The following is a 57671-nucleotide window of genomic DNA, read 5'->3' on the forward strand; positions in this document are numbered from 1 at the left end:
GTTTATGCCGTAGTTCAAACCTGAATGTTGTTGTTTTGCTGACAAAAAAAGTGTGATACCGAAGAGCTCGGTAAGTGTGTCAAAAGACTACGGGAAGCTTAAAATGGAAGGAAGTGGAAGTAAATGAATTAATGGTTTTCCGAATTAGTGAAATTTAACTACTTTACTAATGTATTAACCTACTCATAACAATATTACTTATGCGGGCATTCGAGTTCCCTAAACAAGATTCAATTGACCGACTTCGAAATGTTGTTGAGTCTCCTAAAAAAGAAATAGAGTGGCCCAATGTGGTGGTAACCGCATCCTATAAAAACTATCAAAAATCGGTTTCTGAAAGTTCGTTCACTATTCTTGCCAACACTAAGGGAACCATAAAGTTATCGACCAGTAAAAGGTATATTAAAGTATGTGAACAAACTTTCTACATATCCAATCCCTTTGAATCCTTTCGCTATGAGATTGATTCAGAAGATTTGGTTGACACCTTTAACATACACATCAACTTCGATTTTTATACAAAGGCTCAATATGCGCTTTTGAATTCAAATGAAAAGCTTCTTGATACTCCTTATGAGCAAGATTCAAGTTATAAATACATCAATCAGCTACATTATAGAAATTCAAGTTTTAATGAAATAATTCAATCTTATTCCACCGAGAATGAAGCATCTTTTTTGATGGATATTTTAAAACACTCCTTAGTTATTGACCATAAAGAAAAAGGTAGAAGTTTTAACATACATGCAACAAAGAAATCGACTCGAAAAGAACTGGCCAAAAGAATGGTAGAAGCTAAAGATTACATCTATAGTAATTACAATGATTCGGAATTCTCCATAAAAAACGTATCCAAACTGGTATCCATGTCGCATTTTCATTTTTTAAGGGTTTTCAAAAACGTTTATGGTATATCTCCACATCAATACCTTAAACGAATCCGAATAGAGCGAGCAAAGTATTTACTCAATAATACAGACTTGCCCATCAGTAGAATAGCTTTTTCAGTTGGTTTTAAAGAATCTACAACGATATACCCTATTCTAAAAAATCACCTATCAACAACACCTCAGAAGTACAGAAAAAAATTTAGCAACTTTCAAAAGTCCTAAACGAAGCATCTGCATTTACATTTGGGAAAAATGTAAATATGAAGTTTCAACATATAAGAAATGCTACGGTAAAAATTGAATATGGCGGAAAGACTTGGCTTATAGACCCTTTTTTCGGAGAGGTCAATTGTTTACCACCCTTTGCAGGTAAATCGGCAAATCCTCTTGTCCCGCTACCAATGGACATAGAAGAAATTATAAGTGGTGTGGATTATGTCGCTATTACACATTTGCACCCCGACCATTTTGACAAACGAGCGCAAGAAACCATTCCCAAATCCATTCCATTTTTGGTGCAAAAGGAAGATTATGAAACTATTAGAGGATTCGGTTTTAAAAATGTTGATATCATCTATGACACAAAGACAATTGATAGTATCAAGATTTCAAGAGTAGATGCCCAGCATGGGGAAGGAGAAATTCTTAACGTTATGGGTTTCGTTTCGGGATATGTCTTCCAAACTACCCAAGAAGAAACCCTTTACATCACTGGAGATACTGTCTGGTGTGAGACCATCAAGAAAAATATGGATAGGTTTAATCCAAAAAACATTATCTGTAATGCCGGTGGAAATACTTTCATACCTGAATCCAATCCATTTAAAGAATATATCATCCTGGAGCGTACTCACAAGGTAATTATGGGAGAGGATGATGTATTAAAAATGTTAAACTATAAGAATGATTCAACCATTGTAACTGTCCATATTGGAGCTTTGGACCATGAAACGGTATCTCGAGATAGTTTAAGAAAATTTCTAGACACTAATGACGTAAATATGGAAAGGGTCATTATTCCTGAAGACGGTGAAACCGTTGATTTTTAGTGAAGTTTGATGATGCAGTACAATGATTATTCTTTGTGAATTCTTCGGATAGTTTAAGAAAAAAGTCAAGTGTAAATCTTAATAAAGATTATTGCCTGTAGACGTTTATTAACTCTCTTAAACATACTCAACTTTTAATTTGTTCTCCTCTATCAATTAAATTCCAAACAAATATATGTAGTTGACTACGTAATTTTATATATATTTGTAGTCAACTACATAAAAGCATTATGAGCTACTTGAAGAATTTACAGATTATTGGAGTAACGGCGCGAATCAAAAGAATCAGTGACACACTGATGCATGATGCACGGAGAGTATATGAATATCTGGAATTACCAATTGAACCGAACTGGCATCTTATTTTTCTATTGTTAAAGGAGCAGGAACAACTTTCTGTAACGGAAATATCCAAGGCTCTTGAATTTTCTCATCCATCAGTCATTACCATTATAAAGAAAATGAAGAAAGTCGGGTATGTAACAAGCAGAGTGCATACTAAGGACTCACGTAAGCAAATAATTGAACTCACAGAAAAAGCACATAAGGAATTGCCGAAACTACAAGCTGAATGGGACCAAATAAAAATCGCTGTCCGCGATATTTTCGATAATGAGTTCTTAGGGCAATTGGAGATAGTTGAAGAAAAAATGGAACAAAAAGGGTTGCTTTCGAGGGTAATTGAGATTAAAACAAACACAAATGATCAGAACTAAATATTCTAACTCCGCACATACAGGAAATCAGTCCTTAGAAAAAAATAGTTCTACTGTAAGGCAAAACGAGAATATGTATTTGATAAAAAACACAGAAGTAAAAGACTTTGAATTTATCTGTTGGATGTACGAAGAAGCCATAAAGTACCAAAAGAGAAATAATTATTTTGGATGGGAATCCATTGACAAAGAATATCTTAAAAAAGAAATAAAGAACGGATTGAACTACAAGTTGATACAAGAAGGTAACATTTTATGTGCTTGGGGAGTGGTTTTTTCGGACCCATTGATTTGGCGTGAAATGGAAAAGGGGACTTCCATTTACATGCATAGAGTAGTTGTAAATCCTAATTTTAAAGGGCAGAAACTTTTTCAAAAAGTATTAGAGTGGGCAATTGATTATTCGACGGAAAATGGTTTGACAACCATTAGAATAGATACTTGGACTGCTAATCCAGCAATTATTGAATTCTACGAGAAATATGGGTTTAAAGTTGTAGAAGAATATACCACAGGTGATACAAAAGATTTACCAATACAACATAGAAATTTAGATATTACTTTGTTGGAGTACTCAATAAGATAACAGCCCATTTAAACGAGGTCTTATGTTATTAATGGATAAAACGAAATATGATTGATGCGATTGGGTATATCGCAGTTATTACTGGATTATATGCAGTAACAAAAAAGCAAATGCTTCCTTTTAGGATATGGCATATTATTTCGTGTCTACTCTATATGGCTTATGGCTTTTTTAATCCTGCATATCCCGTATTGGTTTCAGGTTCATTATTTATAGTAATTCATGTATATAGTTTAAGAAAATCAAAAAGCTCAAAAAAGCACAGTCGCAATAGAAGTGTAAAAAACATTCTTTTAAAAAATGATTAATCAATTATTAAGTAGACTCCATAAACGTCTGTCGATTTTCCCAAAAAAATCGTTCCAAAGTGCGTTTCTTTAAAATAGTACTAACAAGAGCAAACGGCCCTGGCAACTTCTTCTAAAAAAACATTTTCTCATTTTTAGAGTGGTTATTTGAATCAGCTATCAATAAACACCAGGGCCATATTTTAGGGTAGCCGTCCGGTTCATCCACCAAATCACACTACCATCAAGTGAAAATGTATCTCATTGAACCTTAATTTTAGTTCAAAAGTGACCCATTAGGTGAGCATAAAATTCAAAAGGCTTGGGAGCTCCCAATCCAAGGGCTTTCTGAGATTAGGTTCTGGTCTTTATACATCCATAAAAAGTGTCCCGTAAAACGTGAATTATCGAAACAACTAAAAAAGACCAGAAATGGGAGACTTTGAAAACAGCATTGTATGATTGGCAATGTAGTCTCAAAAAACGGCCGTTTCAAAACACTGCATATTGAGGACAAATAAAAAAGGGGAAACAACACATGGTTTCCCCTTTTTGAAGTTAAGATGTACTTATGTCATTTCGCAAACACATCTTTGTCCAATGCCTCCTTGGTGTCGTTCAGATAGGACTTCATCCAATCTACCCAAACATTTTCTACGAAATCCTGAAGTTGCGGCAATACTTCTAGGGACTTAGCCCTGAAATTATAGTGCCATTTGATTTCCGTTCTGGGTCCTACAGGCCTGAACAAGAATTGCGCTACCGCCAGGTCTACCATATTCTTCAAATCAGCTGTAAAATCGGTCAATTGATAATCAAAGAGGTAAGGCCGTTGTATAAAGTTGATTTCTTCGCGTGCCTTGTCCGTTCCAAAATGTACCCAACGATATGCCCCTTTTTGACCCCAAGGCCCTTGCTGAATTTCATATCCGGTTACTTCGGGTTCTCCCTTTAAGAATTTGGTGATCACATCTTCTGCAACTGTAAAATCAAACACCGTTTCCACATTGTTTTCCACTGTTGCACTTACTGCTGCGGTAACCAATAAATTGGTTCCTTTTTCTATTAATAAATGACTCATGATAATATTTTTAAACTTTTAATATTGTTTTAGTGTTATTCCTGGATGACGCCCAACTGTTTCATCAAGCTTAGATCATCGGTTAACCCCCAGCGCTCTATGAGTTTTCCGTCCTTGATTCTGTAGAGGTGAAAGACTTCAAAAGCCACTTCTTTTCCTGTGGGTGGATTGCCCATAAGTTCCCCATTATTGGTGCCTGAAATAGTATCCCGTGCCATCACATAGTCTGCCTCGGCAATGACATGGTGGTAATCGGCCCTTACATCAGGAAAAATCTCAAAAAACTTTCCATAAAGCTCCCTAAAGACATCAGGCCCTTTTTTAGCTTCAAGGGGGAAGACTTCTTGATGGTTGATGAAATCCGGGTGCAATACCTCTTCCAGAATGTCGAGGTTTCTTTTGTTGAATGCCTCATCAATCAATCGCTTTAAAATTTGCTTGTTGTTTTCTACTGTAGTTTCCATTTTTATTTGTTTTTAACTGTTATTAAATGATTACAGTACAAATGTAGAATGGAAGGTCGCCCGCGTTTTGGGCAGTAGCTAAGGATGATTGTGCATTTTCTAAGTGTTCCTGAATTGAGACGGGGAAACACCTGTTTCTTTCTTAAAAAAACGACTGAACGTATTGATGTCACTGAAACCTAGATCATAGGCAATCTCAGTGACCGACAGGTTGGATTTATGTAGACTGGCCTTTGCCTCACTAGTGATCTTGGCGTTGATCCATTGTTTGACCGTTTTGCCGGTCTCGTTTTTTATGATACTACTGAAATAATTTGGATGTATATGTAACTCATCGGCAAATTCTTGTACGTTCCAAACATAGGTCTGCTTCTTATTGAGAACATCCAAAAAATGGTTGTTCAAAAGACTATTGAACTCTTGGACGATTTCCGCCGGGCGACCCTTGAGCTCGACTTTTGCCCTATGGGTTCTGAGCAGTCCCTTGGTCTTATAAAGTATCGTGAGTAATTGACTGGCCAGAATCTCTTTTTTATATACGTTGTTCCTTTTGTAATCCAGTAACAAAATGTTGAAAATCGACTTAAGCTCCTTAAAAAAATCATAAGGTAGGTACATCACCGGAACGCTTTCCTCCAAGAGAAACGTGAACTCTTCCGCGACCGGTTTGGCAACGTAAGGTTTTAAAAAATCCAGTGTGAATGTTAAGATATGGCCCTCCCACTTTTTATCGATGGCAAATGACTTAATATGTCCTGGATTCGTAAAGTAAAAAGACCGCTCCTTGAGTTCGAACCAATTATCGTCGATGGTGTAGTAGCCAGACCCTTTCTCGATAAGCAAAAAAGTAAAATAACCAGTCCTGAAAAGTGGTGATTTACGAAGACTGTCGTTCTGAAGAATATCTAAAGAATGGATAGTAAAATCCAAATCCTGTGGTATGGTGATTTCGAAGTGCTCAAAGTACTCAGATATGGAATCGTAGGTGATTATTTCGCTCAACTTACCAATATTTGTTTTCGAGTAAATTAATCAAAAACCGTAAGCAATTGGATTAATCCGCTACTTTAATTTCTAGTAACACTATACCAAGGTTTCCTGGAAATCCACTTGTTCTGCGAATGGAATTGTTACAGGTTCGGAATATGGCTTGCTGGGCAAAAAGCATCTCTTAAGCATGCTCTTTAAAAACATTTCCATGGAATTTGGATTCCCATATGATATCCAATGAACAGGCCTTGTCAAGGGAAATGATAAAAAGACATTTCTAAGAATATCCCAGTAAGCCCCAATTTATGAAATTCTTTATATCCGATAGTGGGTAAGGTCCTCTCGAAAAAGCACGGATAAAATTACCTGTTGATTCATTGACAAAAGCAAAAACTTCAAAAGTGACAAACTATGAAATGGTGTGTCTTAAGAATTAATTAACAAGTAAAAAATTACAATTCTCACGAATCCATTCATCGATCATACCACTTTTAACAACAGCTTATCGATGAATGACAACATTATATGGGCTGTTTGTCTTTATAAAGATATGTTTGAAAATTCTTACAAGTATTGTAATCTAAACATTGACCATTATGTTTCCATTGTCAGGTAAATTTAAGTTAATCTTTGTATTTTTCGTTGTTTTGATCGCTTCGGTTCAAAACAGTTTTGGGCAAAATTGCTCGGTCAACGCCGGGGTTCCCGAGACCATCTGTGAAAACGTTCCCTTTAACCTTTCGGGCTCCGCCACCGGTCTTGTACAAAGCGGGCCGACCTGGTCCCAGGTAGCGGGTCCCTCAGTGATCATAGCGGACCCTTCAGATCTCAACACAGCGATCAATGGATTGATAGGGGGAAATGTCTATACCTTTAGGCTGACGGCAACCTGTACCGATGGGACCACCCAGTTCCAAGATGTAGATATCACTGTGGAGCCCATTACCATTGCGGATGCCGGGCAAGATGTGGCCTCATGTCCCGACAGTACGGGAAACATATCGATCATTGCAAATACCCCACTCAATCCGGGTGAAACAGGCCTTTGGACCATTGATGGGGGAAACAGTGCCGGTGTCACCATAAATTTCCCCAACTCCCCGACATCCACTATAACATTGCCGGAAGGGAGTGCAGGTACCACCACGTTGAGGTGGACCATTACGGGACCGGACTATGCTCCGGGACAAAACTGTGAGTCCTTTGATACCATGACCGTGACCAACTTTGGGGGTGAACAGCCAGTGGATGCGGGCGCTGACCAAAATCTGGACAATTGTTATACCGTGACCCAGTCGACAATCCTTGATGGCAGTTTTGGCGGGAACAATATCAACGGTCAGGTCGGTACATGGTCCTTTGTAAGTGGGCCCAGTACACCAAATTTTTCAAACGTCAACAATAATAGGTCCACAGTTTCCAATCTCATCGAGGGAACCTATGTGCTGCGCTGGACCGTGGTAGGTCCCTGTGCTTCCGGTCAGGATACGGTCACCATTACCGTGGACGAGGCAACCCAGGATATTTCCAATGCGAGTACCCAGGATGGCACGATACGTTTTTGTGATCCCGGTATAACCACGGCGACCTTGGTAGGGTCCCAGCCCCAGTTTTCAGGGGAAACCGTACAATGGACACAGACCTCAGGGCCGGCGGCCAGTATTTTAAACCCATCCAACAGCACCACACAGGTTTCTGGATTGGATGGCAGCAGTACGTATGTGTTCACCTATACCATCACCAACGCCACCACAGGATGTGATGATTCAGCGAGCACTACAATACGATATTCGACCAATCCGATAACCATAACGGCCAACGGTGGTAGCGATATCATTGCCGCATGTGGCCAAACGGAAGTGGATATTCCCTTTACAACTACCGGCAATGGTTCCAATACCTTCGCCATCGTGAGCGGCCCCGCTTCATCCACTTTGGTCAATTCCAACAATTTTCAAAACACCGGAAGTACCCCTTTGAACATCGATTTTGATGTCGAGGGCACCTATACCGTTTTGTTCCGAAGAGCGGTGAGCGGATCGGTACAGACAGGATGCGATGAAGCTACCGATGCCATCAATGTTACGATTTCACTTACCCCGACAAGCGCCAATGCCGGTACGGGACAGGTATTGGCCTGTAACGTGACCACAACCTCTTTAACTGGAAATACAGTGGCCACCGGTAGTTCATTATGGTCACAGTTAAGTGGCCCGAACACCGCTACCATAGATGATCCATTTGACCAGACCACCGGTATATCAGGATTGGTACCTGGGATATATGAATTTCAATATGGCATTTCCGGTGGAAACGTATGTGCTCCTTCTGCGGAGGCTACCGTTACGGTAGAAGTCTCTTCGGATGCACCGATTGTCGTCGATGCCGGACCCGACCAAGGTTTGGTCTGTTTTGGGGCCCCGGTCCAAATGGCGGGGGACGTTCCCACAAACAATTTGGTGGGAACTTGGACAGTCGACAGTGCTCCCATAGGGGCCAGTATTGTCTTTTCCGACGCAAACGATCCCAATACCCTGGTCTCCGGATTGGATGACGCCAACGAGACATATGTTCTTAGATGGACCATAGAAAATCCCAATGACAATACTTGTCCGGCCCCCGGGTCGGATACGGTAACGGTCACCACCAGTGGAACCTCGGGCCCGACCTTGGCGGATGCCGGAAGTGACCAATGTCTGGCCACGGGCACAACGGTGGTCAATTTGGCTGGAAATGCGCCTCAGGCCGGCGAAACGGGCCTTTGGACCGCTGTCCCTGCAACAGGAATTTCATTTACCGATGCCACATTGTTCAATACTACGGCCAACATTGCCGTTGAACAAAGTTATGTCCTTACATGGACCATTTCCAAGGCAGGGTGCCAATCCACCTTTGATGATGTGGAGATCACCATTGGCGTTCCAGCCTCGGCAGATGCCGGACCGGACCAAGCGGCATGTTCCGATACCTTTACCATGGCGGCCACCAGTTCCACAGGTAGCGGGCAATGGACACAAGTATCCGGACCGGGTGGGTTCACCATCGATGATGACACGAGCCCCACGGCACAGTTCACCTTTGGATTCTCTGGACAGTACATTTTTGAATGGACCGTTGATAATGGAAGCTGTTCCACCGATTCGGACCAAGTGACCCTGTCCGTAGGAATCCCGCCCACAACGGCCTCGGTCGGAGCCGATCAAACAATCTGCAACGCTACCAATACCGTCTTGTCTGGAAACGCTTTTGATGCCAATGTGGAGACCGGGTTTTGGACACTGCTTTCCGGTGCCCCAAATACCCCGACCATTGCGGATGTGAACGATTCCAATACCAACGTTACCAATTTGGTCGCTGGTTCGTATACCTTTAGATGGACCATAGTAGGAGATAGCAACTGTCCCACCACATTTGCAGACTTGGACGTTGATGTCTTTGTTCCTGCGGATGCGGGACCGGACCTGAACTTCTGTGAAACAACAAATTTTTTGCTTGAGGCCACTTTTGGATCTACAGGAACTTGGACCCAAACTGCCAATGGTGCTCCGGCAGCAACAATAAACCAAAATCCTGCCAATAGCAATGTGGCGGAAGTGACCATCACCCCCGGAAACACCTATATATTTAGGTTCACAACGGATTATGGAGGTTCATGTACTTCTACTTTTGATGAAGTTACCGTAGTATCCAGTACAGCTCCGTCAGTAGATCCAGATGCAGGTCTGGACCAAATACTTTGTCAGGGCGACCTTGCCGTTCCCGATCAGACTACGTTGGCGGGAAATACCGCCCCAGTGGATGTTACCAATGCGGAATGGCGGTTTGCCGAACAACCTTCAGGGAGTGCCGCCACCATAGATTCGCCGAATAGCCCTACCTCTACTTTATCGGGTCTTTCGGTTCCCGGTATCTATATTTTGGAATGGAACTTTGAATCGGGCAACTGTGCCAATACCGCCGATGTTGTCCGTATAGAGGTCTTTGAAGCACCATCAACGGCCGACGCTGGTGCGGACCAACCGGGCGCCTGTCAATTGGACGTGCAGATGAACGCAACGGCCCCAACAGTAGGTATAGGTACCTGGACGTTCTCAACAGACCCCTCAGGGGGAGCTGCGGTTATAGATAGCCCGAACTCCCCGACCACGACTTTATCGAATATCACTGTTTTGGGAACTTACCAGCTCACCTGGACCGTTACCAATGGAACCACTTTTACATCACCCTCACTTTGTGCACCGTCCACGGATACTGTGGATATCACTTTTACAGCTGATCCACCTTCAGAGCCAGATGCCGGTCCCGACCAACAGTTCTGTGATGCAACCCAGACCAATTTAGATGCGGTCGCCTTGAACACGGGCACGGGCAATTGGTCCCAAACAGCGGGTCCGGGTGTAACGGACCCTGGAACGGCAGCAAACATTACTTCGGCCAACAACCCCAGTTCGTTGGTCTTGGATTTGGAACCGGGCATATATGAATTTACATGGACCGCGACCAATGGAGGTTGTTCCCTTACCGATACCATGGAAGTTGAAATTATTTCGCAACCCGTTACCGCAGAAGCCGGTCCCGATCAAAATCTGCAACAATTTGCACCGGTCACCTTAGGTGCAACAACACCAACGGTCGGTTCAGGAACCTGGACACAGCTTTCGGGACCCACTACCGCATCTTTTATCGATGATACCGACCCAACAACAGATGTTATCGGCACAGATGTTGGAACTTATGAGTTTCAATGGACAGTTTCGAACGGAATCTGTACGGACGAGAGTGATACGGTCACAATCACCATTGACGGCTTGGCCGATCTGGAACTTACAAAAACGGTTAGTCCCACAACAGCTAATCCCGGGGATACGGTAACATTTACCATTTCGTTATTCAATGATGATGTCTCTGCGGGCTCTGATGCTACAGGTATTGCTGTCAGGGATGTAATCCCGGATGGGTATACCTTGGTTCTGGGGACCGTCAGTAACGATGGGGTGTACAATCCAGGTAATTTTACCATTGATTGGTCCAATCTTTCCGTCACCAATGGAAACACCTTGAACCTGACCTTTGATGCCACGGTCAATGGAAGTGGAAATTATAACAATTCTGCGGAGATTACGGGCAGTGATCAATTTGACCCTGATTCCACACCAAATAACGATATTGCTTCAGAGGATGACCAGGACACTGCGGGCATCACCATTCAATCCGCGGACTTGAGCCTGAACAAAACAGTACTCCCTACCACTGTAAGTGTTGGGGAAACGGTGACCTTTACCCTGGAGGTCTCCAATGGTGGAGCGAACGGTGCAACAGGGGTAAGCCTTGTCGATATGGTCCCTTCGGGATACACCATCGCGACCATAAACAATGGGGGCGTACAGTCCGGAAACACCATCACATGGTCCGGGCTATCGGTGACCAACGGTGGCTCTTTTTTCGTAAGCTTCACCGCCACACTGAACGCACCGACCGGTGCAACGAACGAATATCTGAACACGGCACAGGTCACCGCAAGCGACCAGAACGACCCCGATAGCTCCATAAACAACGATGACGGGGACCAGAGCGAGGACGATGAGGACAGTGCACAGGTATCCCTTGAACAGATCGACCTGGAACTGAGCATCAACAATTCAAGCCCCAACGGAAATGAGGGCGATACCGTAAACTATACCGTCTCGGTATTCAACGACGATGCCGTAGAGACCGGTGACGGGACCGGGATAGAAGTTGTGGTCCAAGTGCCTTCCGGAATGGACATTGTTGCGGGAAGCATCACCAATGGTGGTGTGTACAACCCGGGCAGCGGTACCATCACCTGGAGCGGTCTGGATGTGGCCAATGGCGCGACCCTGGACCTTGACTACCAGGTGACCATCAACGATAGTGGCAGTTATGCGACAACAGGGGAGATCACCGCGTCCGACCTTCCGGATTCCGACAGTACCCCCGATAACGATGACGGGGACCAGAGCGAGGACGATGAGGACAGTGCCGCATTTGCACTACAGTCCGCAGACCTTAGTTTGGACAAGACCGTACTTCCCTCCACAGCAAGTGTTGGGGAAACGGTGACCTTTACCCTGGAGGTCTCCAATGGTGGAGCGAACGGTGCAACAGGGGTAAGCCTTGTCGATGTGGTCCCTTCGGGATACACCATCGCGACCATAAACAATGGGGGCGTACAGTCCGGAAACACCATCACATGGTCCGGGCTATCGGTGACCAACGGTGGCTCTTCTTCCGTAAGCTTCACCGCCACACTGAACGCACCGACCGGTGCAACGAACGAATATCTGAACACGGCACAGGTCACCGCAAGCGACCAGAACGACCCCGATAGCTCCATAAACAACGATGACGGGGACCAGAGCGAGGACGATGAGGACAGTGCACAGGTATCCCTTGAACAGATCGACCTGGAACTGAGCATCAACAATTCAAGCCCCAACGGAAATGAGGGCGATACCGTAAACTATACCGTCTCGGTATTCAACGACGATGCCGTAGAGACCGGTGACGGGACCGGGATAGAAGTTGTGGTCCAAGTGCCTTCCGGAATGGACATTGTTGCGGGAAGCATCACCAATGGTGGTGTGTACAACCCGGGCAGTGGAACCATTACCTGGAGCGGTCTGGATGTGGCCAATGGCGCGACCCTGGACCTTGACTATCAGGTGACCATCAACGATAGTGGCAGTTATGCGACAACAGGGGAGATCACCGCGTCCGACCTTCCGGATTCCGACAGTACCCCCGATAACGATGACGGGGACCAGAGCGAGGACGATGAGGACAGTGCCGCATTTGCACTACAGTCCGCAGACCTTAGTCTTGTCAAAGATATTTCCGTGGCATCCAGTGCCACTCCCAATGTTGGGGATACGGTCACCTTCGAACTGACGGTGACCAATGCCGGACCGAATACAGCGACCAATATTGTCCTGGAAGATGAAGTACCCTCGGGATTGGATTTGACCACGATAAACAATGGGGGTACGGCCATTGCAGGAACTTTTTTAAGTTGGAACATTGCCTCCCTTCCGGTCGGTAGTACCACCGTTTCATATCAAGTAACGGTCAACGTACCCAATGGGTTCCCCGACGAATATTTGAACATTGCCGAGATCGCGGCCAGTGAACAAAACGACCCGGACAGTGAACCCTTCAATGATGACGGTGACCAGAGCGAGGACGACGAGGATTTCTTTGTAATTGAACCGCAGGTCATTGACTTGGAACTGGACATCAATGTAAGTGATTCAAATCCCAATGTCGGGGACGTGGTGACCTTTACCGTTGACATAAGCAATTTGGGCGATGTGTCCGCCACAGGGGTTTCCATACAGGATGTATTGCCTCCCGGATTTGGAAACATAACCGGAATCAGCAATGGTGGCCTTCTTGGCGGTGGGGCAATCAACTGGTCAGGTCTTACCGTACCGGTTGGCAACAATGCCCTCACCTTGACGTTCGATGCGGAAGTACTGGAACCCACGGGCACCTCTGGCGAGTATGTGCACCAGGTCCAGGTAACGGCGGCCGATCAACTTGATACGGACAGTACACCCAATAACGACAATGGGGACCAGAGCGAGGACGATGAGGATGCCATATCCATAGTTCCACAACAAGCAGACCTGAGTTTGTCCAAATCTGTCAACGATACAACACCAGATGTCGGGGACACGGTCACGTTCACCTTGACAATGACCAACCTTGGGCCCAACGTGGCCACGGGAGTGGCATTGGAGGACATTCTTCCGAGTGGATATACCTTGACCACAGTGAATAATGGAGGTTCCTTGTTTGGGAACACGGCATCGTGGGCTGGGTTGACCGTACTTGCCAATGGCGGAAGTACGTCGGTAACCTATCAGGCAACGGTGAACGCACCAACAGGTGCACCCAATGAATATGTGAACAGTGCCCAGATCACGGCAAGTGACCAATTTGACCCGGACAGTGATCCAACCACCGACAATACCGTTGATGAAGATGGAAATGGTGATGGGGATGATGATGATGAGACCACATTGGAGGTCTTTCCGAACATTGGAGATCTGGAGCTGACCAAAATAGTTGTTGATGGCGATACCACACCTTTGGTGGGCAGCGAGATCAGCTTTGAAATTACGGTATTCAACGTGGGAAGTGTGGACGCTGACAATGTAGTAGTGGAAGACCTGCTCCCTTCGGGATACGATTTTGTCCTGTACAGTGCCACCTCGGGAATTTATAATGAAAATACAGGTATTTGGCAGGTAGGAGACGTTTCAGCCGGGGGTACCGAAACTTTGGTAATCGATGTTCTGGTCAATCCCACAGGTAACTACACCAACGTGGCCGAAATTATTGCAACGGACATTTTTGATGTGGATTCCACTCCCAACAACAATATTTTGGCCGAGGACGACCAAGATGATGTTGTGGTGACACCCATACAGGTGGCGGACCTTGCCCTGACGAAGTCAGTGGACACCACTACACCTGATGTCAATGACAATGTGGTTTTTACCCTAACGGTTACCAACGAAGGCCCCAGCGAAGCTACGGGAATACAGGTCTTGGACCAATTGCCCTCGGGCTTTGCGTATGTGTCCGATGATGGCGGGGGAGCCTATGTTTCCGGAACCGGGATATGGAGTATTGCAAGTTTGGCCAATGGGAACAGCGCAATCCTGAACATTACGGTTTCAGTCAATACTACCGGGGACTATGTTAATGTCGCGGAAGTTATTGCCCATGACCAATTGGACCAGGATTCCACTCCGAACAATACCACACCATCCGAAGATGACCAAGATGAAGTGGTGGTCACTCCACGCCAACTTGTGGATGTATCCGTCACCAAAACAGCCGATACGAATACTCCAAACATAGGGGGCAACATCAACTTTACGGTCACCGTGACCAATGATGGCCCAAGTGATGCCACCACGGTTGTAGTGACCGATCTGTTGGCATCCGGCTATGAATTTGTTTCGGCGATACCATCTGTGGGTACTTACGAACCGCTCAATGGTTCATGGACGGTAGGAAACCTTCCCAATGGCACTTTTGAGACCATCACCATCCAGGCAACGGTCCTGCCCAATGGGATTTATACCAATACCGCGGAACTGACCGATCTAAATGAAGATGATATTGATTCCCTTCCAGCCAACAATGATGATACGGAGGATGACCAGGCAACTATTGAGCCAACCCCTGTCCTAGTATCGGACCTTGATCTTGTAAAGACTGTGGACAATACCACACCTTTGGTCGGCGACGAAGTGGAATTTACCATTGATGTTACCAACAGTGGACCAAGTGAGACTTCGGGCGTAATCGTACAAGACTTGCTACCTAGCGGTTATAGGTATATTTCAAACACAGCAACAGCGGGGAACTATGATCAAAATACAGGAGCTTGGCAATTGAATGGAAGCTTATCCAATGGGACAACGGAAACGCTTAAAATAAAGGCAACTGTAAACCCGACGGGAGTTTATATAAATAGTGCGGAAATAACCAATTCCGATAACCTTGATCCGGATTCTGTTCCTGGAAACGGGATTTTTGCAGAAGATGATTATGACGAGGCAGCTACTGTCCCAATTCCCTTGGCCGATGTTTCCTTGACCAAAACAGTGGACAATGAGTTTCCGGATGTTTCGGATCAAATCACCTTTACACTGAATTTGAGAAATGATGGCCCAAGCGAGGCAACCGGAATCCTGGTATTGGACCAGCTCCCGACAGGATATAATTATGTATCGCATACCGGGGCGGGCACCTATGACCCTACAAGTGGCATCTGGGATGTGGCAAGTTTAGCGGCCAATACCGATACTGCTTTGGATATCACAGTGGGCATTAATACAACCGGTAGCTATGCAAATAAGGCGGAATTGATCGCGATCAATGAGTCGGACCCGAACTCGACCCCAAATAACAATAATCCTAATGAAGATGATCAGGATGGGCAAGTGACCCTACCTCGTGTTATCACAGATATTTCTGTGGTGAAAACAGCGGATAACCTCGCTCCATCAGTGGGTACCAATATCACATTTACCGTGGCCATTACCAATAACGGTCCAAGTGATGCCACGGGATTGGTAATCGAGGATATTTTGGCCAGTGGTTATGATTTCGTAAGCGCGACCACTTCCGTTGGGGCCTATGACGAGATCATTGGCTCTTGGGATATTGCCTCTCTTCCAAATGGCACGACAGAGACTTTGGTGATCGTTGCAACGGTATTGTCCAATGGAGAGTACAGCAATACAGCGGAGTTGATTGCCCTGGACACCTTCGATCCTGATTCTTCACCCGATAACAACCTAAACTCTGAGGACGATCAGGATACAGTGAATCCGGAACCAACAGGCTTGGCCGATCTTTCCATCACCAAAATAGTTGATGATATGGAACCAAATGTTGGTGATGTGATCGAGTTCACAATCAATTTGACCAACAGTGGCGATAGCAACGCCTCCGGTGTTGTGGTCAGTGAGCTCTTGCCGATAGGGTTTACTTATGAGGCCCACACGGCCACGGCGGGCACCTATGATGAAATTACGGGTGTTTGGAATACCAATGGGGTCATCCCAAATGGTACTACTGAGACCTTGGTCATCCTGGCCCGGGTAAATGTACCAACTGGGACCGACGGGGAATATACAAATCGAGTCCATATCACGGCCAGTAACCAAGCCGACCCAGACAGTGATGCTACATCGGATTTTGATGCGGACGACCTTGCGGATGGGATTCCCGATGATGATGAGGCAAGTATAACAATTATACCACAATCGGTAGACATTGCTTTGGCAAAAACCGTTGACAATGCAAGGCCAAATATTGGGAATGAAATCAACTTTACCATTTCAGCGACCAATAACGGTACATTGCCGGCAACCAACATCGGTATCGAGGAGCAATTGCCCAGTGGATATCGATTTATCAACGCCAACGCCACCTTAGGTACTTACGATGCATCTGAAGGCTTCTGGGAAATTGACACCCTAAATGGAGGTGAGACGGCTACATTGACCTTAACGGTGGAAGTATTGGATATTGAGGATTACCTCAATGTGGCCCAACTGGCCTTTGTGGACCAGTTCGATATGGATACCGCCAACGATTCGGATACTGCATCCATCGAACCGACCTGTCTGGTATTCTACAATGAGTTCTCACCAAATGGGGACGGGGTAAACGAGACCTTTGAGATCGATTGTATTTCAAGGTACCCCAACAATAACTTGAAAATCTACAATAGATGGGGCAATCTGGTATTCCAGGCCCAGGGATATAGCAATGAGTTCGCTGGAATTTCCAACGGACGGGCGGTCATCCAGAAGGAAGAGTTCCTGCCAGTGGGCACTTACTATTACATTTTAGACCTGGGCGATGGTTCACAGCCCATTGCGGACTGGCTATACATCAATCGTTAATATGATATCGGCAATTATGAAAACAATACCATTAAAAACAATGTTCAAAAAAGCATTTTTGATTCTGTTCGTACTGATATCATTTCAGTTGGAAGCACAACAAGATCCACAGTTCACACAGTACATGTACAATACTTTGTCCGTAAACCCAGGGTATGCGGGCTCAAGAGGGCACCTGTCAATTTTGGGAATGCACCGTTCCCAATGGGTGGGCATCAATGGAGCGCCCACTTCCCAGGTTTTGGCGATCGATGGCCCCGTTGGCGAAAAAGTAGGTTTGGGGCTCGTTGCCACCTATGATGAACTTGGTCCTTCCAACGAACTGTTCTTGGATGGCAATATCTCATATAGTATCCAAGTAGGGGAAAACAACAAAAGGCTCTCTTTTGGCCTTAAAGCAGGTGGACGCCTTTTTAACGTGGACTTTTCGGAAGGACTTTTCCGGAATCCCGATGTGGCCTTTCAGGACAATATTGAGAACCGGTTCTTTCCGACAGTGGGGGCCGGTGCCTATTACCATACCGAACGTGCCTATCTGGGCTTCGCCATCCCCAATTTCTTTTCGGAGGACCACTATGACGGAACGACCCAGGAAATCGCCACGGAACGCCTTCATTACTTTTTGATCGGTGGATTGGTCAGGGACATATCGGCCGACATCAAGTTCAAGCCCGCATTCTTTGTCAAGTGGGTGCCGGGCGCCCCGATCATAGCCGATATATCGGCCAACTTTATGATCCGTGAAACGGTAACGGCCGGTATAGCATACCGCTGGGACGATTCCTTCTCCGGCCTTTTGGGTCTGCAGATATCGCCCACCCTTAACGTGGGATATGCCTATGACCGCACCACAACAGATCTAAGGAACTTCAATAGCGGTACCCATGAGGTATTTCTCCGCTTCGAATTGAAGACACAGGAAAAGCGTTTAAAATCCCCAAGATTCTACTAAGTAAAAATTTATGAAAACATCCATCCATATAATTACGGCATTATTAATCTTCAGTTTTGGATTTGCCCAAGAAAAGGGTTCAAGAGCGGAAAAAAAATATCACAATTATCACTACATCCAAGCTGCTGCTGAATATGAACGCTTGGCAAAAAAAGGGGACGATTCCCAGGAAACCCTGCAACGCTTGGGGGATATCTATTATTATAACTCGGATATGTCCAATGCCGTAAAATGGTATGGTCAGCTCTTCTCCAAATATGAGGAAAGGCTGGCTGCAAAATACATTTTCAGGTATATCCATACGTTAAAGGGAGTTGGAAACTATCCTCTCGCCAAAGCACTGATGAAAATCTACGCTGAAAAGTTCAATGGGGATGATTTTGAGGTCTCCCAGTTTAATGACAATGACCTTGCCTTGGATGAACTGCGGAACCGACAGCCCCAGTTCGTGGTTACCCATTTGTCATTGAATACGAACTTGGCCGATTTTGGACCCATGTATTATCGGGACAAGATTGTTTTTGCTTCCAGTAGGGACACTATGAAGCTTCATACCAGGGTCTATGAATGGAACCAGCAGCCCTATCTCAACCTTTATGAGGCGGATACCGTGGAATTGGGCACTGATTTGGTGGATATCAGGGCATTCGGCAATGGTATCAACACGAAATACCATGAGGCAGGGGCCACCTTCAATCCAGAAGGTACCATTTTGTACTTTACAAGGAACAATTATAACACAAACCATTTGGAAAGGGACAGTACAGGAACCAATCACCTTAAAATTTATCGTTCACAGTTGGAGGGAGGGTATTGGACCTTTCCCGACGAAGTTCCCTTCAACAATAGGGATTACTCCACTGGACAGCCCGCATTGGGTCCAGATGGCAAAAAACTGTTCTTTGTTTCCGATATGCCCGGTGGCTTCGGTGGAACGGATATTTATTACGTATCCATTGACCCTACTGGAAATTATTCAGAGCCGGTCAACTTGGGGCCCACTATCAATACCAGTGGCAAGGAAATGTTCCCTTTTGTAACGGATGAAAAATTGTATTTTGCCTCGGACGGCCATTTGGGACTGGGGGCACTTGATATCTTTGAGAGCGAACTGGGAGGAGGTTTTTCACCTCCTTTGAACCTCGGACCGGAGAATCAACAGTCCCAAGGACGATTTTGCGTATATCGTGGATGAAGCTACCAACCGAGGCTATTTTTCCTCCAACCGTGCAGGAGGAACAGGTGATGACGATATTTATTCCTTTAAACGCTTGCAGCCCAAATGCGAACAGTTTGTTCAGGGAACCGTACTCAGAAAGGCCAATGACCAAGCTGTGGTCAATGCCACAGTTGAATTAAAGACTATAGATGGATCATTGATTGCCGCTGGCAATACGGATGCTTATGGTGCATTTACTTTTGAAAACATATTGGATTGTGAGGAAAGCTATTCCATTGAGGTCTCCAAAGAGGGATATGATGGGGTATCCAAGGGATTCAGAACGGGAAAAATTTTAGGAGAGACCAACAATGTCCCTCTGGTAATGACCAAGGAACTGAACAAATTGATAGTTATGGAAAATGGGGTGTTGAAGATTAAGATCGACGACATCTATTTTGATCTCAACAAAGCGGATATCAGGGCTGATGCGGCCCAAGAGCTGGATAAAATTGTGGAGGTCATGAAAGAGTACCCCAAAATGGTCATCAAGATTGAATCCCATACCGATTCACGGGGCAGTGATAGGTACAACGAAAAGCTGTCCGACCGTCGCGCCAAGTCCACGGGCAACTACATTGTGTCCCAAGGGATAGAGGGCAATCGCATAGAGAGCGCGATAGGGTACGGGGAAAAGAACCTACTCAACCACTGTTCCAATGGAGTAAGGTGCACGAATTCAGAGCACGATATTAACCGTAGATCCGAGTTCATAGTTATTTCTTTGGATTGATGGTGATGACCACTTTCAGGGCATTGCTGAAAAAGTTTAGGAATTGATGTGACCAATTCGTATTTCTATTTTATATAGAGATTCATGGGAACAGTAGGCACTTATCGGTTAAATCCAACACTTTATCCAAACTGAAATTTGGGTGATCGTTGACCAAGGGATTTTCAAACCAATAACTTGATGTTTTACCGAAAATTAAAACCGATTATCGGAGAGGAAAGTTTTAATGCGAATGATGGGCGTAGGTTTGTGCCGAACTTACAACCAGACTTTTATGGACCAAATTTTACTCTTTAAAAAGATTTATGCAGAGGCCTTCCGTAACCTCGGACACAGGATTCTTAAAAATGGTTTTAAAATCTACTTTTGGATTTGCACCGCTCTGCTCGCAATGGTCCTGTACGCCTTTTGCTATAGATTGTTGACAGGATTTGCTTGGGATTAAACAATGTCCATTTGAATTTTACGTGACAATTATTGTGATTTTCTCGCCTTATCTGACCATAAGACATCAATACGACAAAAGTCCGTAAAATCAACTTTTTCGATACCGCCCGTTTTTAACAGGAAAACAATTGATCAACCCACCATCCAATGGGTTTCTTAAAGTGCCCATTCATAAGGACTTGGACAGAGGGTTTTATTCTTAAAAACTGTTTTGGGATAATAAGAATCCTTGTAAGACCATTTCAATTCAGCCTCACAATATGATACCCTTCCAGTGTATTCATTAATTTTGACAGAATGGTTCATCCATTGATATTCGAATTCTATTCCTTGGAACCTGTCCGCCACTATGCTCAAGTATTCTCGGATTACGAATAGAACATGGGGCGTGGCCCGGTCAAAGTCCTGGACAAGAGCATCTTTGGAGGTCTTCTTCCCGGGATACATTTTTACGGAAACTGGTGGGGGTGCATGTACATCGGGGGTATGTCCCATCCAATCATAGTTATAGGTAACAATGATTCGCTTCCCGTAAATCATCATAGGTTGTTCATAGGTCGGTTCTGTTGTTTTTTGTAGGGTCATAGTGCTAAAAATTTTCGCGAACAAGTCAGGACATCAATGCTGCCCTGTAACCATCTCCCGCAATGTTTTCGCCACAACATCAATGGACATTGCATTGCGAATCAATCCACTACGTTAAAACTATCCGCTCCATCCCTGATTAAATCAAAAAAAACTTTCGCCGAGGGCTATCCGATTTCCCTTAATTCGTGCACTGAGAAGGCTCTCCATAAATTAGATTTCCAACTAAGAAAATGGTTGCTTTGGATCGGGGTGTTTTCTAAAACCGACGTTCTTCAGTACCCTACAATACCTTAAAGGCCATTGACCATAGTTGATGACAAATGGAAACCAGACATATTCTATTGGTACCGTTTCAGATATATCAAAGCCGTGGAGGGTTTTTACAAATTTTATACGTGCCCTGTTTGATAATATTCAAGAATGAGAATACCATTTGTCGAATTGTAGGAATCTTACTTGTACTGATGGCTTAATCTTCCTAGTTTGTACGACTGCAACCTAAATCTCAATCTTCTTTCCACATTGCAACCAAGAGCAAAGCGGTCTGCCAACCCTGTAACCGGACCATTTATCTAAATGAATTTATTCCACTCCGGGTAAGTTGTCGGGGGTGGGCCGCTTTTCATCGTTCGGTCTTTAGGAGATGATCTAGTGCCGCGATGATTTAGGTGAGCTCACCTTTTGTATTGATTTGGAAGAAGCTGGTTTTCTCCATTTTTTCAGTAGGCCTTCTCGAATTTCCCTAGTGTCGTTCTTAGTGAGCATTCCCTCGGATTTCAAGCTCAACCAAGTTCTATTAAATCAACTATTAAAAGGACATCCCTTAGTTTCGAAAAAGGGAGAATGTACTTTAAAATGTTCCCTTTTTATGACGTACCAAAGTTCAAGTTACACAAGGCGGTACAACACAACTTCGCGTATGCCTATTATATCGACACCGATATTGATTAAAATACAAACAACTTCATCATAATTTTATTCCGCATTTTGTAATAGGCTTCCGAAATATCTTTGGTCCCTGAGCGTAGCCCCGTATTACAAAAAATGGCAGCAGTCATATCTTGTTTTGGAAAATAATATAAATCTGTAGTTATGCCTATGCCTCTTCCAGAATGCCCTATTAAAAACTTGTATGGAATGCCTTTATCGGCCATTAGCCCCAACCCATAGTCAGGTTTTTTGGTGTCATTCCAGGTCATCATCTTGCTAAGAGTATCTTCTTTTAAAATTTCACCTCTCATTAATTTTTGAAGAAAATCAACAGCTTCTTCAATTGGGGCATAAATACCGTCATCTCCACTATACCAATTCGTAGTTTCTATAGTTTGTTGTGAGAGGTTTTCAATAACATTGTCTTTATTGATATCGCCGTAGTGCTCCACTAAATTATTAGGTGGTGTTTCTTTGTAATACGAATTGGAAAATCCATTTGAAGCCAGAATGTTTTTTCTCAGGTATGCTTCGTGGCCTTCAGGAAGTATACTATCCATTATCATAGTTAATAAGAGATAGTTGGTACTGCTGTATTGATATGTGCCCACCGGTTTTGTATGCGGATAAACCCCATACGCATATCTCCTCAAAGCATTTAGGTGTGTTAATGTATCCAATCTTAATTTTCCGGTTAGATATAGCTCATTTAAGACAGGATGTCTGTTGTAATTATGAAACCCGGAAGTATGCCCCAAAAGCTGTCGGATGGTCACCTCTTGTGCATTGGGAATGCCATCTACAATTTCTTGGGGCAAATACTCTTTTATTTTATCATCCAATGACAGTTTTCCCTCCTCGATAAGTTTTAACACCGCAACTGCGGTATAGGTCTTTCCTATACTGGCCAATGAAAAAATAGCCTTCTTTTTAATGGGTGTTCTGTTTTCTAGATTCGAATAACCCGAAACACCAATCCATTTTCCATATTTAGGGCTCTCAATGTAAATTACCACTCCAACCAATTTTTCTGCCGTGGCAGCATCAATATATTTTTGAATTTTGTTGAATTTTTGATGAGGTTTCTGAGATATCGCCGATTGAATAAAAACACCTGAAAGTATAATCAAGCATGTTGTGATGAGTTTTGATTTACATGATTTCATTATTCCTTGTTTTATCATTGCTGAACAAAGAAATGGGCGAATGTGTATTTGAACTCATGAAAACCTATCAAATCTCTTGAATTGCTATTAAATGATAGCTCAATTGCTATTGTACCATTTCCGAAAATGAGATGCTTTGGGTCGACTCACGGTCAAAACTTTGTTGCCAAATAGTTTAGTTCTTAGTTTTATGTCAATCTTTCCGTACGTACCTGAAGATATGGCAAGTATGGTATCTTTTCTTATAATTGTGCTTCGGGTTGCCTGATAAAACAAAATTTCAGGGAGGATTGCTTTTAAACTATTCAATGTCCCCTGATACACTCCTTTATTGGTTTCTTCAAAATATACCCAGACAATGCCATTCTCGATTGTTGCCAATTGTATTTTCTTAATGTCAATTCTATATAAATCTCTTCCTTTCAACAATTCTATTTGTTGCCCTGATTGCTCAATTTCAGATTTTAGTTCATCGATTTTCTTGTTGGAATCGGTAAGGTAATTTTCCGTTTTTCTCCAATTATGGTAAAAATGGGTGGCCCATTTAACAATTGTCAACAAAAAGGCAAGAATAAAAACGCTAAAGTTAATGACCAAAAGTTCATTAAGCGTATGAAAACCATCACCAATAAACCATAAATATAAATTCCCAATAACGTTAATTATAAAGATTAGGGCGGCTGTCAAATACATTAGATGGTAAATGAACCGTTGGCTAAAACTATGGGTCCAGCTAAATCTCTTTTCAAGAACGATATTGATTTTTCTGTTTATCTCTGTAATCAACACAGCACATATAAAGGCTACTAAAAACTCATCTATAATAAAATCTGGGTTCTCGGGGTCAAAAATATAGTTTATCACAATGTTTGCTATTGCGCCCAAGATTAGTGGTTCTAACACCCTCCAATAGTCAAAATTTTTCAAACTAAATAATATGTATTTGCAGTGAAGATAAAATTTTGATTCCACTTACATTACGCTTCCCCTACTCTCCTTTTTCTCCGTCAAAGACAGATTCGGCGGACAAGCTTGTCGGGGCGTGTAAAAAGTGTTCAATTACCTCTTTTAAAGAAGATTTTTAGAAGAGATTTCAGCAAGTGCAGTACCAACTTGGCCAACGCACCACCTCGCTCCTACTTCAAAAGGTCTACCAGACCTTTTTCACTCGGCCGTACCAAATCTCAAGTTGCATGACGCTGTACTTTATAGTACAAACGTTTTTTTGGGTAAAACTGTGCCAATACCACCTTGTTAGATATAATGTAAACCCATAATTTCCTATAAAGTGTCAACAAGTGAGACAATTAAAAAAGAGCATGAATAGGACTTATATCTTTTGGAAAAGTTCAATATAAAATGTTGTCTTACAAATAGGCTGTTTCAAAGGGTACTATTTAAGCATTTTTACAATTTTGTTTTAGAGTTTTCTAAGACAAGTGTTTTTCGGAAAACCACTCTATACCCAACGTATCCCATTAAGTCGCCAAATAAGAAGGCCCTAGCATAAGCTGGGCCTTTTCATTGTTTTATATGTGCTAAATGAAACCTATCAATAACCGGGATTCTGCTCAACGAAAGGTGATAAATCCCTTACTTGTTGAGGAATTGGGAAAATGGTCAAATTCTGTCCTGGTGCTGAAGCAGCTTCCTGAGGCTGCCCCTGTCTTCTTAGATTCAGCCCGTTGCGCAACAAATCCATTCTTCTCTGACCTTCAAAAGCGAGCTCTTTTCTACGCTCGTTCAAGATGTTATCTAAATCAACGGTTCCCAAGTCAGTCAACCCAGCTCTTGACCTAAGCGTATTGATGTCATTCACCGGAGTGTCTCCAACGCTGGTTCCAGCTCTAAAGTTGGCCTCGGCTCTTGTCAGGTACATTTCAGTGATACGCATGACCGGTGCATCATCAGCAAGGTTGATCCCATCAGGGAACTTGTTCGTGAAAATTGCGTTTGGACTGATTGCCCCCGGACCTTCCTGGTTAAGTTCAGAAAAACGAAGGTCACCTGCTTCTTCAGCATAGGCATCCAACAAATCCTGCGTGAAGGGTACATCGCCACGTCCTTCAGGCACAGGGTTGCTTAGATTCGAAAATCCTTGATTAGTATCCTGGCCATCTACTTCGTTGTTTACCAAAGTGAATACATGCTCTGCGTTATCAGGTGAGTCATAAAAAGTATAATCCGTTGCCAAAGTATAGAACGGATCGGATATGACCATATTGGCCATACTGGCCGCCTCGTCCCATCTTTCTTGGTATAGGTACAGTCTGGCCAACAAAGCCCTTGCAGCTCCTGGGTTCGCCTTGGTCCTGGTACCGTCAGCCAATAGAGGTATCACAGCCAACAGCTCGGCTTCCACAAAGTCCTGTACCTCACCTAAGGTAGCCCTTGGGAGCTCTAGACCGGTCTCAGAGGTAGTCACCAAGGGAACACTCAAATTGGAACGTCCATTACCAACTTGAAGTGGTTGGCCAAATGCCGTTGAAATATTGAAATACACTAAAGCCCTCATGAACCGTGCCTCGGCAATGGCCTGGGTCCTTTCTGCATCCGTAAAGTCGTCCCCTGGCACAAGCGGTACATTATCAATGACCAAATTGGCCGCCCCTATGGTCTCGTAGTTATCATCCCATATTCCGAATATGGAAGTATTCGTTGCCAAGGTGGCATACACACTGACCTGTTCAAAAGAATTGAAAGTACCCTCAAAGGCCACATTGTCCGATTGCCACTCGGTCATGAACTGGAAGGTCCCGTTAAGTACATCATCCTGTTGTGCCCTATTGTATATCCCGACAACAGCACCCAAGGCGGTGACTTCAGTGCTGAAAACAATCTCCTCTGCAATATCGTCCTCAGGCAAGAGTTCCAGTCTATTTTCACATGAAGACATTGCCAGTACTAAAAGGGCCAGTATTGCACTCAATTTATTTTTGTTCATCTTATTCATTTTAATTTTTTAATCGTCTAAAATGTAACATTCATACCCAATGTGAATGTTGAGGCCTGTGGCACGGTAAAAAAATCCTGACCTAGGGTACCTCCCCCATCTGCTCTGTTAGATGCTTCTGGGTCGTAACCATCTAAATCGTCACTTTTAATGGTCAACAAGTTGGTGCCCGTTGCATACAACCTTACATTGGTCAAGAACGTCTTGTCAATAATGCTTCTTGGTAAAGTATAGGCCAAGGTCACGTTCTTCAACCTGACAAATGACCCATCTGCAATCTGCGCGGATGAAGTTTGCGCAAAGGTATTGATGGTCGGGCTATTAGGACTAGGAATAAACGCTTGATCACCAGGCTGCTGCCATATATCCAACACTCTTGTGGTCTTATTAAACCCACTAGTAGGATTTTCCGTAAACCCTCTGGATGCGAGCAACAAATCATTACCTACAGAATAGTTGAACAATGTGCTCAACGACCAGTTCTTATAAGTAAAGGTATTTGAAAACCCACCTACAAAATCTGGGTTACCCTGTCCTACTATCCTTCTATCCGCAGCGGTAGGGGTTGTTGTCGGGTTGCCATCGGCACCCAACCACTCGGCATCACCGGTCTGAGGATTGACCCCGATGTAAGGAATTACATACCATGAGTTTGCTGATTCCCCAAGCACGGCTCTTTGTGGTGAGTTGGCCAAAGAACCACCTACTTGTTCAACGAACGGTCTTCCCTGTTCGTCCAAACTTGCAGTTTCAGGTAGCGAAGCAACCTCGTTCTCGTTATAGGCTATATTGAAGTTGGACGTCCAGCTAAAGCCTTCCGGATTATCGAAAATGGTAGCATCGATTGTAAATTCTACTCCCCTGTTTTCCAATTCCCCAACGTTCTGTAACACATTGTTAAGACCGTTGTTGAACGTAGGGTCAACAGGAACGAGAAGGATAAGATCATCAGTCGTTCTGTTGTAATATTCAGCATTGAAAGATAGTCTTCTGTTAAAGAAGCTTGCCGAGAGTCCAATATCCCAGGTCGTTGTGCTTTCCCATTGTAAATCCGGGTTGGCAAGTGCTAAGGGGGTAAGTCCAGATTCCCCATTGTAATTATTGGTACCAAAAGTTCCCAAAGAAGGGAAGAAGTTCAAAACACCGGTAGCAGCGGTTATCCTATCGTTACCCGTCGAACCGATACTACCGTTGATTTTAAGTCCCTGGATCCAGGTCACATCCTGCATAAAAGGCTCTTCCGATACGTTCCATCCAGCAGCTGCGGACCAAAACGTACCAAATTGGTTGTTTGCCCCAAAAACTGAAGATCCATCACGTCTCAAGGAACCTTCCAATAGGTATCTACCATTGGCATAGTCATAGGCCACCCTACCTAAATAAGAAACCAAAGTCGTCTCATCACCGCTGGAAAAGGTCACAGGGAAAGTTGAAGCGGATTCAATATTACGTTGGGCATCCGCCAAGAACCCTGTACCATCCCCTCTTAAAATCCTGAACTTGTTCTCCTCAAAGGAATACCCTATGAACGCGCTAAGATTGTGCTTTTCCCCAAAGTTCTTATTGTAGGAAAGCAGGCTGTTCACAATGACCCTATTTTGTTGGGAAATCCTGTTCCGCGCAAACCCCCCCGGTGTCAATAGCTCAATATCTCGCTCTATTACATCATCAAGGTTTCTGTCTATACCCAGTTCTTGTTTGAAACTGAGGCCGTCTATAAAGGATGACAGGTCAAAATCCAGATAAGCGTTACCAATGATTCTGGTCGTGTTCTGGTCATTTTGCTCCAAAAGCTCTTGTGCGATTACGTTCCCTCCACCTACGTTACCTGCGGTCGTGAAGTTACCGTTTTCATCAAATGGCTCTACATCCGGTCTTTGCAACAATGCTATTGTGTATGGAGCGTCAAATTCGTTTTCTGCGGGGGTACGGTCGAAATTGTTTTGGGACACGTTCATATTCATTCCAGCAGTTAACCAATCGGTCGCTTTGGCCTCTACATTGGCCCTGAAACTTGTTCTGTCCAATGAGTTGCCGTTTAGGATACCTTCTTGGCTTTCACGGGTGGCCCCTATAAAATAGGTCACCTTGTCGTTGCCGCCCCGTACGCTGATATTATGGTTGGTCGAGACCGCCCTTCGCGTAACAAGGTCGATAAAATCAACATCGCCCCCAGCATCTGTAACGATTACCGACCCGATTGTGGTTGTAAAATCAATATACTCTTGGGCATTCAACAGTTCAGGTGAATCTGTGAGGGTAGAAAATGAAACATTGGTGTTTATTTCCACAGTCACGGTTCCATCCGTTCTTCCCTTTTTGGTGGTGATCAATACCACACCGTTACCACCCCGTGAACCGTAAAGAGCAGCCGCAGCGGCGGATTTTAAAACCGAAATGCTCTGAATATCGTTTGGGTTGATCGTTGCCAATGGGTTGATGCCCTGTCCCGTTCCCTGGGTAAGTGTATTAAAGGTATCACCCAAAACAACACCATCGATAACGAACAAGGGTCTGGAACTACCTCCTAGGGAATTCGTACCCCTTATCCTGACCTCTGGGGCCGCTCCGACAAGACCGGAACTGCTGACCACCTGAACACCGGCTGATTGCCCTTGAAGAATGTTCTGCGGCGAGTCCACCACCAAATCCTCAATGGACTTACTGTCTATTTCTGAAATACTCGTGATCACATTCTTCCTGGATTTCTCCCCATATGCCACCACGACCACTTCCTCTAGGGCCTGGGCATCCTCTTCCATTTGCACGTTGAGCGTACTGGATGCTCCTATGGTAACGTTCACCGTTTTTTGCCCAAGGTAACTGAAACGTAATCTTTGGCCCTCAGCGGCAGAAATTGTATAGTTACCATCAAAATCGGTTTGTGTCCCGTTAGTAGTGCCCACAACTACAACAGAGACTCCAGGCAGGGCTACGCCTTGTTGATCAGAGACGTTACCTGTAATCGTTTTTTGCTGCGCCAGCGTAGACGTTGTAAGCAACATCAAAAACACCGACCACATCCAATGAATTTTTACTTTCATAGAGTTTAAAGTTTTGTTAGAAATTTTAATGAGTCAACGCAATTGAGAAAGGAGGGCGGTTGGGACTTATGACTGTGCTAATTCAAAAAATCAAATGAGAACAAAACCGTATAATGGAATGTCTCGTTTGGTAAGGCCTCTCACCACCCAACCTTTACAATTGCAGCGTAAAAGAAATGAATAGGATGACCTAACCCGTTATTGCCTAAAAACCTTAACAACATGCGCAAGTATGCCTAAAAACCTTACCAACATGCGTAAGTATGCCTAAAATGATTAACAGGCTTTTAGAGTGGACATTTTGGCTTAAATTCTGATGGTGAAATAATTATCAAATTAATTCTGTTATTCAATAAGGTTAAATATTTATTGTGGACATGTTCTTTATCAATTATCAAAAATTTGTTCTAAACGGTTGATTGAATACATTTATAAAGTGAAAAATTCTTTTGTTTTCTGGATTTCTATTATCAATATTTTGTTTGCTTTTCAAGGATTGTTTTTGGCATTCAATTACTTTATTAAATCCAATTCTCGAAGTACCTTAACATTCCATGTCGGAATGCTCATGACTATCTGTTCGATGTTTTTGTTGAACACGTTTTTTGCCCTAAACAATGAAATTCACTTTGAAAGTTTTACCCAGCCTTTTTCAAATATGCTTATGCTTGCCATAGGGCCATCATTATATGTTTATTTACGAGCGACTATTGATGAAAAAAATATAACAGCTAAAGCAATATGGCATTACGTTCCATTTTTTGCTGTAGTGTTGCTTTTCTTTATTCTTGAAAGGGAAACGTGGGAAGTTGCAGGGATGTTTATGGGTTTTTCGCAACTGGGTATTTATCTTTATATCTGTCTTAGGTTATCTTCCAAGAATCTGTATTCTCTTTGGATTAGGCCTATGTTGATAGCTTTTACTGTGGTATTTGTTATCAATTTGATATTAAAACTACTTCTGACCAGGTATGAAGTTCATTTCCTTATACCCCTAAATTCAACTTTGCTTTTTGGAATACCCATTTTCTGGATATCCTACAGAGAACTCAATCAAACATCCAACTTTTTTAGGAAAGCAAATGAATCAAATCAAATTGATGCTGAACGATTTAAAAAATACATTGCGCAAATAGAATCAGCAATGAATAAGGACCATCTTTATCGCAATCCAAATCTTTCCGTCAAGATAATGGCCCGTCAACTTGAAATTCCTATTAATATGTTATCCCAAGTAGTCAATACCCATTATGACAGAAGTTTTCCAGACTTTGTCAACTCATTCCGACTAGAGGAAGTTAAAAGAAACCTTCTGGCCGAAGAATTTAAACGTTACACCATTTTAGGAATTGCTGAGATTTCGGGATTTAAATCTGGAAGTCGCTTTAATACGCTCTTTAAGAAACATGTTGGAATGACCCCTTCAGAATTTAGAAAGACTAAACAATTAAAAGCTTAATATCAATATTGCTATATATTCCAATATAGCATATAACTAGATTGCCCAACTCATCCGATGTTGTTTGTTTTACAGTAAAATCAAGTAACGATGGAACTTTCAACAAGAAAAAAGAATACGAGAGAACTTGTTTACTTTTTTAGTATAACGTTTTGCATCTCTTGGATATTCGCTTTGTTAATAATAAAGGAAATAATTCCGGAACTACCTTATTTCGTAGGAATCGTTTATGGACCCTTTCTTGCGGCACTTATACTAACCGCCATTTTTGGAAAAAAGGAAGATTTAAGGTCCTTTTTTAAAAGATTTTATCAGTTTAAAGGCAACGTCAAATGGATTTTTATCATCCTATTCGGTTTTTTTGGGATAATGTATTCTGGAAAGTTTATCTGGAATCTCTTTGCAGAAAGCCCTTGGTCGATGAATCTAATGCCCTTGAATGCGTTTTTACCAGTTCTGTTATTCCAAGTTTTGATTCCAGGCCTAGGGGAAGAACCAGGATGGAGAGGTTTCGCGCTACCCAGATTGCTAGAGTTAACAACGCCTATAAAAGCAAGTATTTTTATGGCTTTGGTTCATTGGCTTTGGCATTTACCTACCTTTTGGTTAGGGACAGGAATACATAATGTCCCAGCTATTCTTTCAATTCTTTACGTTTTACCTATGACAATTCTGTTTACTTATGTATATCTTAAAACAAAAGGCAGCATTGGTATTTCTATTTTATTTCATAGTCTTCATGGCGCTTTGTTATCTCTGGTAGGGTTTATGCCTTCCGAATTGGATGTACCGATTTCAACGGATTTACTAACAACACTATGGATAGGTGGAGGCTATTTAGGGCCATACATTGTGGCCTTAGCTTTAATTTGGAGTTTGACTTTGTTCGCAGTCATGAAAATGAGAGGTCAAAAGAACCCCTAATTTGATATCACCAGTTTTCACTTTTTTAAACGCTTTTCGGTCATTGAAAACGAAGTCCTAAAAAATTTTATAACCCATTTTAGGTAAGGATTTTATTCAAGCATGAAATACTGAAAAACATACCTATCTATCCTCTTTAACGGTTTAAATTAATTTGAATCTGGCTAATCTTGTTCATAGAAATACCACTTAATCCCGGTTAACACTAATATTAGTAAGAATTGAAAACTAAATCATTTTGTCCGAGAATAGTTTTTTGGTTAACTGCTAAATCGACAGTCAAATGTTTTGAAATAAATGGATATTCCTTAATTAAATCAATATGAAAACTAGTCTTAGTTTTAATTTGTATCTACTGGCTTTTACAACCCTTATCATAATATCATTGGTCTCTTGTAATAAGTACAGGAAAACAAATAACATTACCGAAAATGATAAGCAAGAAATTGAAAGGTTAGCAAGGGATTTACCTTTAATCCTTTCCGATGAAGGTTGGAACGCTTATCAAAAAAAATTTTCCAGTGATTATATGAATTGGAGCATGGTAAGTGACCAGGTTAGAGGAAGAAAGGAATTCTTATCACTTGTAAAAAAATGGTATGATGAAGGTAATAGAGCCAACGGGACAACCATAAAGTCCATTGACTTTGTACCTTTAGGAGACGACAGTGTTATGTTTTTGTATGCTTTAGAGGAGAGGTTCGCCAACCTAAAAGATTATTTTCAAGATTCCTCGAGAGACATTCGTTTTGTAGGAATCTACAGAAAAGAAAATCGGATTTGGAAAAATACATTTACTGCCTTTATGGATTTACCAAATTCTAAGAGTTAAATCAAAAATTATATTACTAAAAAACTCATACTTTCTGAAGAATCGATGTGGTACTATAAATGAAGACAAAACGCAGTGAGTGTATAATAGAGAGCTATTTAAAATACACTGATGGTTTATTCAGATATATAGGTATACGAGGAAGATATAATTTTCAAAACACTCCCAAACATCTCCGAATTCAAAACAGTTTGAACATCTATTAAACCAAAATGATAATTATTAAGATAACTTCTCTTTTCTTTTTTTTCATGTTTATTGGGCCGAATATGGCCCAAGAAATCAATAATGAGTATATAACATTTAATGACCGTAGGAATATGGTTCATGGGTTTTATGCAGGAAGTATTGCTAACTTCACTAAGGTCCATAATAAGAATGCGCTGGGAACAGGACTAAAAATAGCTTATGTAGCAAATCATAAATTTGAGATTGGTTTGGCGGGAAACTTTCTATTTTCTGAAAGCAATTCTATTAATTCCATTACCAATAGTTCAGAAGATTTGATAGCGCTCTACGGAGGGTTACACTTAGAACCTATACTCTCCAGTAAAACTCGGTTTAATTTATCTTTTCCAATTCTTATAGGTCCTGGTCTTGTGGGTTATTTGGACACAACAAATAGCGCTAGATTGGAAGATGAAGATATGGTATCATTCTTTGTTGTTGAACCCGGCATTAATTTATTGTTCAACTTTTCGAGCTTCTTTCAAGTTGAGACAGGTATAAAGTACCGTTTTTCAAGTAGGTATAAATTTAAAAACCATTCCAGACAGACTATAAATGGATTTTCATTAGGGATTGGAGTTAAATTGGGGGTTTTCAATCTCGGGAAAAATAGATACAAACAACAATTGATTTAATGAAAACCAACCTAAGAAATATGACTTTTGGTACTTGCTTAAAAATAATATCGGTGCACATATTTTGAGTTAAACCATATCCTTCTTGTAATCGTACCCCGCTTTTACCTGCATCAGTTTTAAGCGCTCTCCTATTTAATCAATTCATCTTTAAGGTTTTTAATCTTTTTTCAGTCTTTAAAAAATTATAAAACTTAGACTTGTCTCCCATAAGGGATGTAAGGATTAATTACTTACCTATTTAGTTGAAAATCCAATATTTATTGTACTGAAATTTAGAGACTTGCAAATAAGTTGCCTTATGTTCATCTAAATCAATCATTAAGCACTATGTATAGAAAGTATTCATATACACTGATAATCTTTATAGCAATCCAGACCTATATTATAGCCCAATCTGAAAATCCTACTCGATTGAATTACAATATTAAACCGGCAAATGATAAAATAGTTCTTGATGGTGTTCCTGATGATAAAGAGTGGAATAGACACGAGGTGATAACCAACTTCTATAACCACTTCCCTACCGATATAGGAAATGCAGAAAATCAGACGGAAGTGCGAATCACATATAACAATGAATTCATTTACTTTTTGGCAAAAATGCACGACAATGGGAAAAGAGTTATCCAAACCTTGGAAAGAGATGATGATTTCGCTCTTTTTTTTAGTGATGCCTTTAACATTGTGATTGACCCAACAAACCAACAACAAAACGGTTTTATGTTTGGTGTAAATTCAGGTGGAGCAGAAATTGAAGCTACCCTAGAATTGTTCGGGTCACAGACCATTTATGCTCCAAATTGGAATCAACGTTGGTTTTCTTCTACCCAACAATACGAAGACTATTGGGTAGCTGAGATGGCTATACCCTTCCGTTCTTTAAAGTATGATAAAGAGAACTTAAGCTGGGGCATCAACTTTGTGCGCATTGACCGCGAGAAATTTATAAATTCTACATGGACCTTGTTTCCGGTAAATTTCAATTCAATTGACATGAATTATATGGGGACTCTGACATGGGACAAACCTATTGAAGGGAAATCGTCTTTGTTTACCTTAAATCCATATATTACGTTTTCTAACACCAAGGATTTTCAGAACAGTTCGGACCCGGAAAGCAGTCAAGATTTTAATGTTGGCGGAGATGTTAAAATCAATTTGAACTCTAGTTTGAATCTTGATTTGACGGTTTTGCCTGACTTTTCTAATGCTGATGTAGACCAGGAGGTTACCAACATAACACGATTCAATATTTTTTTACCAGAGCAACGGAATTTTTTCCTTGACAATGCTGATATATTCACCAGTTTTGGAAACGGTACGATTCGTCCTTTTTTTTCCCGACGCATTGGATTGTCCAATGGCAACCCAATTCCCATTGATTTTGGTGCGAGACTAACCGGAAATATTACACCTGGACTACGACTGGGGTTAATGAATATCCAAACCGATGGCTTCAACGATCTTCCTGCAGAGAATTTTGCTGTAGGGGCCTTTCAACAACGTCTTTTTAAACGTTCCACTATAAAAGGCCTATTTATTAACCGGCAAGCTACGGGAAAAGAATCGACTAATGAATATTCCAGAAACGCCGGGGTAGAATTTGATTACATCAACCCTAGTGGTAGATTCAATAACTCGTTACTTTTTCATACTTCGTTTACGTCAGAAAAACTAAACAAAAACTATTATTTTGGATTCAATGGCGGTTTTACCAATAAAAACATAAGGGCAAATTGGTTGTTTGAATCCGTGGGAGAAAACTTTATCACGGGTGTGGGGATTAATCCAAGATTGGAAAATTTCAATTCTGCTACAGACGAATTGGTACGGGTGGGTTTCAAAAAAATTGATACTTCTTTTGAGTATATATTTGTCAACGACAATCAAGCAAAAAAAATCGCGAATCACGGACCAAGAACATCTCATTTAATTTTTCTAAACCCTGACGGTTCATTAAATGAATCAAACAATAGCCTTGATTATTCTTTCGATTTTAGAAACACTGCGATTTTTGAATTAAGCAATGAATTCAACAGGATTAATTTATTATTTCCCACCTCTTTAATCGGTGAAGAATTTGAACCACTCCCTGTTGATGGTTATTCCTTTGCGCGGAGTGGCATCCGTTATCGAACTGATAGAAGGAAGCTTTTTATTTTTGAAGGAACTGCCAATTATGGAGGATTTTATAATGGGAATCTTCTAAACGTAAATGTTGAGACAAGTTATCGGATTCAACCTTGGGCCAATTTTGGGTTGGTCTATGATTACAATAACATCCAACTTGGAGAAGGTTTCGGTGACAAAGAATTGCATTTATTGCGTTTCACTGGTAATTTCACCTTTACCAAAAACCTCCTTTTCAATAACGTACTGCAATATAATACCCAAGGGGAGAATTTTAGTATTTTCAGTAGATTTCAATGGCGTTACGCTCCCATGTCAGATTTATTTGTGATTTTCAACCAAAATCAAAATACAAATGGTTTGGGTATACAGAATAGAGGGTTTATTATAAAATTAACCTATTGGTTATAAAAGAACTCATAGGTGGTTTTAAATTGCTCACTCCATAAGGCTTCTCCGTGAGCACCACCCTCAATAATATCTGAAAGGAAATTCTCAGGAGGCATATGTTCGGAAAGGATACGCTCCATTTTTTGAAAAACAGGAACCATTTCCCCTTCTTCAGAACCCACTAGCATATGGATTTTGCAATCTTCCAATAACGGATTTTTAGAGTACAATTCATAAATATCTTCTGAAACCCAAAATGCGGGAGAATATACTCCAGCCATTGAGAACACTTCTGGATAGGTCATCAAAGCATAAAAAGACATTAAACCACCCATTGAAGAGCCGACTATTGCAGTGTTTTGACGATTTGATAATGTTCTATACCTTTTATCGATTAGTGGTTTAATGACATTGACAAGCAATTCGGTGAAAACCTTTCCCTGTTCCTTTCCAAATTCTGGATGGTCCACTACGTTGTATTCTTGCATTCTGAATACTCCGTGATTGTCGATACCTACAACTATTACTTCCCTTTTACTTTTCTTAGAAAAATGGTTTAGTACTTCATCAACGCCCCACTCACCCGCATAGGCCGTTTGTTCATCAAAAAGATTCTGTCCGTCCAACATATAGATTACTGGGTACTGTTTATTAGTGGATTGATAACTTGGCGGTAGATATATTCTTAATGTACGACTGCTGACAGAATAAGGTACATAAACAACCTTTTCAAGTATTTCCACGTTGACAACCGCTGTAGATAATTTATCGTCTGTATTTTGTGCTAAAAGAATAGTTTGGCTGATAAGTGCTAGAAGTATCAAACAAGAATTTGTTTTTGATACATTATTTGTTCCTTTTAATGACATATTTTGGATTTTATCGTTATGGGATTTGCTAAACGTTATTCAAATTCTAGCCAGAACATATTGTTTGATGGGCTAAGACAAAAAAGCAGGTTATTTCCAATAACCTGCTTCACAATGAATAAATCTCTTGAATGATTATGGTAAAACAGCGACCAACTCAATTTCAACTGTTAGTTTAGGAATAAACAGTCTATCCACCTGGACCCATGTTGCGGTTGGATAATTCCCCTTGTAAAACTCCTTCCTTAGTAGTATATGGGTCTTAAATTCATCCAAATTAGTAGTATAAATCACTTCTTTAACTACATTTTCAGTTGTAATCCCATAGTTTTCTAAAGTTTCATTAAGCCTCTGATAAATTGCTTTTAACTGACTTTCCATATCATCAGTCATACCATTTACTGTACCTGAAATATACACGGTCTTTCCAACTTTAACTGCATGATTGTAACCAATATACTCTTCAACGTTTTCATGCCCAGGTATATGAAAGATATCCTTCTCAAGTTTTTGGGCGGACGTAATAATGCTGAACAGCATTAACATACTAACTGTAATTTTTTTCATGTTATTAAATTTTTTGGAATTTCAGGGTATTTCAAGAAACAACATGAATCAACAAAGTGAAATGCGTAAATATGATTTTTGTATAAGTAAATTATTATTCTTTAAATAAGTATTTATGTTTTATGCTGTTAAAACTCGTCATCCAAATAAAGCTTGTTGGTGTATTCTGAGATTCTTGTTTTCGTCTCTATTTAAGAAACCGGCTTGGTGCATTATGTTGTGATTTAGCACCTATTCTACTTCCCCTTTAAAGGATTACCATCTTGTTTTCAGTTTTTTCAAAAAAAAGAAAGCTTCAGATAGGTAAGGAAAAAATCCTTACGTCATAAACGAGATTATAATGTAACAGCGCTTTAGTTCAAATGTCTTATTGGTAAACAAAAACATACCATTATGAAACGAATTATCTTGTTAGGACTATTGTCATTTAGTTTATTCAGTACTGCCCAAGAAAAAGAAAGCAAACTGACCAATTTCGCTTTTCTAATTGGAGATTTTGAGTTTAAAGGCAAAACCCTAAAAAGCAAAACTGAGTATAACCATTATAACGGTATTTGGAAATCACACTACATACTCGACGATACAGTCATTGAAGAGGATTTTAAAATTATTGGTGGGAACGGAGGGACCACTTTTCATGGTCTAACACTACGTTCTTTCAATTCCAAAACGAATGAATGGGTTATGGGCTTTTTTGATGCTTTAAATCCAAAATGGTATCCCTTGGGACAACCAGAGTTTAAAGATGGTACAATTTCATTTAAAGGAAATCTTCCGGGCTTACAACCAGGACAACTTCTTCAAGTAACATTTTATGATCTTGGAGAAAACACTTTTAAATGGAAATCAGATATCTCACCTGACAATGGAAAAACCTGGATTTATGATTTTACGGTTATTGAAGCAACTAGAAAGTAGTTAGCAAACCTATTTTACTTTACTGATTTATATGATGGAAAAAATGAATTTTTTGAAAGACTTACATCTTTTTTCAGCACTATTAGGGCTTTTATTCTTGATAGCCCTAGGGTTACGCTACAAGGTCCAGCGAAAATTCAACCGCTTTTTTTTAGCGCTATTATTGGTTTTTTCATCGGGGCTTCTGCTCAAAGTATTTTTTTCTTTTGACGTTTATACACAAAACCCAAAACCCTGGTTTTATGTAATGATTCTTGCATATCTGCCAGGATTATTGTGGTATTATCTTGCTTTGGACTTGAAGGGTGTTCCGAAAAAAATAAATTTTGATCACGTTATTGGTCTCATTCCATTACTCTACCGAATAGGAATTATTATATGGATAACCCCAAAATCAGTTGAGGAAATCTTGCAAATGCGACAATACGGTTGGTATGAAATATACTTTTACATTACATGCGCAACCGTAGCATTTTCCAATATCTGGTTTTTTTGGGTGACATGGCGCAAAGGATATCTTACAATAAACAGACACTTTTCCAAAGTGTTTGGTTTATTCACGAAAATTACAGGCCTAACTCTGGTATTCTGGTGTACTGCACTAATTTGCGCACTCCTTTTCATTACCTATCAATATTTATTTGTTTATGTGATGATTGAGACATCCTTTCTTATCATAAGTCTCACCATAGTATTCTTTGCGTTTAGTTATATCGTCAACCCTGACCAGTTTAAATTCCTTTGGAAGTTTTACGACTCAAAAGAGTTTTTAGAATTAAAAGAAGTATTTGATAAAATTACTGTAGAAATGGAAACAAATCTCCTTTTTAAGGATTCGCGATTAAGCTTATCCATGTTATCTGAACGTATTGGTGTACCAAGCAAAAAAACGAGTAAGGCGATAAAGTATTTCACTCAATATGCATTTCCAGAATATGTCAATATGTTCAGGATTAAAAACTTCATAACTTCTGTTGAAAATGGAAAGTCACTTCATTTTGATATTTGGGGTTTGGCCCAAGAATCTGGCTTTGGTAACAAAATGAGTTTTTATGAAAGTTTCAAAAAGACTACTGAATTGACACCAGGAGAATTCATTAAAAGTTCCAAACCGGCCATTTCACTAAATGAAGATTATAAAAGTATACCTGCCTGAGTCATTAGTGTTTTGAGCATATTAAGCTTACGAGATCTGTATATCAAAAAAATATTCCAACCTAGCAATATCACAATGAAGAAAATGCATTCCTTGATAATTGTTTTAATCCTTTTTTTAAGTTGTTCTCCAGACAAAACTCAGATTGTAGTAGAATCTGGTACATTAATAGAAAACGTCACAGTAATCACCTGTGATTCTGAGGGTAAAATATTTGAAAAAAAAGGTAACGTTTTACTAGACTTGGGTGTTATTAAAACCATATCTAAGACTAAACTGGAGATAAAGGGCAATTTTCAGAGAGTCAATGGAAAAGATAAGTTCCTTATTCCAGGTTTAATTGACAGTCACGTTCATTTGAACAATATTCCAGGTTTAGACCATAGAGAAAGAGCGAATAATCCCGAATTAGTCCAACACTATTTTGAGAGACTTCCCTTGAACTTTCTTTATTATGGCTATACTTCTGTAATAGATGTCGATAATTATGCGCCCGAGGTTATCCAAAGTATAAAAAAAAGCTCTCTGAGACCTAATATTTTCACTTGTGGTGCAAAAATCCAGGTTATGGACGATTTTGAAATGGTGATAAACGAAGTACCTCAAAAAAGTTGTTGGCGTATGCCCTTTCTTTATGACTACTATAAGCAGGGTAAAGTACCTGATAGTATCAATATACAAGAACACAGCGCTAGTTTTTTGGTTGAAAAAATTCATTCTGAATGTAATAACTGCATTAAAGTATTGTATGAAGATGCTTCCTCGGGATTACCGCAGACATGGGAAAAACCTTCACAGCAAATTATCCAAGACCTAGTTTTTGAAGCACGTAAATTCCAAATGCCTGTGATATTGCATGCTCCATCTTTTGAAGGTCAAAAGTTTGCGCTGGAAACCGAAGTCGATATCATTGCTCATGCCATGTGGAATTGGACTCCAAATCCTGAAAAGTTTCTGGATAGCACCTTATTGGAGGCACACCGTGAGCTACTTGAGGAAATTGCAAAACGAAAAATTGGTTATCAACCAACATTTCGAACTCTGATGGGCGAGTTGGACGTCCTTAATGGAAATTTTATTGACTATCAGCCTCTAAACCAACTTTACTCCCATAGTTTTATAGAGTATTTAACCACATATAGTGCAGTTAAATCCAGAAATAAAATCATTTGGCGGCTTTCTTTTTTAGAGAGAATCAATCCAGATTTTGTCAAACCTATACGTAGCAAGTTTTCTAGTGATGAGGCACTACTTGATAGCCTTTACATCTCATATCAAACCAAAATTTCAAAAGTTGTCAAACTTATTGGCGAATACAATGGTAATTTATTGTTTGGAACGGACAATGGTGCCTTGAATTTGTATACACACCCTCCGGGATTAAATGGCTACTTGGAAATGAAACATTGGAAGAGTGCAGGGATACCTTTGAACCAAGTATTCATTGCAGCTACCTATAACAATGCAAAAGAATTCTATCTCTTAGATAAAAAAGGAACTATAGAGGTCGGTAAGGAAGCAGATTTATTACTTTTAAATGACAATCCACTTGAGAATATTATGGCTTATGATAAAATAGATAAGGTAATCATTAAAGGAGAGGTCATTAATAGAGAAGCACTATCAATCTCCAATTGAAAAAGATATTTTAGCTTCCTATAACAAGTTTTAAAAATAGGTTTTTCTCTAGAACTATTATTACATGGAGGTTGTCTTTAACACAATGAAAAACATTAAGGTTTATTATTTAATTGCTTCTGTACTGATTTGGGTTTTAGGATATTTCCATACTGGGAAATTCGTAAGACCGAAATGGAAGGTACCTGGGAAGCTAGTCTTTTATGTTGGAGTATCTGCTATTTTAGTCCATTGGTTTGGGCATTGGGGATTAATTTTTATTATCGGCCACCCCTTAATTGGCTTTCTATTTCATTTCAAAGTTTGTGGAGAAAATGATATCAATTGGTTCACCTGTGAACCAAAAGAAAAATATGTTGAATTACAGAAAAAATGGGCCAAAGGAAATTTTGCTAAATCAAAAGCGAAGAAATAACTGCGGGTTATCATAAAATGACTTATGAAATTATTCTTTTTGAGTGCTTCGATTTTTTACTCTTTCGTTTTTAATATGTCCAAAGTCAGTATCCTTTAACTATTAAGTTCTCTGATGATTTCTTTCATTGACATTCTGCTTTCTTTCATAACAGGTAATAACGGCCAAATATGTGGCATCTCTTTTCCAATGTTTACCTCCACCTGGACAGAGGCGACAAGCATTCGTTTTACCATTCTTCTTTGGTCGGGGTAGGTTATGTCATTTTCAGCTAGGTATAACATCGCAGTCGGAAACTTTTCAAAGCTTCCATAGATAGGAGAAATTGCAGGATTTTTCAAACTCGTTGTGCCTGCGCACATTCTTTTTGCACTTAATACTCCAGTTTTGGATAGCATCGGATCATCAATGTCTATTTCCTCGATTTCAGGATTAGACATTGTTGCATCGACAACAGGAGATATGAGCAAAAGTTTTAAAGGAATCTCAAGGTTTTTCTCAATCGCCCTTTGCACTAGTGCAATACATAACGTACCACCAACGGAATCCCCCATCAAAGTAATTTTGTCTGAGGAAAAATGCTGTAAAGCCTCTTGAAAAATCATATCAATATTTTGTGATATTTCAGTAATGGTATGTTCTGGTGCCTTTGGGTAGTCACACATCCAAATGGTATAATCTGTTTTCTTTGCAATTTTTTTGATTGAATTCCAATGATGTTCAGAAGGACCTGATACAAAAGCACCTCCATGGATATATATCAACAATTTTTCAGATTTTACTTTCGGTTTAATCTCTGTAACTTGAGTTTTCCGCACTTTAAAAGTGACCGTATTTGCTCTAAAAAAAACTCCCCTTGGCATGTACACATCGTTCTTTCGTAAGGCCTGATAATCAATTGGATTTTGCATAAAGAGTTTCTTTACACCTTTTACCCATAAAAAGGAAATTATCAAATGGTAAGTCAAGCTTAGGCCCATGAAAAGTTTATTTTATAGTTTGAATATGAGATCAATCAAAGGAATGATGGATTTCCAAGATTTCTTTACTATGTAAGTGTTGATTGATTTGTTGCTCATAAAAGTTAATTGAACGCAATTTTCTTTGAGTTAATAATTTGATTTGATCACCCTTAAAAGGAGAATCGTTCTCAGATGCATTACCATAAGCCAATATACCTCTTGCCTTATTCAATTCTCCAAATTCTATAACTGCAGTGTAAGCAGACCCTCCTGCAAGTTGATACTTAAAACTATTTATAGGTTGATAGAAACCGGCATTAAAACTTCCTATCTCACCTAAGCCCAACCCACCGTCAACGGTATAATCCCCATACTTAGTTTTATAGACGGATTTCCATGGAACATCTAAACTTCCATAGCGTTTTAAGGTTCTTTTAGCGGCATTTAATAATATTTGCTTTGCGTTATCGGTAAGCGTATGTGGTGTGTTCAATGGGTCATTTAAATCAAAATCAGTTTGAAACATCTTCTTCTTCCTAGCCATGAAATACCAGTTGACGAAAAGAACAGCCCCAACACTTTCATTATCTAATTTTTTGTCCCATTCCTGCAAAACCTTTGATGCCTTGATGAGAACGGTATCATTTGATTTATTTGCAAAATCAATAAGTTCATCCAAACACCTATCCGCCATTTCAGAGTAGGTAGATGATTGCATTTCCTCCAAATCTTGAAAACTTAGTTTTGACTTGGATAAAAGTAACTTTATGGAACGAGTACTCCGTAAATCGAAATTGTCTGTCGCTTTCGGGGCAATGTATTGTGGATAATCAATGGGTACATCTATAAATGGATATGTACTTGTCCAAGGATTGTTATTTGAATTGGCCACAAAACCGCTTTTCGGGTTTTTGATTTTTGGTAAATCATTATAATCCACATAAGATTCAACTGGGCCTTTTAACAGAGAAGCATTTATAATGCCGGACCAATCCTTTAACTCTCCCGAAGGTCGTTTAGGTATTATCCCATTATAGAGATATAATATTTGCCCATGCTTGTCAGCATATATTATGTTTTGAAGCGGTAATTGGAGCATTTTCATGGCTTTCTCAAACTGTCTCAAATTTTTTGACTTTGCCATATTCAAGAACTGCTTATCAAAAAAAGGGCGATCTAGTCCTGACAGTCGCAAAGCAATAGCTTTATCTCTTTTTTCATCTATAATAAACCCATAGTTAGTTTCCTTAATCTTGATAACTTTCTCTTTAAAACCCTCCCCTTCTTTTATCTTGATTGTTTCGGTTCTACCTTGAATCTTTTTCCAATCTGTATTGTCTTTGTAATACCCCTCTTTAAAATCCAATTCGATTAAATCCATGGCGTCAGCTTGGTTAAAAGTCAAACCCCATCCCAAATGGTCATTAAAGCCCATGGCAATAGTAGGGCTTCCAACCAAAGAAATCCCATATACATTTAAGTTTTTGCCAGTCAAATGGGATTCAAAAAACAAGAAATCGTCGAACCAAGGAGGATGTGGCTGCATCATGAGCATCGGATTTCCATTGTCTGATTTCGAGGGTGCAATTGCCCAAGCGTTTGAGCCTGCATTTTTCCATAGACCTGCTTGTTTTTGGAGGGTAAAAGCTCCGACCATCAGATGGTAACTCATCTGTAATTTGGCCAAAGGATCACTGTTTTGTATTGGTAAGACTTGTTTTAAATACTCTTTAATACTTTCAGGATGTGCTTTACAGTAATCATTCATTCCCTGTACAAACGCTTTCAAAATTCTTTTTGTAGAAACATCCTGTGCTTCAAACCACGATTTAGCTCTGTTGGGAATGTCCAACTTTCGCAACAACACATCTTGGGTAAGGTTTTCATCCCCACCCCAGTACTCCGCAGAACGTCCTCGAGATTTCCCATATGATTTTAATATGAGATTGCAGTGTGCCTTCATTTGGGCCCAACCAAAACCATAGTAAAGTTCAGTTTCAGTTGTTCCAAAAATATGGGGGACACCCCATGTATCCCAACGAATTTCAGATTGCTTTGTTTGTTGAGCTGAAACTATATAATTCACACCTAACAAAACAACAAGTAACTTTACCCTGAATCCCATCCTAGTGACTTTAAATATTTAAGCAAAATTAGTTGAGCCTAAGATGTAGTATGTATTGAATCAAGAATCAGAACATATTTTAAAACTTTCCGTGCTTTTTTCTGTATTCGGAAGGAGTTATACCCGTTTTACTTTTGAATGCAGTATTAAATACAGACCTGGAATTGAAACCGGTATCGTACATAACTTCTTTAATGGAAAGCGTTTCTTTAGAGTTTTTCTTGAGTTTTTCTTTTGCCAACCGAATTCTGTATGAGTTAACATAGTCACAAAAGTTATAACCGATAACATTGTTTATGGCCTGAGAAAGTAATTTTGGGTGAATGCCTATGGCGTTTGAAAAATCAGAAATACTTAAATCAGGATTTAAATACGGGTTTTCCGTCATCATATGGTGTTCTATCTTTTCCGCAACTTTTTCCAAATCACTTTTCTGATTCTTATTGAGATTTCTTTTTGACATGGTGAACTTCCCTATCTCAAAATCTTGATATGATAGTTGTTGAAATGTCTGGGGGTTTTTAATCGCGTTGTATAAGATTAGGTTGATCCAAAGGAGCACGCTTAACTGAACGAATACTTCCAACGAAACTTCTATCCCTAATAATCTAACCCTGTTTACATAAAATTGTAGCAAATTAAAAAGTGTAATCGCAAACATCAAAAAAACAATACTGTACAACCACTTTGCCTGTGAACTCTTGTTTTTTGCTGAAACATAAGGTAATGTAGTGTTATAGGAATAAATGGTTTTAAAGGATAACACACAATAAATAAGCATTATGGGTAAAAGGAAATCATCCATTACCCTATAAGGACGATACCCTAAAAAAGTAAAAATGAGATACAAGAAAAAGGGAGAAAAATGAAACCAATCTATAGTCTTAAACTTAGCATCATTAAAAAGGTGAAAGCGAACGTAAAAAAAAATAAAAGGCCCATAAAGTAGTCCATAACAGTAGCTGTAAGGCGATAAAAGTTCTGCATAGTATCCATTAGTATACAGTAGGTTATAAAAAAACTGTAGTGCCAACGTAAATAAAAGAAGGGACAAAAATGTATTGCTCTTCAACTTGTAAAACTTTGGAGTAAGGAGAACAATAGCAAACAAAAGGCTTTGCCAAACCACTATTGCGTGGATAATGTTTATTGGATTAAGTTTCATTTAATGGGAAGTGCAAACCTTGATTGCAAATCGTATTTCTTCCTTAAAGTTAAGCTATCTTTCGAAAAAGACGGTTTCTTCAAAGCGGATTTATCGTAAAATTAATGATTGAAGAAATCACATTAAGTTGAGTAAAGTTCAACAAAATCAAAAACTTTAATAGTTTGATTCTAAATACGTTAATAACTCCTTGATTTCCACTTTGTAGATATTCATTCTACCATTTTGAATCTTATTATAGAAATTGACAATAGAATTATAACTATTGTATCTAGATGTTGAAGAAACAGTAGTGTCAAATTTATCACTCGAAAAAAACAAGGTTTTCCCATCCGGGCTTAATACGGGATCGGAATCCATAAAAAATGTATTCACCTTTGGACCTAAATTTATAGGTTTCCCCCATGTTCCATTGCTCTGTCTTTTAGAAATGTATAGGTCATAATGCCCAAAACCTCCTTTTCGCTGGCTGACGAGAAACATATACTTGCCGTCGGGGCTCACTTCTGGGTCTGCATCACTGGCTAAGGTATTGAGTTCATCTACCAATTTTGGTTGCGAATATTTTCCATTCTCAAGTTTTGAGATATAGATATCGCCATTTTTAGAATTGGGTCTGTTCCATGAAACGAAATGGATGGTCCCATCAGCTTGAATGGTAGGATAAATGATATCAAACTCGTCATTGATTTCCCCTTGCACTAATTTAGGTTCTGACCAATGATCTTTAATTTTTTTGACATACCACATGTTTGACCCCTTTATACCTTCAATCCCAGATGGTCGGTTTGATGTAAAATATAAACGATTTCCTTTTTTGGAAAAATAAGGGTTTGTGTCGTTATATGTGCCACTAAATGGAGCTACTTTGGGTTCGGACCATTGGTTATCTTCTTTTTCAACATAAACAATTACGGTACGTTGAAATCCAGGTAATCCCTTAACAAAAAAAAGAGTGCTTTCATTTGGGGATATAGTAGTTCCAAACTCAAAATCACTAGTTGAAACAATACCGGGTTCAACTAATTCTACCTCAAGATTCTCAAGTATTCTGTTCAGCATTTTATCTTGAGGATATATCTCGAAACTTAGAAAAAGTATCATACACAATGGCAAACAAAGATTTTTCATGAAAGAAATTTATGTGATTTTTGGACACTCCAGCTTAAAACCTTTGTATGTAATAATTCCTTACTATACTTAGGTTTTTTTGCTAACGGACAGCATCGAATACTAATATTCTGATAATAAAAGAACTACTCCTTAGATATGTTCCCCCTGATTATCTTCAATATTTTAGAATCAAAACCAACATGCTTTATACGAATACCTATTAAGATACCGCCAATTAGTAGTATGATGCTTTTCAAATAAAAAATAGCTTCGGTAAGAACTAAAGCAAGAATCATAAAAATGAACAAAAGAGCGATAATAAGAAACTTCTCTACACGCCATTGTTTTTTTTTTAAACCTGCAGAAATACTACAACCTACCTTTCTTAATACCCAATCTGCCAACCAAAAAATCAGGAAAAGCTCTACAAAAGGTTTGAGCACACCAAACAGCTTGATACTCATTGATTTAAGTTCTATCATAAACGTGTGAGTATTATCGGTTCTGGGGAAATAACTACTTGCTATAATAGAGGTCAGATAAACACTACCTCCAAGCAAAATGAAAAAAATAAGCCAATTCTGCGCTAAAAGAAAAATCTGATTGGATTCTATTTTATGCTCCTCCATTTTGTAATTGATTGATGGAAATAGCATCAATGATACAAGTTTTAACAATATTATTTTGAGAATAATTGTCAAGATAAAATCCTTACATCATTATTATCAAAATCAACTTATACCACTATTATTTTTAGACATTCAAAGAACGGATGTTACCTATATCGATAGGGTAGTAAAACATCGAAAAAAATAGTGTATTTATGAAACACTACTCTTTAGTTCTCTCAAGTCTATTTGCTTTAGCAGCTTGCCAACCAACCATGAAAGAGCAAAGTATGGCAAGAGGGAAAGAAATATATATTGCTAATTGCATTACCTGCCATCAACCAGATGGAAATGGTATTACTGGAATTTACCCTTCATTGGTAAGGTCCAATAAGATTTCCATGGACCAAACCAAACGTGCAGTGCAGCTCATCAGTCATGGCTCATTATTCGAGGGTGGAATGAAACCTATACATCTTAGTGAAAAAGAAATCGGGGATGTCATAAACTATATCCAAAACTCTTGGGGAAATGAGACTCCTGCGACATCAACCACTGAATTAAGAGCAATTATAAATAATTGACAATGGGTCATTACTCTTTAAAAATCAATAATAAGATTTATCCTGTGAATATTGAACATGATACACCACTACTGTGGGTTTTAAGGGATAAGTTAAAACTATATGGAACCAAGTACGGATGTGGTATAGCACAGTGCGGAGCTTGCACCGTTCATGTAGAAGGAATACCTATGCGCTCGTGCAGCATACCAATTGATAGTATTGGAGACAAATCTATTACTACAATTGAAGGCTTGTCCAAACAATCCAACCACCCTATACAGATAGCATGGGAGGAAGAAGACGTACCACAGTGTGGCTATTGTCAGTCAGGTCAGATTATGAGTGCCGCGGCCCTTTTGAAACGTATTCCCAATCCCACTGATAAACAAATTGAAAGAGCTATGAAAGGAAACATTTGTCGTTGCGGGACGTATTCGAGAATTCAAAACGCCATAAAATCCGCTGCAAAAAAAATCAATGGATTGCATGATGAATAGACGTGATTTTTTAAAGGTTGGCAGCAAAATTGGAGGTGGATTGGTGGTATCAATCTGCCTTCCCGCATACGGCAAATCTATTCTGTCCGATCAAAATGTAGCTGACATTGAGTTCAACAAGTTCATTTCCATAGATACCAATGGTGAGATTACCATAATGCTCACCAAACATGAAATGGGCCAAGGTACGGGAACTACCATACCGACCATTATAGCAGATGAACTGGACGCAGATTGGTCCAAAATAAAAATAGAACAAGCTTTCTATGACCCAAAATACACTTGGTTGGAAATGGGCACTACCGGAGGCAGCGGTTCAATAGCTCGGACATGGGATGCCGTTCGTACTGCCGGCGCTACAACAAAAGCCCTCTTAAAGCAAGCAGCCGCCAATAAATGGGGTGTAGACCCAATAGTTTTAGAGGTAAACAATGGTAAAGTTACCAATCGGATTACGAACCAGACATTTGGCTTTGGGGAATTGGCAAGGGAAGCCGCGAAGATACCTATACCTGAACATGTTGTTTTAAAAAAATCTAGGGAGTATGTATATGTCGGTAAATCAGTCAAAAACCGAATAACCAAAGATGTAGTTTCCGGGAACATGAGATACGGCATTGATATGGATGTTCCTGGGATGGTGTACGCTTCAATTGAAAGGTGTCCAATTTATGGAGGAAGAATCAAAAGCTATGATGATACTGAGGTGAGGAAAATGGAGGGCGTGATAGACGTATTTCCAATAGCCATACCACAAAAAATTAAAGATAGCCTGCATTCAATCATTGGATATGTTTATGATGGGATTGTAATAGTGGCCTCCTCCACCTGGATTGCTATTAAAGCACGAAAACGGCTTAAGGTAGAATGGGATGGTGGAGAAAATGCAAATAGAAGTATTGCGTCTTTAAATGAGGATATGGCCGCTTTGAAAGATTCTCCAGCTTTCATGAGTATGGACCTTGGCGATGTTGAGCTTTGTTTTCAAAATACGGAAAACAAGATTTTGGAAATGGAATACAACACCCCATATCAGACGCATGCTGTTATGGAACCTCTAAATGCTACAGCGCATTTTCAGGATGATGTCTGTGAAATTTGGGTGGGTATTCAAGACCCTGAGAAAACAATCAACAACGTATCCAAAGCTCTCGAAATACCTAAAGAAAAAGTAAAAATTCATGTTTTAAAATCTGGTGGTTCTTTCGGTAGACGTTATGCCGCGGATACCTCTATAGAAGCAGTATTTATTTCTAAGAAAATCCGAAAACCGGTAAAACTTACGTGGACCAGAGAGGATGAGATAAAGAACGATCATTGCCAACCCTATCTCAAAAATTACATAAAAGCAGCAATTACACCGGAAAGGTCGGTTGTGGCCATAGAAAATCAAGCCATTTGCACCATCAATTATGCGGTTTGGTCCACAAAGTGGGATCACTATTATGCCTTTCCCAATATTCGATGTTACCGAAGTAAAGTTCAGACATTGCTGCAATATGGGGCTTGGCGCAGTGTTGGCGAACATTCCGCGGCCTTGTCCAAAGAATGCTTTGTTGATGAATTAGCACATTACTTGGGAAAAGACCCATTGGACTATCGTTTGGAATTGTTGAGCCATGAAGTGGATTGGGGAGACCCAAAAGAAATGTCCCAGGCGGCCATTGAACGAATGCTGCCCAGAAAAAAACTGTTACGCGAAAGACAAATAGAGGTTCTATCCTATATCAAGGCAAATGGGTTATGGTCAAAAGAAACTCTGGATGGAGGTGGGAAAGGGTTGGCCATGATGTGTTTCGGAGACACTGTATGTGCGGAAATTGCAGAAGTGACCATGGAAGGAGAACTTGGTTACACGGTGGATAAGATAACGGCAGTGGTACATTGTGGTATGGTCATCAACCCGCATTTTGGCAGAGGACAGATAGAGGGAAGTATTATCTGGGCCCTGTCCGCCTTCAAATATGGTGGCGTGGAAATAGAAAATGGAGTAATCCAAAGAAGCAATTTTCATGACAATAAGGTTCTTAGAATGGATGAACTCCCAGAAATTGAAATTGTTTTTATAAAAAGCGACGAACGCCCGTCAGGCCTCGGGGAACCAGGAACGCCCCCTTTGGCCCCGGCAGTCTTAAATGCGATTTTCAATGCCTGCGGCAAAAGAATACGTAAAATCCCAGTTACAAAAGAGGATTTGATAGAATCAATCAACAGTATCGCATTATAACTGTAATTGAAAAGAACTTGCTATGCGTTTTATAGAATATCTATTTATCTTCTTCTCTTTACAATCCCTTTTGATTTCTATTTTTTTTATAGTCAACCCTAAGGGTGACAGGCTGGCAAATAGAATTTTTGCCCTTATCCTTATCCTATTTTCGTATGACCTTTTTTATTCGGTCTTATATTCTTCAAGATTTAATTTGATTTTGTATGCCCAATTGAACTTCACCTTCATTTTGCTTTTATCTCTGTATGGTCCACTTTTCTATTTTTATTTAAGACGGGTTAGTTATGGAAAAGGGTTGGTTTGGAAAGACTTGTTTCATTTGCTCCCCTTCATTCTATTGAATTTGATGTATCTAAGATTCTTCATGTTGTCCACAGAAAAGAAAATAGAAGTATTGCTTGACGGTCAATATGTTGATTACACAATCAATTCTAAATGGAATTATTTGATGATAATAACAGTACTTTTTAGTTATGGTATTCTAAATCTTATTGGATTTAGAAAAGCTTATCGAGGGGATTTTGAAATAAAGATCTGGATTAAATATATATGTAGAGGTTTTTTTCTTTTCACCCTTGCACATGTTGTTTTTTGTTCAGTAACCTATTTGAACCCTAATTTTTCCAGTTATAGCTTTGATTACTTTATTGCTGTGGTATTAGTCGATTTGATTGGTACCGTTCTCTACTTTGTCTTTATTCACCCATCTGTTTTTCATCTAAGAACACCAAATAAAAAGTTAGTACCTATTGTGAAATATGGCAAGAGCGGACTTACAGAAGAATTTTCCTTGGAAATGAAAGAAAAGCTTGAGGTACTTATGAAATCAGAAAAGCCTTTTTTGAATCCAGAAATAAGACTTGACGAATTGGCCAAAATGTTGGATGTCTCTAGAAATCATGCTTCGCAAATCATCAACGAACATTTCTCAATGAATTTTTTTGAGTTTATCAATTATTATAGAGTGGGTGTGGCAAAACAGTTGTTGTCATCTCGTACTAGAGACGTTTCAGTTACTGATGTGGCATTTCAATCCGGTTTTAATAATAGAATATCCTTTTATAAAGCTTTCAAAAAATTTGAGGGAACCTCCCCATCAGAATTTAAACCAAAAAATCAATCGGTAATATCTAATGATGTAACCTGCAACGGCTTCAATACAATAACAACTTGAATTACATACAAAAACCTTCACATTCCTATTAATAAAACTCCATACCATAGATAACATAATGAAACTAATCCACACTCATATAATAATCTCCTGTTTATTTGGCATAAGCATCGTAAAAGGGCAAAACAATAACAGAATTATTGAAAATTCCTGGCAAATTGGACTTGGGTTGGGAGAACTTCCCACTGGGGGTAGTTTTAAACCAAGCATAACTATAGGATATCATTTTACTAATAAGATATATGCTGGTTTGATTTATCAAGTAAAAGATAGAATCGAAAGAGATGACTCATCATTTAATGCTAAATCATCGGGATTAGATGGACTACTGAGTTCATCTGAGTCTGTGGCCCAGCGCTTTTTGGCACAAGTTAGATACACCCCAATCAAATATGGACCCTATCTCTCAGGAGGATTTGTTTATAATGGAAAAGATACCGAAACCATGTTATTCGATTCAAGAAATCGAGAGATAGCAAGCGAAAGCTATTCAGGAAACTTAGAGATTCAAGAAACAAGGCCAGCAGGTTGGGGAGTAGCATTTGGTATAGGATATCAGTACAATTTCAAAAATGGGCTTTCAACTGGGTTTGAATGGACCCCTGCATGGGGTCAATATCCAGAACCTACATACGAGTTTTTTGGATTTTCCACTTTATCCGAAATTGCGCAACAAGAGCTTAAAAATAGAATGAACAGAAAGTTTCGGAGAAATGTAACCAATATGTACAAAGTATTCCATCTGGGAATTGCCTACCGATTCAAATAAGTTAAGAAAAGGTACTACTCCAACATAGTACCTGTAATAAAAAAATACAGTATATCTTATCTCCGTGATTTTGGGATATGGTCTACATAACATTCTTTTAGAAAGAACAACTTTTAGAATCTAGTATTACCTAAGAAGACTTTTTGGAAATTCAATCCATCTTCTTTTTCAGATTGTAGCCCTACCTTTCAAAACCCGCTTTTTAAAAAGTTGATCTTAGAATATCTATAAAGGGTTTATTTTCTTTAAAAGAGCCTCCTTGTTAGTTCTCCCAATAGGTATACGATCTTTATCTATGTAAATAGTATTGCCAATTATTTTAGAGATTTTATCAATATTGACTATGTATGACTTATGACATCTAAAAAAATTCATTTGTGGTAAAGTTTCTTGCCAAAATTTAAGGCTGTAAGAGAGGAGAAGTTTTTTTTCCTCCAAGAAAAGTAGGGTAAAGTCGTTATCTGCCTTTATTACTTTAATGGTTTTCAAATAAATCTTAATAATGGTATGACCATCCTTGGCAAATAAAAATGCATCCTCCGGGACTGTTGCACTTTTGATATAGGTTTTTTTCTCGTTAACCTTGGATATCGCCTGAAGAAAACGTTCAAATGAAATTGGTTTTAACAAGTAGTCAGTCACAGTTAGATTAAAACCTTCAATAGCATATTCGCTGTACGCAGTGGTAATGATTGTAAATGAATCTTGTGGTATGCTTTTGAGAAAATCGATTCCATTTATCTGAGGTAAATCAATGTCCAAAAAAATCACGTCGATTTTCTTATTGTTTAACACCGCAAGTGCTTCAGGTGCATTGGTAAAGACTCCTTCCAGCTCCATATGTGGCACGTTATCAATATGCTTCTGAAGTACTTTCTGAGCGTGAAGCTGATCTTCTATTACTATACAACGGAGTCCCATTTACAAAAGGTTAAGTCTTAAATCAACTTTAAAAAGCGAGTCGGTGTTACTTATTTTTAAATCATAGCGGTTATAATAACCCAATTCCAATCTTTGTTTCGTATTCTCCAGTCCAATTCCTGAGAAACCCTCGTCTTTTGCTTTGCCGTCTTCAGATGTTGGATTTGAACAGTAAAAATGCAGTATGTTATCGGCTAAGCTTATCTCAATATGTATCACTATATCTTTTAAAATGTTGCTCATGCTGTGTTTAAAACAATTCTCTACAAATGGCAACAACAACAATGGAGCTATAGTATAGCCTTCAGCATTTATCTTATTGTTGTAAATAATCTTCCCTCTGCCTTCTAATTGAATTTGTTGAAGTTCCAAGTAAGCCTCTAGGTTCTCAAGCTCTTGCGATAGTAAAACATGTTTATTTGAACTTTCATAAATAACGTATCGCATAAGATGCGAGAGTTTTAATATCGCTTTTGACGCTCTTTCATCTGCTTGTTCGGATAAGGAGTAAATGTTGTTTAGATTGTTAAAGAGAATATGAGGATTTATTTGTGATTTCAAAAACTTAAGTTGACTATCGGATTTTTCTTTTTCTAGCTTAGTAATAAGTTGCTCCCTATTGCTAAAGTGAAAAAAGAATTTTAGTAACAAAAACGATGTCAGAGGTAAAGCATAGCCGATGAATACACTTGCTGGAGATGCAATTGGATGACTTATAGGGTCAAAATCCAAATAGGGTTCAATTAGAAATTCCTCCACGTAACCAAAGAGGAAAGTACAAATGACCAACATAGAGATAAACTTCCATGGTCTATAATTCGAATAATAAAGTGGGAATACAAAATAGTTTACAACTATCAACATTAAAACCTTATTCCAAGTTATCACCAATTCGTAAAAATGTAAGTGATAATTGTCCTTGTCAAATGCTTTTATTAGAACCAATGCCAACCACAATAAAACGATAATTATAAAATCTCTTTGAAAAAGAGTCATTGCACTTTTTACTTGCCTCTCACTCATGTATGCAATCTAGGAAAAGTAAGGGTTCTATTATAAAAAAAAATGCAAACGACAGAGTAACACGGTCAAACCTTTGAAAAAAGTAGTTTAAGAAATATACCCTTCCATAGGTATCGCCCAATTCATTGAAACACTTACCCCAAGAAAGAAGTCGTTGGGCTGTTTCTATATACGCTTGAGAGATTTCATTTTGCGAGAATACGGGATTTATAATCCTTTGAATGGAGTTAACAAACCTTAGTTATGGATAGAAAAGACTTTTTGAGAAACTCAATGATGAGCGTTACTTCTTTAGCATTTATGGGGTACTCCAAAAAGAATGACCCTCAAACTTGCTTAACACAGGCTGATGATTTGGGTCCTTTTTTCAGAGAGGGAAGCCCTCTAAACAACAATATGATTGGGAAGAGTACAGGAATACGTTTGGATATCGAAGGAAAGATATTTGATGGTCATTCTTGTAATCTTCCACTATCAAACGTTACTGTTGAAGTATGGCATGCAAGTCCTGAAGGCTCGTATGATGTATCGTCCAACGAATACCTCTTTCGGTCCAAATTGAAAACGAATAAACTTGGTGCTTACCACTTTCGTACAATCATGCCAGGAAACTATGGAAACAGACCCAAACACATTCATTTTAAAGTAAGTGCAACAGGCTACTCTACTTTGATTACCCAGCTATATTTTGAAAATGATATGGGTCAACCCGATATGCTGGCAAGAAACGCTTCCAACGATAGAATTATTCCATTACGTCCTCTAGGAGATGGTCTAGCAGGAACGTTTGATATTTTTTTACGAAAGAACAATAAATAAATGGGTAGGATAAATATGAAATTAAGAGTTTTAGGATTGTTGCTTTTATTTCTAATGCCCAAATTGGTATCCTCTCAGGACAGTTTGGATACTAGAGATGTTTACAATTATCAAATTAAGCGTGCCAAATTGCCGATAAACATTGATGGCATTATTGATAATGAGTGGAACAGTATAGAAAGTCTATCACCCTTCCACAATCACTCACCTGAAGACACGGGATATTCTGAATTAAAAACAGAAGTGAAAATCACATACGATAATCAATTTATCTATTTTCTGGGCATTTGTTATGATAATGGCAAAAGGGTAATTCAAACACTTAAAAGAGATAATGACGGTTATTTCCGTAGCGATCATCTAACCATAGCAATAGACCCAATAGGTAATAGACAAAATGGTTTTATGTTTGGAGTAAATGCAGGAGGAGCGCAGATAGAAGGAAGCCTATCCCTAGACGGGACACGTACGGAAAATGCCTTGGTTTGGAATAATAAATGGTACTCAAAAACGAAACAGTATCAAGATTATTGGGTAGTAGAAGTTGCAGTTCCTTTTAAAACCTTACGTTTTAATTCCAAGAACAAAAACTGGGGGATTGGCTTTGTAAGACCAGATATACAAAATAACAAGTTGACCACATGGACGGAGTTTCCAAGAAACTTCAATCCTGATGATCTCAATTATATGGGATCGCTGATATGGAACGAAGAAATTCCAAAAAATGGAAGATTTTTCAATTTAATTCCATACGCCACTTTTTCGTCCATTAGAGATTTTGAGAAGTCAGATGGGCCTGAGACATCTAACAAATTTGATATTGGAGTAGATGGTAAAATAGCAATCAATAGTGCATTGAATTTAGATCTAACACTGAACCCAGATTTTTCCAACGCCGATGTAGATGAGCAAGTGACCAATCTAACCCGCTTTAATATTTTTCTTCCTGAACGACGTAATTTTTTTCTTGAAAATGATGATATCTTTTCAAATTTCGGAGGTTGGGGGATAGAACCCTTTTTTTCTAGAAGAATAGGGTTAGACAACAGTCAGGTCATCCCTATTGACTATGGGGCCAGACTAACAGGAAATCTAAGCAGGAAAACTAGGGTTGGGTTAATGCATATTCGTACAAACGGAATAGACGAAATAAACTCCCAACGATTCACTGTAGGTACTATTCATCAGCAAATACTTGACAAATCAGTAATTAAGGCAATTGCCATTGATAAAACAGAAAATGACGCTACCAATGATTCTTATTCACGAAACTTAGGTTTGGAATTTGCGTATGTAGGAAAAGGCGGTAAACTAAACAATACCTTTAGAATTCACACTTCCCACACCGATGAAAATCTAGATAACAACTTGTATTATGGTTTTAGTGGGAACTTCAATACTCGTAGAATTAGAACAGGTTGGACCTTGGATGTGGTTGGTGAAAACTATATTACCGAGGTTGGCATCAATCCGAGACTTGAAAACTTTAATGCTGAAACTGGAGAAGTCGTTCGCATTGGCTTTACTAAATTCAATCCATTTTTTAGATACTTGTTTTATCCCGAAAATGAGAAAAGCATTTTTAATTGGCATGGAATAAGAACCTGGCATATAATTCATTGGAATACCAATCTAACCTTTAATGAAACAGAAAATAATTTGGCGTATGATTTTAGATTCAAGAATACCTCATTTTTGACAGTTGACATTAGATATCGTAAATTAAACTTACCTCTTCCAACGAGTTTTCTAGGGGATTTCACACCCTTACCTATAGCAAATTATAATTTTACCCAATATGGTCTAGAGTACGGAACAGACAACAGAAAGCTATTTACCAGTGACTTTAGGGCCAGTTATGGAGACTTTTTTAATGGCAATCGTTTGAATCTGCTTGCAAATGCAAATGTGCGGTTTCAACCTTGGGGTAATTTTGGTGTTTCCTATAACTACAATAATGTAAGACTACTTGACAATTTTGGAAAAA

At 39.7% G+C, this 57671-nt stretch carries 43 protein-coding genes (1 of these 43 cut by a window edge); 26 read left to right on the forward strand and 17 right to left on the reverse strand.

Annotation, left to right across the window (positions count from 1 at the left end; all coding sequences use genetic code 11):
- Positions 1 to 200: 200 nt before the first annotated feature.
- The 5 genes from ACOKFD_RS07545 to ACOKFD_RS07565 all read left to right on the forward strand — a co-directional run bounded on the left by ACOKFD_RS07545 (position 201) and on the right by ACOKFD_RS07565 (position 3549).
- Entirely contained in the window at positions 201 to 1112 is a 912-nt protein-coding gene (locus ACOKFD_RS07545; protein WP_422860675.1) for a helix-turn-helix domain-containing protein, read from the forward strand.
- 38 nt (positions 1113 to 1150) lie between these two features.
- The gene (locus ACOKFD_RS07550) at positions 1151 to 1939 is read left to right on the forward strand and encodes an MBL fold metallo-hydrolase (protein ID WP_422860676.1); all 789 of its coding nucleotides are present in this window, start codon (positions 1151 to 1153) and stop codon (positions 1937 to 1939) included.
- Positions 1940 to 2169: 230 nt separating this feature from the next.
- The gene (locus ACOKFD_RS07555; protein WP_422860677.1) at positions 2170 to 2655 is read left to right on the forward strand and encodes a MarR family winged helix-turn-helix transcriptional regulator; all 486 of its coding nucleotides are present in this window, start codon (positions 2170 to 2172) and stop codon (positions 2653 to 2655) included.
- A complete protein-coding gene (locus ACOKFD_RS07560) occupies positions 2642 to 3241 on the forward strand; it encodes a GNAT family N-acetyltransferase (protein ID WP_422860678.1) in 600 nt (199 codons plus the stop codon). The genes ACOKFD_RS07555 and ACOKFD_RS07560 overlap by 14 nt, the downstream gene beginning before the upstream one ends.
- A gap of 47 nt (positions 3242 to 3288) precedes the next feature.
- Positions 3289 to 3549, forward strand: a complete 261-nt coding sequence (locus ACOKFD_RS07565) for a YgjV family protein (protein WP_422860679.1) — start codon at positions 3289 to 3291, stop codon at positions 3547 to 3549.
- A 553-nt stretch (positions 3550 to 4102) separates the two neighbouring features.
- Here ACOKFD_RS07565 and ACOKFD_RS07570 read toward each other — a convergent pair.
- The 3 genes from ACOKFD_RS07570 to ACOKFD_RS07580 all read right to left on the reverse strand — a co-directional run bounded on the left by ACOKFD_RS07570 (position 4103) and on the right by ACOKFD_RS07580 (position 6075).
- Positions 4103 to 4609, reverse strand: a complete 507-nt coding sequence (locus ACOKFD_RS07570; protein WP_422860680.1) for a hypothetical protein — start codon at positions 4607 to 4609, stop codon at positions 4103 to 4105.
- A 35-nt stretch (positions 4610 to 4644) separates the two neighbouring features.
- A complete protein-coding gene (locus ACOKFD_RS07575) occupies positions 4645 to 5073 on the reverse strand; it encodes an ester cyclase (RefSeq protein ID WP_422860681.1) in 429 nt (142 codons plus the stop codon).
- Between the two features lie 99 nt (positions 5074 to 5172).
- Positions 5173 to 6075 (reverse strand): AraC family transcriptional regulator, encoded by a 903-nt coding sequence (locus ACOKFD_RS07580; RefSeq protein ID WP_422860682.1) that lies wholly within the window; start codon positions 6073 to 6075, stop codon positions 5173 to 5175.
- A gap of 584 nt (positions 6076 to 6659) precedes the next feature.
- Between ACOKFD_RS07580 and ACOKFD_RS07585 the strand changes: the two genes are divergently transcribed.
- The 5 genes from ACOKFD_RS07585 to ACOKFD_RS07605 all read left to right on the forward strand — a co-directional run bounded on the left by ACOKFD_RS07585 (position 6660) and on the right by ACOKFD_RS07605 (position 20865).
- Positions 6660 to 17516, forward strand: coding sequence for a PKD domain-containing protein (locus tag ACOKFD_RS07585; protein WP_422860683.1), 10857 nt, complete (start codon positions 6660 to 6662; stop codon positions 17514 to 17516).
- A 16-nt stretch (positions 17517 to 17532) separates the two neighbouring features.
- The gene (locus tag ACOKFD_RS07590; RefSeq protein ID WP_422860684.1) at positions 17533 to 18468 is read left to right on the forward strand and encodes a PorP/SprF family type IX secretion system membrane protein; all 936 of its coding nucleotides are present in this window, start codon (positions 17533 to 17535) and stop codon (positions 18466 to 18468) included.
- A 10-nt stretch (positions 18469 to 18478) separates the two neighbouring features.
- On the forward strand, positions 18479 to 19663 hold the full coding sequence (locus ACOKFD_RS07595; RefSeq protein WP_422860685.1) for a hypothetical protein: 1185 nt from the start codon (positions 18479 to 18481) through the stop codon (positions 19661 to 19663).
- Positions 19656 to 20420, forward strand: a complete 765-nt coding sequence (locus ACOKFD_RS07600) for an OmpA family protein (RefSeq protein ID WP_422860686.1) — start codon at positions 19656 to 19658, stop codon at positions 20418 to 20420. Before ACOKFD_RS07595 ends, ACOKFD_RS07600 begins: the two co-directional genes overlap by 8 nt.
- Before the next feature lie 274 nt (positions 20421 to 20694).
- Positions 20695 to 20865 (forward strand): DUF6747 family protein, encoded by a 171-nt coding sequence (locus tag ACOKFD_RS07605; RefSeq protein ID WP_422860687.1) that lies wholly within the window; start codon positions 20695 to 20697, stop codon positions 20863 to 20865.
- A gap of 158 nt (positions 20866 to 21023) precedes the next feature.
- Here ACOKFD_RS07605 and ACOKFD_RS07610 read toward each other — a convergent pair whose 3' ends face one another.
- From ACOKFD_RS07610 to ACOKFD_RS07630, 5 genes are all read right to left on the reverse strand, one after another.
- Positions 21024 to 21452, reverse strand: a complete 429-nt coding sequence (locus ACOKFD_RS07610) for a hypothetical protein (protein ID WP_422860688.1) — start codon at positions 21450 to 21452, stop codon at positions 21024 to 21026.
- 950 nt (positions 21453 to 22402) lie between these two features.
- Complete coding sequence (locus ACOKFD_RS07615; protein ID WP_422860689.1) at positions 22403 to 23551, reverse strand: serine hydrolase domain-containing protein; 1149 nt, start codon at positions 23549 to 23551, stop codon at positions 22403 to 22405.
- A gap of 99 nt (positions 23552 to 23650) precedes the next feature.
- A complete protein-coding gene (locus tag ACOKFD_RS07620; protein WP_422860690.1) occupies positions 23651 to 24436 on the reverse strand; it encodes a LytTR family DNA-binding domain-containing protein in 786 nt (261 codons plus the stop codon).
- A gap of 667 nt (positions 24437 to 25103) precedes the next feature.
- Positions 25104 to 26495 (reverse strand): RagB/SusD family nutrient uptake outer membrane protein, encoded by a 1392-nt coding sequence (locus tag ACOKFD_RS07625; RefSeq protein ID WP_422860691.1) that lies wholly within the window; start codon positions 26493 to 26495, stop codon positions 25104 to 25106.
- 26 nt (positions 26496 to 26521) lie between these two features.
- Complete coding sequence (locus ACOKFD_RS07630) at positions 26522 to 29548, reverse strand: SusC/RagA family TonB-linked outer membrane protein (RefSeq protein ID WP_422860692.1); 3027 nt, start codon at positions 29546 to 29548, stop codon at positions 26522 to 26524.
- 436 nt (positions 29549 to 29984) lie between these two features.
- Between ACOKFD_RS07630 and ACOKFD_RS07635 the strand changes: the two genes are divergently transcribed.
- The 5 genes from ACOKFD_RS07635 to ACOKFD_RS07655 all read left to right on the forward strand — a co-directional run bounded on the left by ACOKFD_RS07635 (position 29985) and on the right by ACOKFD_RS07655 (position 36170).
- Positions 29985 to 31007, forward strand: coding sequence for a helix-turn-helix domain-containing protein (locus ACOKFD_RS07635; protein ID WP_422860693.1), 1023 nt, complete (start codon positions 29985 to 29987; stop codon positions 31005 to 31007).
- Positions 31008 to 31097: 90 nt separating this feature from the next.
- On the forward strand, positions 31098 to 31931 hold the full coding sequence (locus tag ACOKFD_RS07640; RefSeq protein WP_422860694.1) for a CPBP family intramembrane glutamic endopeptidase: 834 nt from the start codon (positions 31098 to 31100) through the stop codon (positions 31929 to 31931).
- Between the two features lie 322 nt (positions 31932 to 32253).
- The gene (locus ACOKFD_RS07645) at positions 32254 to 32763 is read left to right on the forward strand and encodes a hypothetical protein (RefSeq protein WP_422860695.1); all 510 of its coding nucleotides are present in this window, start codon (positions 32254 to 32256) and stop codon (positions 32761 to 32763) included.
- 212 nt (positions 32764 to 32975) lie between these two features.
- Entirely contained in the window at positions 32976 to 33626 is a 651-nt protein-coding gene (locus ACOKFD_RS07650) for a hypothetical protein (protein ID WP_422860696.1), read from the forward strand.
- Positions 33627 to 33956: 330 nt separating this feature from the next.
- Entirely contained in the window at positions 33957 to 36170 is a 2214-nt protein-coding gene (locus ACOKFD_RS07655; RefSeq protein WP_422860697.1) for a DUF5916 domain-containing protein, read from the forward strand.
- Here ACOKFD_RS07655 and ACOKFD_RS07660 read toward each other — a convergent pair.
- Together ACOKFD_RS07660 and ACOKFD_RS07665 are read right to left on the reverse strand one after the other, a co-directional pair.
- Positions 36158 to 37018, reverse strand: coding sequence for an alpha/beta hydrolase (locus tag ACOKFD_RS07660; protein WP_422860698.1), 861 nt, complete (start codon positions 37016 to 37018; stop codon positions 36158 to 36160). The genes ACOKFD_RS07655 and ACOKFD_RS07660 overlap by 13 nt on opposite strands.
- Before the next feature lie 135 nt (positions 37019 to 37153).
- Positions 37154 to 37585, reverse strand: a complete 432-nt coding sequence (locus ACOKFD_RS07665) for a RidA family protein (RefSeq protein WP_422860699.1) — start codon at positions 37583 to 37585, stop codon at positions 37154 to 37156.
- A 393-nt stretch (positions 37586 to 37978) separates the two neighbouring features.
- On the opposite strand from ACOKFD_RS07665, the gene ACOKFD_RS07670 reads away from it, so the two are divergent.
- The 4 genes from ACOKFD_RS07670 to ACOKFD_RS07685 all read left to right on the forward strand — a co-directional run bounded on the left by ACOKFD_RS07670 (position 37979) and on the right by ACOKFD_RS07685 (position 41712).
- Positions 37979 to 38503 (forward strand): hypothetical protein, encoded by a 525-nt coding sequence (locus ACOKFD_RS07670; RefSeq protein ID WP_422860700.1) that lies wholly within the window; start codon positions 37979 to 37981, stop codon positions 38501 to 38503.
- A 43-nt stretch (positions 38504 to 38546) separates the two neighbouring features.
- Positions 38547 to 39659 carry a hypothetical protein gene (locus ACOKFD_RS07675; RefSeq protein WP_422860701.1) on the forward strand — a complete coding sequence of 371 codons (1113 nt, stop codon included), beginning with the start codon at positions 38547 to 38549 and terminating at the stop codon, positions 39657 to 39659.
- A 75-nt stretch (positions 39660 to 39734) separates the two neighbouring features.
- Positions 39735 to 41297, forward strand: coding sequence for an amidohydrolase family protein (locus ACOKFD_RS07680; protein WP_422860702.1), 1563 nt, complete (start codon positions 39735 to 39737; stop codon positions 41295 to 41297).
- A gap of 85 nt (positions 41298 to 41382) precedes the next feature.
- A complete protein-coding gene (locus ACOKFD_RS07685; RefSeq protein WP_422860703.1) occupies positions 41383 to 41712 on the forward strand; it encodes a hypothetical protein in 330 nt (109 codons plus the stop codon).
- Positions 41713 to 41807: 95 nt separating this feature from the next.
- On the opposite strand, the gene ACOKFD_RS07690 is transcribed toward ACOKFD_RS07685, so the two are convergent.
- From ACOKFD_RS07690 to ACOKFD_RS07710, 5 genes are all read right to left on the reverse strand, one after another.
- The gene (locus ACOKFD_RS07690) at positions 41808 to 42623 is read right to left on the reverse strand and encodes an alpha/beta hydrolase fold domain-containing protein (RefSeq protein WP_422860704.1); all 816 of its coding nucleotides are present in this window, start codon (positions 42621 to 42623) and stop codon (positions 41808 to 41810) included.
- A 100-nt stretch (positions 42624 to 42723) separates the two neighbouring features.
- Positions 42724 to 44799 carry a penicillin acylase family protein gene (locus tag ACOKFD_RS07695; RefSeq protein WP_422860705.1) on the reverse strand — a complete coding sequence of 692 codons (2076 nt, stop codon included), beginning with the start codon at positions 44797 to 44799 and terminating at the stop codon, positions 42724 to 42726.
- Positions 44800 to 44878: 79 nt separating this feature from the next.
- Positions 44879 to 45964, reverse strand: coding sequence for a helix-turn-helix domain-containing protein (locus tag ACOKFD_RS07700; protein ID WP_422860706.1), 1086 nt, complete (start codon positions 45962 to 45964; stop codon positions 44879 to 44881).
- A gap of 156 nt (positions 45965 to 46120) precedes the next feature.
- On the reverse strand, positions 46121 to 47095 hold the full coding sequence (locus tag ACOKFD_RS07705) for a hypothetical protein (RefSeq protein WP_422860707.1): 975 nt from the start codon (positions 47093 to 47095) through the stop codon (positions 46121 to 46123).
- Between the two features lie 125 nt (positions 47096 to 47220).
- The gene (locus tag ACOKFD_RS07710; protein ID WP_422860708.1) at positions 47221 to 47733 is read right to left on the reverse strand and encodes a hypothetical protein; all 513 of its coding nucleotides are present in this window, start codon (positions 47731 to 47733) and stop codon (positions 47221 to 47223) included.
- Between the two features lie 167 nt (positions 47734 to 47900).
- Here ACOKFD_RS07710 and ACOKFD_RS07715 point away from each other — a divergent pair, with 167 nt between their 5' ends.
- The 5 genes from ACOKFD_RS07715 to ACOKFD_RS07735 are packed head-to-tail and all read left to right on the forward strand — an operon-like array spanning position 47901 to position 52921.
- Positions 47901 to 48269, forward strand: coding sequence for a c-type cytochrome (locus ACOKFD_RS07715; protein ID WP_422860709.1), 369 nt, complete (start codon positions 47901 to 47903; stop codon positions 48267 to 48269).
- Positions 48270 to 48271: 2 nt separating this feature from the next.
- Positions 48272 to 48748, forward strand: a complete 477-nt coding sequence (locus ACOKFD_RS07720) for a (2Fe-2S)-binding protein (RefSeq protein ID WP_422860710.1) — start codon at positions 48272 to 48274, stop codon at positions 48746 to 48748.
- Positions 48738 to 50975, forward strand: a complete 2238-nt coding sequence (locus tag ACOKFD_RS07725) for a molybdopterin cofactor-binding domain-containing protein (RefSeq protein ID WP_422860711.1) — start codon at positions 48738 to 48740, stop codon at positions 50973 to 50975. The genes ACOKFD_RS07720 and ACOKFD_RS07725 overlap by 11 nt, the downstream gene beginning before the upstream one ends.
- Before the next feature lie 22 nt (positions 50976 to 50997).
- Positions 50998 to 52152 carry a helix-turn-helix domain-containing protein gene (locus tag ACOKFD_RS07730; protein WP_422860712.1) on the forward strand — a complete coding sequence of 385 codons (1155 nt, stop codon included), beginning with the start codon at positions 50998 to 51000 and terminating at the stop codon, positions 52150 to 52152.
- A gap of 58 nt (positions 52153 to 52210) precedes the next feature.
- Positions 52211 to 52921, forward strand: coding sequence for a hypothetical protein (locus tag ACOKFD_RS07735; RefSeq protein WP_422860713.1), 711 nt, complete (start codon positions 52211 to 52213; stop codon positions 52919 to 52921).
- A 225-nt stretch (positions 52922 to 53146) separates the two neighbouring features.
- Here ACOKFD_RS07735 and ACOKFD_RS07740 read toward each other — a convergent pair whose 3' ends face one another.
- Both ACOKFD_RS07740 and ACOKFD_RS07745 read right to left on the reverse strand, forming a co-directional pair.
- On the reverse strand, positions 53147 to 53842 hold the full coding sequence (locus ACOKFD_RS07740) for a LytR/AlgR family response regulator transcription factor (protein WP_422860714.1): 696 nt from the start codon (positions 53840 to 53842) through the stop codon (positions 53147 to 53149).
- Complete coding sequence (locus tag ACOKFD_RS07745; protein ID WP_422860715.1) at positions 53843 to 54865, reverse strand: sensor histidine kinase; 1023 nt, start codon at positions 54863 to 54865, stop codon at positions 53843 to 53845.
- 243 nt (positions 54866 to 55108) lie between these two features.
- On the opposite strand from ACOKFD_RS07745, the gene ACOKFD_RS07750 reads away from it, so the two are divergent.
- Positions 55109 to 55684: a hypothetical protein gene (locus ACOKFD_RS07750; RefSeq protein ID WP_422860716.1), complete on the forward strand. Its 576-nt coding sequence runs from the start codon at positions 55109 to 55111 to the stop codon at positions 55682 to 55684.
- Between the two features lie 15 nt (positions 55685 to 55699).
- Positions 55700 to 57671, forward strand: partial view of a DUF5916 domain-containing protein gene (locus ACOKFD_RS07755; RefSeq protein ID WP_422860717.1) — the 5' portion only. 236 nt of this gene lie beyond the right edge of the window; only the first 1972 of its 2208 coding nucleotides appear in the window; its start codon is at positions 55700 to 55702; its stop codon lies beyond the right edge, outside the window.

Origin of the sequence: Flagellimonas ulvae (assembly GCF_049333175.1) — a bacterium.
Taxonomy (GTDB): domain Bacteria; phylum Bacteroidota; class Bacteroidia; order Flavobacteriales; family Flavobacteriaceae; genus Flagellimonas.

What these genes read in the sequence shown, in the direction of transcription:
- ACOKFD_RS07615 (WP_422860689.1), bottom strand. Translation starts at nt 23,551, where the DNA reads ATGAAATCATGTAAATCAAAACTCATCACAACATGCTTGATTATACTT.
- ACOKFD_RS07625 (WP_422860691.1), bottom strand. Translation starts at nt 26,495, where the DNA reads ATGAACAAAAATAAATTGAGTGCAATACTGGCCCTTTTAGTACTGGCA.
- ACOKFD_RS07740 (WP_422860714.1), bottom strand. Translation starts at nt 53,842, where the DNA reads ATGGGACTCCGTTGTATAGTAATAGAAGATCAGCTTCACGCTCAGAAA.
- ACOKFD_RS07630 (WP_422860692.1), bottom strand. Translation starts at nt 29,548, where the DNA reads ATGAAAGTAAAAATTCATTGGATGTGGTCGGTGTTTTTGATGTTGCTT.
- ACOKFD_RS07570 (WP_422860680.1), bottom strand. Translation starts at nt 4,609, where the DNA reads ATGAGTCATTTATTAATAGAAAAAGGAACCAATTTATTGGTTACCGCA.
- ACOKFD_RS07720 (WP_422860710.1), top strand. Translation starts at nt 48,272, where the DNA reads ATGGGTCATTACTCTTTAAAAATCAATAATAAGATTTATCCTGTGAAT.
- ACOKFD_RS07670 (WP_422860700.1), top strand. Translation starts at nt 37,979, where the DNA reads ATGAAACGAATTATCTTGTTAGGACTATTGTCATTTAGTTTATTCAGT.
- ACOKFD_RS07545 (WP_422860675.1), top strand. Translation starts at nt 201, where the DNA reads ATGCGGGCATTCGAGTTCCCTAAACAAGATTCAATTGACCGACTTCGA.
- ACOKFD_RS07610 (WP_422860688.1), bottom strand. Translation starts at nt 21,452, where the DNA reads ATGACCCTACAAAAAACAACAGAACCGACCTATGAACAACCTATGATG.
- ACOKFD_RS07675 (WP_422860701.1), top strand. Translation starts at nt 38,547, where the DNA reads ATGAATTTTTTGAAAGACTTACATCTTTTTTCAGCACTATTAGGGCTT.
- ACOKFD_RS07555 (WP_422860677.1), top strand. Translation starts at nt 2,170, where the DNA reads ATGAGCTACTTGAAGAATTTACAGATTATTGGAGTAACGGCGCGAATC.
- ACOKFD_RS07595 (WP_422860685.1), top strand. Translation starts at nt 18,479, where the DNA reads ATGAAAACATCCATCCATATAATTACGGCATTATTAATCTTCAGTTTT.
- ACOKFD_RS07585 (WP_422860683.1), top strand. Translation starts at nt 6,660, where the DNA reads ATGTTTCCATTGTCAGGTAAATTTAAGTTAATCTTTGTATTTTTCGTT.
- ACOKFD_RS07605 (WP_422860687.1), top strand. Translation starts at nt 20,695, where the DNA reads ATGGACCAAATTTTACTCTTTAAAAAGATTTATGCAGAGGCCTTCCGT.
- ACOKFD_RS07590 (WP_422860684.1), top strand. Translation starts at nt 17,533, where the DNA reads ATGAAAACAATACCATTAAAAACAATGTTCAAAAAAGCATTTTTGATT.
- ACOKFD_RS07725 (WP_422860711.1), top strand. Translation starts at nt 48,738, where the DNA reads ATGATGAATAGACGTGATTTTTTAAAGGTTGGCAGCAAAATTGGAGGT.
- ACOKFD_RS07715 (WP_422860709.1), top strand. Translation starts at nt 47,901, where the DNA reads ATGAAACACTACTCTTTAGTTCTCTCAAGTCTATTTGCTTTAGCAGCT.
- ACOKFD_RS07665 (WP_422860699.1), bottom strand. Translation starts at nt 37,585, where the DNA reads ATGAAAAAAATTACAGTTAGTATGTTAATGCTGTTCAGCATTATTACG.
- ACOKFD_RS07680 (WP_422860702.1), top strand. Translation starts at nt 39,735, where the DNA reads ATGAAGAAAATGCATTCCTTGATAATTGTTTTAATCCTTTTTTTAAGT.
- ACOKFD_RS07705 (WP_422860707.1), bottom strand. Translation starts at nt 47,095, where the DNA reads ATGAAAAATCTTTGTTTGCCATTGTGTATGATACTTTTTCTAAGTTTC.
- ACOKFD_RS07700 (WP_422860706.1), bottom strand. Translation starts at nt 45,964, where the DNA reads ATGAAACTTAATCCAATAAACATTATCCACGCAATAGTGGTTTGGCAA.
- ACOKFD_RS07695 (WP_422860705.1), bottom strand. Translation starts at nt 44,799, where the DNA reads ATGGGATTCAGGGTAAAGTTACTTGTTGTTTTGTTAGGTGTGAATTAT.
- ACOKFD_RS07690 (WP_422860704.1), bottom strand. Translation starts at nt 42,623, where the DNA reads ATGCAAAATCCAATTGATTATCAGGCCTTACGAAAGAACGATGTGTAC.
- ACOKFD_RS07550 (WP_422860676.1), top strand. Translation starts at nt 1,151, where the DNA reads ATGAAGTTTCAACATATAAGAAATGCTACGGTAAAAATTGAATATGGC.
- ACOKFD_RS07710 (WP_422860708.1), bottom strand. Translation starts at nt 47,733, where the DNA reads ATGCTATTTCCATCAATCAATTACAAAATGGAGGAGCATAAAATAGAA.
- ACOKFD_RS07640 (WP_422860694.1), top strand. Translation starts at nt 31,098, where the DNA reads ATGGAACTTTCAACAAGAAAAAAGAATACGAGAGAACTTGTTTACTTT.
- ACOKFD_RS07575 (WP_422860681.1), bottom strand. Translation starts at nt 5,073, where the DNA reads ATGGAAACTACAGTAGAAAACAACAAGCAAATTTTAAAGCGATTGATT.
- ACOKFD_RS07560 (WP_422860678.1), top strand. Translation starts at nt 2,642, where the DNA reads ATGATCAGAACTAAATATTCTAACTCCGCACATACAGGAAATCAGTCC.
- ACOKFD_RS07650 (WP_422860696.1), top strand. Translation starts at nt 32,976, where the DNA reads ATGATAATTATTAAGATAACTTCTCTTTTCTTTTTTTTCATGTTTATT.
- ACOKFD_RS07655 (WP_422860697.1), top strand. Translation starts at nt 33,957, where the DNA reads ATGTATAGAAAGTATTCATATACACTGATAATCTTTATAGCAATCCAG.
- ACOKFD_RS07735 (WP_422860713.1), top strand. Translation starts at nt 52,211, where the DNA reads ATGAAACTAATCCACACTCATATAATAATCTCCTGTTTATTTGGCATA.
- ACOKFD_RS07565 (WP_422860679.1), top strand. Translation starts at nt 3,289, where the DNA reads ATGATTGATGCGATTGGGTATATCGCAGTTATTACTGGATTATATGCA.
- ACOKFD_RS07645 (WP_422860695.1), top strand. Translation starts at nt 32,254, where the DNA reads ATGAAAACTAGTCTTAGTTTTAATTTGTATCTACTGGCTTTTACAACC.
- ACOKFD_RS07750 (WP_422860716.1), top strand. Translation starts at nt 55,109, where the DNA reads ATGGATAGAAAAGACTTTTTGAGAAACTCAATGATGAGCGTTACTTCT.
- ACOKFD_RS07730 (WP_422860712.1), top strand. Translation starts at nt 50,998, where the DNA reads ATGCGTTTTATAGAATATCTATTTATCTTCTTCTCTTTACAATCCCTT.
- ACOKFD_RS07685 (WP_422860703.1), top strand. Translation starts at nt 41,383, where the DNA reads ATGAAAAACATTAAGGTTTATTATTTAATTGCTTCTGTACTGATTTGG.
- ACOKFD_RS07660 (WP_422860698.1), bottom strand. Translation starts at nt 37,018, where the DNA reads ATGTCATTAAAAGGAACAAATAATGTATCAAAAACAAATTCTTGTTTG.
- ACOKFD_RS07745 (WP_422860715.1), bottom strand. Translation starts at nt 54,865, where the DNA reads ATGAGTGAGAGGCAAGTAAAAAGTGCAATGACTCTTTTTCAAAGAGAT.